The organism is Streptomyces sp. NPDC023723, from assembly GCF_040639815.1.
Taxonomy (GTDB): Bacteria; Actinomycetota; Actinomycetes; order Streptomycetales; family Streptomycetaceae; genus Streptomyces.
Genome location: NZ_JBFAAP010000026.1, coordinates 55328 through 108706, shown reverse-complemented (window position 1 = coordinate 108706; position 53379 = coordinate 55328). Strand labels below are relative to the sequence as shown.

General features: G+C 72.6%; 53 protein-coding genes, 1 rRNA gene and 1 riboswitch (1 of these 55 running past the window's edge). Of the genes, 37 read left to right on the top strand and 17 right to left on the bottom strand.

The annotated features are described in order from the left end of the window. The first annotated feature begins 28 nt into the window (after positions 1 to 28). The 11 genes from rrf (at position 29) to AB0G32_RS25025 (ending at position 10320) form a co-directional block, all read left to right on the top strand. Positions 29 to 145 (top strand): 5S ribosomal RNA (gene rrf / locus AB0G32_RS25075). A gap of 109 nt (positions 146 to 254) precedes the next feature. Then, positions 255 to 863: a CDP-alcohol phosphatidyltransferase family protein gene (locus AB0G32_RS25070; protein WP_361167361.1), complete on the top strand. Its 609-nt coding sequence runs from the start codon at positions 255 to 257 to the stop codon at positions 861 to 863. A gap of 115 nt (positions 864 to 978) precedes the next feature. Continuing rightward, positions 979 to 3474 carry a mannose-1-phosphate guanyltransferase gene (locus AB0G32_RS25065; protein ID WP_361167359.1) on the top strand — a complete coding sequence of 832 codons (2496 nt, stop codon included), beginning with the start codon at positions 979 to 981 and terminating at the stop codon, positions 3472 to 3474. 172 nt (positions 3475 to 3646) lie between these two features. Beyond that, positions 3647 to 4483 carry a DUF881 domain-containing protein gene (locus tag AB0G32_RS25060; RefSeq protein ID WP_361167356.1) on the top strand — a complete coding sequence of 279 codons (837 nt, stop codon included), beginning with the start codon at positions 3647 to 3649 and terminating at the stop codon, positions 4481 to 4483. Next, positions 4480 to 4812 (top strand): small basic family protein, encoded by a 333-nt coding sequence (locus AB0G32_RS25055; RefSeq protein WP_003977440.1) that lies wholly within the window; start codon positions 4480 to 4482, stop codon positions 4810 to 4812. The genes AB0G32_RS25060 and AB0G32_RS25055 overlap by 4 nt, the downstream gene beginning before the upstream one ends. Positions 4813 to 4817: 5 nt before the next feature. Next, positions 4818 to 5657 (top strand): DUF881 domain-containing protein, encoded by an 840-nt coding sequence (locus AB0G32_RS25050; RefSeq protein WP_361167353.1) that lies wholly within the window; start codon positions 4818 to 4820, stop codon positions 5655 to 5657. A gap of 61 nt (positions 5658 to 5718) precedes the next feature. Next, the gene (locus AB0G32_RS25045; protein ID WP_361167349.1) at positions 5719 to 6654 is read left to right on the top strand and encodes an FHA domain-containing protein; all 936 of its coding nucleotides are present in this window, start codon (positions 5719 to 5721) and stop codon (positions 6652 to 6654) included. A 42-nt stretch (positions 6655 to 6696) separates the two neighbouring features. After that, positions 6697 to 7434: a MerR family transcriptional regulator gene (locus tag AB0G32_RS25040; RefSeq protein WP_361167346.1), complete on the top strand. Its 738-nt coding sequence runs from the start codon at positions 6697 to 6699 to the stop codon at positions 7432 to 7434. Between the two features lie 73 nt (positions 7435 to 7507). Next, positions 7508 to 7981: a bifunctional nuclease family protein gene (locus tag AB0G32_RS25035; RefSeq protein ID WP_188183535.1), complete on the top strand. Its 474-nt coding sequence runs from the start codon at positions 7508 to 7510 to the stop codon at positions 7979 to 7981. Positions 7982 to 8142: 161 nt separating this feature from the next. Further along, entirely contained in the window at positions 8143 to 8826 is a 684-nt protein-coding gene (locus AB0G32_RS25030) for a MerR family transcriptional regulator (RefSeq protein ID WP_361167343.1), read from the top strand. A gap of 69 nt (positions 8827 to 8895) precedes the next feature. Further along, positions 8896 to 10320, top strand: coding sequence for a DNA polymerase IV (locus tag AB0G32_RS25025; protein ID WP_361167340.1), 1425 nt, complete (start codon positions 8896 to 8898; stop codon positions 10318 to 10320). Between the two features lie 251 nt (positions 10321 to 10571). Here the strand turns inward: AB0G32_RS25025 and AB0G32_RS25020 are convergent, their stop codons facing one another. Further along, positions 10572 to 10946: a PRC-barrel domain-containing protein gene (locus tag AB0G32_RS25020; RefSeq protein WP_361167337.1), complete on the bottom strand. Its 375-nt coding sequence runs from the start codon at positions 10944 to 10946 to the stop codon at positions 10572 to 10574. Between the two features lie 126 nt (positions 10947 to 11072). Then, a riboswitch (glycine riboswitch) is annotated at positions 11073 to 11167 on the top strand. A 178-nt stretch (positions 11168 to 11345) separates the two neighbouring features. Between AB0G32_RS25020 and gcvP the strand changes: the two genes are divergently transcribed. After that, positions 11346 to 14240 carry an aminomethyl-transferring glycine dehydrogenase gene (gene gcvP / locus AB0G32_RS25015; protein WP_361167334.1) on the top strand — a complete coding sequence of 965 codons (2895 nt, stop codon included), beginning with the start codon at positions 11346 to 11348 and terminating at the stop codon, positions 14238 to 14240. A gap of 52 nt (positions 14241 to 14292) precedes the next feature. On the opposite strand, the gene AB0G32_RS25010 is transcribed toward gcvP, so the two are convergent. Further along, positions 14293 to 14712: a TOBE domain-containing protein gene (locus AB0G32_RS25010; protein WP_361167331.1), complete on the bottom strand. Its 420-nt coding sequence runs from the start codon at positions 14710 to 14712 to the stop codon at positions 14293 to 14295. Positions 14713 to 14978: 266 nt separating this feature from the next. Here AB0G32_RS25010 and AB0G32_RS25005 point away from each other — a divergent pair, with 266 nt between their 5' ends. From AB0G32_RS25005 to AB0G32_RS24995, 3 genes are all read left to right on the top strand, one after another. Beyond that, the gene (locus AB0G32_RS25005; RefSeq protein ID WP_361167328.1) at positions 14979 to 16271 is read left to right on the top strand and encodes an extracellular solute-binding protein; all 1293 of its coding nucleotides are present in this window, start codon (positions 14979 to 14981) and stop codon (positions 16269 to 16271) included. 6 nt (positions 16272 to 16277) lie between these two features. Further along, positions 16278 to 17276, top strand: a complete 999-nt coding sequence (locus AB0G32_RS25000; protein ID WP_361167325.1) for a sugar ABC transporter permease — start codon at positions 16278 to 16280, stop codon at positions 17274 to 17276. Positions 17277 to 17347: 71 nt separating this feature from the next. Next, positions 17348 to 18112: a carbohydrate ABC transporter permease gene (locus AB0G32_RS24995; RefSeq protein ID WP_361167376.1), complete on the top strand. Its 765-nt coding sequence runs from the start codon at positions 17348 to 17350 to the stop codon at positions 18110 to 18112. Positions 18113 to 18124: 12 nt separating this feature from the next. Here the strand turns inward: AB0G32_RS24995 and AB0G32_RS24990 are convergent, their stop codons facing one another. Both AB0G32_RS24990 and AB0G32_RS24985 read right to left on the bottom strand, forming a co-directional pair. Further along, positions 18125 to 18331 carry a DUF5999 family protein gene (locus AB0G32_RS24990; RefSeq protein WP_361167322.1) on the bottom strand — a complete coding sequence of 69 codons (207 nt, stop codon included), beginning with the start codon at positions 18329 to 18331 and terminating at the stop codon, positions 18125 to 18127. Between the two features lie 383 nt (positions 18332 to 18714). After that, positions 18715 to 19299, bottom strand: coding sequence for a hypothetical protein (locus tag AB0G32_RS24985; protein ID WP_361167319.1), 585 nt, complete (start codon positions 19297 to 19299; stop codon positions 18715 to 18717). Positions 19300 to 19875: 576 nt separating this feature from the next. Between AB0G32_RS24985 and AB0G32_RS24980 the strand changes: the two genes are divergently transcribed. Both AB0G32_RS24980 and AB0G32_RS24975 read left to right on the top strand, forming a co-directional pair. Continuing rightward, complete coding sequence (locus tag AB0G32_RS24980; protein ID WP_361167316.1) at positions 19876 to 21375, top strand: glutamate--cysteine ligase; 1500 nt, start codon at positions 19876 to 19878, stop codon at positions 21373 to 21375. A 216-nt stretch (positions 21376 to 21591) separates the two neighbouring features. Next, a complete protein-coding gene (locus AB0G32_RS24975; RefSeq protein WP_361167313.1) occupies positions 21592 to 22389 on the top strand; it encodes a type II CAAX endopeptidase family protein in 798 nt (265 codons plus the stop codon). Between the two features lie 93 nt (positions 22390 to 22482). Here the strand turns inward: AB0G32_RS24975 and AB0G32_RS24970 are convergent, their stop codons facing one another. Then, positions 22483 to 23295, bottom strand: coding sequence for a PhzF family phenazine biosynthesis protein (locus AB0G32_RS24970; protein WP_361167310.1), 813 nt, complete (start codon positions 23293 to 23295; stop codon positions 22483 to 22485). A gap of 160 nt (positions 23296 to 23455) precedes the next feature. On the opposite strand from AB0G32_RS24970, the gene AB0G32_RS24965 reads away from it, so the two are divergent. From AB0G32_RS24965 to AB0G32_RS24955, 3 genes are all read left to right on the top strand, one after another. After that, the gene (locus AB0G32_RS24965; protein WP_361167307.1) at positions 23456 to 24109 is read left to right on the top strand and encodes a PadR family transcriptional regulator; all 654 of its coding nucleotides are present in this window, start codon (positions 23456 to 23458) and stop codon (positions 24107 to 24109) included. A 195-nt stretch (positions 24110 to 24304) separates the two neighbouring features. Then, positions 24305 to 24844 (top strand): Clp protease N-terminal domain-containing protein, encoded by a 540-nt coding sequence (locus AB0G32_RS24960; protein ID WP_361167304.1) that lies wholly within the window; start codon positions 24305 to 24307, stop codon positions 24842 to 24844. Positions 24845 to 24994: 150 nt separating this feature from the next. Further along, positions 24995 to 25999: an EamA family transporter gene (locus AB0G32_RS24955; protein ID WP_361167302.1), complete on the top strand. Its 1005-nt coding sequence runs from the start codon at positions 24995 to 24997 to the stop codon at positions 25997 to 25999. Positions 26000 to 26057: 58 nt separating this feature from the next. On the opposite strand, the gene AB0G32_RS24950 is transcribed toward AB0G32_RS24955, so the two are convergent. Next, positions 26058 to 26750: a pyridoxamine 5'-phosphate oxidase family protein gene (locus AB0G32_RS24950; RefSeq protein ID WP_361167299.1), complete on the bottom strand. Its 693-nt coding sequence runs from the start codon at positions 26748 to 26750 to the stop codon at positions 26058 to 26060. A 35-nt stretch (positions 26751 to 26785) separates the two neighbouring features. Between AB0G32_RS24950 and AB0G32_RS24945 the strand changes: the two genes are divergently transcribed. Next, a complete protein-coding gene (locus AB0G32_RS24945) occupies positions 26786 to 28117 on the top strand; it encodes an aminotransferase class I/II-fold pyridoxal phosphate-dependent enzyme (protein WP_361167296.1) in 1332 nt (443 codons plus the stop codon). Between the two features lie 138 nt (positions 28118 to 28255). Here AB0G32_RS24945 and AB0G32_RS24940 read toward each other — a convergent pair whose 3' ends face one another. After that, positions 28256 to 28723, bottom strand: a complete 468-nt coding sequence (locus tag AB0G32_RS24940; protein WP_361167293.1) for a pyridoxamine 5'-phosphate oxidase family protein — start codon at positions 28721 to 28723, stop codon at positions 28256 to 28258. A gap of 36 nt (positions 28724 to 28759) precedes the next feature. After that, entirely contained in the window at positions 28760 to 29266 is a 507-nt protein-coding gene (locus AB0G32_RS24935) for a Rieske (2Fe-2S) protein (protein WP_361167290.1), read from the bottom strand. Between the two features lie 188 nt (positions 29267 to 29454). Between AB0G32_RS24935 and AB0G32_RS24930 the strand changes: the two genes are divergently transcribed. The 7 genes from AB0G32_RS24930 (at position 29455) to AB0G32_RS24900 (ending at position 35630) form a co-directional block, all read left to right on the top strand. Then, a complete protein-coding gene (locus tag AB0G32_RS24930; RefSeq protein ID WP_361167287.1) occupies positions 29455 to 30228 on the top strand; it encodes a HipA family kinase in 774 nt (257 codons plus the stop codon). Beyond that, positions 30225 to 30674, top strand: a complete 450-nt coding sequence (locus tag AB0G32_RS24925) for a DUF3037 domain-containing protein (protein ID WP_361167284.1) — start codon at positions 30225 to 30227, stop codon at positions 30672 to 30674. The genes AB0G32_RS24930 and AB0G32_RS24925 overlap by 4 nt, the downstream gene beginning before the upstream one ends. A gap of 170 nt (positions 30675 to 30844) precedes the next feature. Beyond that, positions 30845 to 31606: a 3-oxoacyl-ACP reductase FabG gene (gene fabG / locus AB0G32_RS24920; RefSeq protein WP_361167281.1), complete on the top strand. Its 762-nt coding sequence runs from the start codon at positions 30845 to 30847 to the stop codon at positions 31604 to 31606. 13 nt (positions 31607 to 31619) lie between these two features. Further along, positions 31620 to 32387 carry an SDR family oxidoreductase gene (locus tag AB0G32_RS24915; protein ID WP_361167278.1) on the top strand — a complete coding sequence of 256 codons (768 nt, stop codon included), beginning with the start codon at positions 31620 to 31622 and terminating at the stop codon, positions 32385 to 32387. A 287-nt stretch (positions 32388 to 32674) separates the two neighbouring features. Continuing rightward, the gene (locus AB0G32_RS24910; protein ID WP_361167373.1) at positions 32675 to 34219 is read left to right on the top strand and encodes an ABC transporter substrate-binding protein; all 1545 of its coding nucleotides are present in this window, start codon (positions 32675 to 32677) and stop codon (positions 34217 to 34219) included. Between the two features lie 90 nt (positions 34220 to 34309). Next, positions 34310 to 34993 carry a uracil-DNA glycosylase gene (gene ung / locus AB0G32_RS24905; RefSeq protein ID WP_361167275.1) on the top strand — a complete coding sequence of 228 codons (684 nt, stop codon included), beginning with the start codon at positions 34310 to 34312 and terminating at the stop codon, positions 34991 to 34993. Positions 34994 to 35072: 79 nt separating this feature from the next. Next, positions 35073 to 35630 carry a hypothetical protein gene (locus AB0G32_RS24900; protein WP_361167272.1) on the top strand — a complete coding sequence of 186 codons (558 nt, stop codon included), beginning with the start codon at positions 35073 to 35075 and terminating at the stop codon, positions 35628 to 35630. A gap of 13 nt (positions 35631 to 35643) precedes the next feature. On the opposite strand, the gene AB0G32_RS24895 is transcribed toward AB0G32_RS24900, so the two are convergent. Continuing rightward, positions 35644 to 36147 carry a hypothetical protein gene (locus AB0G32_RS24895; protein WP_361167269.1) on the bottom strand — a complete coding sequence of 168 codons (504 nt, stop codon included), beginning with the start codon at positions 36145 to 36147 and terminating at the stop codon, positions 35644 to 35646. 446 nt (positions 36148 to 36593) lie between these two features. Here AB0G32_RS24895 and AB0G32_RS24890 point away from each other — a divergent pair, with 446 nt between their 5' ends. Then, a complete protein-coding gene (locus tag AB0G32_RS24890; protein ID WP_361167266.1) occupies positions 36594 to 37499 on the top strand; it encodes a Gfo/Idh/MocA family oxidoreductase in 906 nt (301 codons plus the stop codon). Here AB0G32_RS24890 and lnt read toward each other — a convergent pair. Both lnt and AB0G32_RS24880 read right to left on the bottom strand, forming a co-directional pair. Next, positions 37423 to 39006: an apolipoprotein N-acyltransferase gene (lnt, locus tag AB0G32_RS24885; protein ID WP_361167263.1), complete on the bottom strand. Its 1584-nt coding sequence runs from the start codon at positions 39004 to 39006 to the stop codon at positions 37423 to 37425. The two genes, AB0G32_RS24890 and lnt, sit on opposite strands and share 77 nt — an antisense overlap. 77 nt (positions 39007 to 39083) lie before the next feature. Further along, a complete protein-coding gene (locus AB0G32_RS24880) occupies positions 39084 to 39776 on the bottom strand; it encodes an NAD(P)-binding domain-containing protein (RefSeq protein WP_361167260.1) in 693 nt (230 codons plus the stop codon). Between the two features lie 100 nt (positions 39777 to 39876). Here AB0G32_RS24880 and AB0G32_RS24875 point away from each other — a divergent pair, with 100 nt between their 5' ends. After that, positions 39877 to 40260 carry a helix-turn-helix domain-containing protein gene (locus AB0G32_RS24875; RefSeq protein WP_361167257.1) on the top strand — a complete coding sequence of 128 codons (384 nt, stop codon included), beginning with the start codon at positions 39877 to 39879 and terminating at the stop codon, positions 40258 to 40260. A 39-nt stretch (positions 40261 to 40299) separates the two neighbouring features. Continuing rightward, a complete protein-coding gene (locus tag AB0G32_RS24870) occupies positions 40300 to 41040 on the top strand; it encodes an SDR family oxidoreductase (RefSeq protein ID WP_361167254.1) in 741 nt (246 codons plus the stop codon). A 180-nt stretch (positions 41041 to 41220) separates the two neighbouring features. Here the strand turns inward: AB0G32_RS24870 and AB0G32_RS24865 are convergent, their stop codons facing one another. The 3 genes from AB0G32_RS24865 to AB0G32_RS24855 all read right to left on the bottom strand — a co-directional run bounded on the left by AB0G32_RS24865 (position 41221) and on the right by AB0G32_RS24855 (position 43249). Next, on the bottom strand, positions 41221 to 41400 hold the full coding sequence (locus AB0G32_RS24865) for a hypothetical protein (RefSeq protein ID WP_361167251.1): 180 nt from the start codon (positions 41398 to 41400) through the stop codon (positions 41221 to 41223). 71 nt (positions 41401 to 41471) lie between these two features. Continuing rightward, a complete protein-coding gene (locus tag AB0G32_RS24860; RefSeq protein WP_361167248.1) occupies positions 41472 to 42347 on the bottom strand; it encodes an undecaprenyl-diphosphate phosphatase in 876 nt (291 codons plus the stop codon). A 140-nt stretch (positions 42348 to 42487) separates the two neighbouring features. Further along, positions 42488 to 43249: a TVP38/TMEM64 family protein gene (locus AB0G32_RS24855; protein WP_361167245.1), complete on the bottom strand. Its 762-nt coding sequence runs from the start codon at positions 43247 to 43249 to the stop codon at positions 42488 to 42490. A 497-nt stretch (positions 43250 to 43746) separates the two neighbouring features. Between AB0G32_RS24855 and tuf the strand changes: the two genes are divergently transcribed. Beyond that, positions 43747 to 44928, top strand: a complete 1182-nt coding sequence (gene tuf / locus AB0G32_RS24850; RefSeq protein WP_361167242.1) for an elongation factor Tu — start codon at positions 43747 to 43749, stop codon at positions 44926 to 44928. A gap of 166 nt (positions 44929 to 45094) precedes the next feature. Beyond that, positions 45095 to 45886: a fused MFS/spermidine synthase gene (locus AB0G32_RS24845; RefSeq protein WP_361167370.1), complete on the top strand. Its 792-nt coding sequence runs from the start codon at positions 45095 to 45097 to the stop codon at positions 45884 to 45886. Positions 45887 to 46048: 162 nt separating this feature from the next. Here the strand turns inward: AB0G32_RS24845 and AB0G32_RS24840 are convergent, their stop codons facing one another. Beyond that, positions 46049 to 47401 carry an MFS transporter gene (locus tag AB0G32_RS24840; protein ID WP_361167239.1) on the bottom strand — a complete coding sequence of 451 codons (1353 nt, stop codon included), beginning with the start codon at positions 47399 to 47401 and terminating at the stop codon, positions 46049 to 46051. An 81-nt stretch (positions 47402 to 47482) separates the two neighbouring features. Between AB0G32_RS24840 and AB0G32_RS24835 the strand changes: the two genes are divergently transcribed. Continuing rightward, complete coding sequence (locus AB0G32_RS24835) at positions 47483 to 47920, top strand: DUF4442 domain-containing protein (RefSeq protein ID WP_361167367.1); 438 nt, start codon at positions 47483 to 47485, stop codon at positions 47918 to 47920. A 54-nt stretch (positions 47921 to 47974) separates the two neighbouring features. Here the strand turns inward: AB0G32_RS24835 and galU are convergent, their stop codons facing one another. Further along, entirely contained in the window at positions 47975 to 48937 is a 963-nt protein-coding gene (gene galU, locus AB0G32_RS24830) for a UTP--glucose-1-phosphate uridylyltransferase GalU (RefSeq protein WP_361167236.1), read from the bottom strand. Between the two features lie 181 nt (positions 48938 to 49118). Between galU and AB0G32_RS24825 the strand changes: the two genes are divergently transcribed. Together AB0G32_RS24825 and AB0G32_RS24820 are read left to right on the top strand one after the other, a co-directional pair. Beyond that, positions 49119 to 51644 (top strand): glycoside hydrolase family 3 N-terminal domain-containing protein, encoded by a 2526-nt coding sequence (locus AB0G32_RS24825; RefSeq protein WP_361167233.1) that lies wholly within the window; start codon positions 49119 to 49121, stop codon positions 51642 to 51644. 96 nt (positions 51645 to 51740) lie between these two features. Then, on the top strand, positions 51741 to 52379 hold the full coding sequence (locus AB0G32_RS24820; protein WP_361167230.1) for a DedA family protein: 639 nt from the start codon (positions 51741 to 51743) through the stop codon (positions 52377 to 52379). A gap of 67 nt (positions 52380 to 52446) precedes the next feature. On the opposite strand, the gene AB0G32_RS24815 is transcribed toward AB0G32_RS24820, so the two are convergent. Continuing rightward, complete coding sequence (locus AB0G32_RS24815) at positions 52447 to 52977, bottom strand: gamma carbonic anhydrase family protein (protein WP_361167227.1); 531 nt, start codon at positions 52975 to 52977, stop codon at positions 52447 to 52449. Positions 52978 to 53085: 108 nt separating this feature from the next. Between AB0G32_RS24815 and AB0G32_RS24810 the strand changes: the two genes are divergently transcribed. Then, on the top strand, positions 53086 to 53379 hold the beginning of the coding sequence (locus AB0G32_RS24810) for an acyltransferase (RefSeq protein WP_361167223.1). The gene runs 471 nt beyond the window's last position; 294 of the gene's 765 nt are visible here — the first part of the coding sequence; its start codon is at positions 53086 to 53088; its stop codon lies beyond the right edge, outside the window.

The window sequence follows — 53379 nt, the reverse complement described above, 5'->3', positions numbered from 1 at the left end:
GTAGGCGGTTGGTTGTGTTTCATAGTGTTTCGGTGGTCATAGCGTAGGGGAAACGCCCGGTTACATTTCGAACCCGGAAGCTAAGCCTTACAGCGTCGATGGTACTGCAGGGGGGACCCTGTGGGAGAGTAGGACGCCGCCGAACTCCTTTTAGAGCTCTGGCTCTTGGGCAGACCGCCCGAGGGCCAGAGCTTTTTTGCGTTGAGGTAAGGTCAGGGGGCATTGTTGGCTTATTTCAACCAGGAGGCCCCCGGGTGGAGGTCCAGGAGACCCGCGTCCAGACTGACCGGGTCCTCACCATCCCGAACATCCTCAGCATGGCCCGCCTCGTCGGCGTGCCCCTCTTCCTGTGGCTGATCCTCAGGCCCGAGTTCGGCGGCCCCAAGAGCGACGGCTGGGCACTGCTGGTGCTGGCGCTCAGCGGCGTCAGCGACTACCTGGACGGCAAGCTCGCCCGGCGCTGGAACCAGATCAGCAGCCTCGGCCGGCTGCTGGACCCCGCCGCGGACCGGCTCTACATCCTGTCCACGCTGGTCGGCCTGACCTGGCGGGAGATCCTCCCACTCTGGCTGACCGCGGTACTGCTCGCGCGTGAGCTGGTCCTGCTGGTCATGGTGGGCATCCTCAGGCGGCACGGCTATCCACCGCCGCAGGTGAACTTCCTGGGGAAGGCCGCGACGTTCAACCTGATGTACGCCTTCCCGTTGCTGCTGCTCAGTGACGGCAGCGGATGGATCTCGTCACTCGCTGCTATTTTCGGATGGGCGTTCGCCGGATGGGGTACAACCCTGTACTGGTGGGCAGGAGTCCTCTACATGGTTCAGGTCCGCCGCTTGGTCCGCGCGGACACCATGACCGATTGAACTCGCCCACTGTGCGGCCGTAGCGGCCCCGATGGCCCGCGCTGGAAAAGTGCGGGACAATCGAGGCGGGTGAAGTCGGTCAGACCGTCGTCTCTTAGAGGAGGACGCTTCCGACATGAAGGCCGTCGTGATGGCCGGAGGCGAAGGCACACGCCTTCGTCCCATGACCTCAAGCATGCCCAAGCCGCTCCTGCCGGTGGCCAACCGGCCGATCATGGAGCACGTTCTGCGGCTGCTCAAAAGGCATGGGCTCAACGAGACCGTCGTGACCGTGCAGTTCCTGGCCTCCCTGGTCAAGAACTACTTCGGTGACGGTGAAGAGCTCGGAATGGAGCTCACCTATGCCAATGAGGAGAAGCCACTCGGTACCGCCGGAAGCGTCAAGAACGCCGAAGAGGCGTTGAAGGACGATGCCTTCCTCGTCATCTCCGGCGATGCGCTGACCGACTTCGACCTCACCGAGCTGATCAATTTCCACAAGGAGAAGGGCGCGCTGGTCACCGTATGCCTGACGCGCGTACCCAATCCCCTTGAATTCGGTATCACCATCGTCGACGAGGACGGGAAGGTCGAACGCTTCCTGGAGAAGCCGACCTGGGGCCAGGTCTTCTCGGACACCGTGAACACCGGTATCTACGTCATGGAGCCCGAGGTCTTCGACTACGTCGAGGCCGATGTCTCCGTCGACTGGTCCGGCGATGTCTTCCCGCAGCTGATGAAGGAAGGCAAGCCGATCTACGGCTACATCGCCGAGGGGTACTGGGAGGACGTCGGCACCCACGAGAGCTATGTGAAGGCCCAGGCGGACGTCCTGGAGGGCAAGGTCGACGTCGACATCGACGGCTTCGAGCTCTCGCCCGGTGTGTGGGTGGCCGAGGGCGCGGAGGTACATCCGGACGCCGTGCTCCGGGGGCCGCTCTACGTCGGCGACTACGCCAAGGTCGAGGCCGGCGCCGAGATCCGGGAACACACCGTCATCGGCTCCAACGTCGTCGTCAAGAGCGGCGCCTTCCTGCACAAGGCCGTCGTGCACGACAACGTGTACGTCGGCCCGCACAGCAACCTGCGCGGCTGCGTCGTCGGCAAGAACACCGACATCATGCGCGCGGCGCGGATCGAGGACGGCGCGGTCATCGGCGACGAGTGCCTGGTCGGTGAGGAATCGATCGTCCAGGGCAACGTACGGGTGTACCCGTTCAAGACCGTCGAGGCCGGCGCGTTCGTCAACACCTCGGTGATCTGGGAGTCCCGGGGACAGGCGCACCTGTTCGGCGCCAGAGGGGTCTCCGGCATTCTGAACGTCGAGATCACTCCGGAACTGGCGGTGCGGCTGGCCGGTGCCTACGCGACGACCCTCAAGAAGGGGTCGACCGTCACCACGGCCCGCGACCACTCCCGAGGCGCCCGTGCGCTCAAGCGCGCGGTCATCTCAGCGTTGCAGGCCAGCGCCATCGACGTACGGGACCTGGAGAACGTACCGCTGCCGGTGGCACGGCAGCAGACCGCGCGGGGCAGTGCCGGCGGCATCATGATCCGCACCACGCCCGGGGTGCCGGACTCGGTCGACATCATGTTCTTCGACAGCCAGGGCGCCGACCTGTCGCAGGGCAGCCAGCGGAAGCTGGACCGGGTGTTCGCCAGGCAGGAGTACCGGCGGGCGTTCCCCGGCGAGATCGGCGACCTGCACTTCCCGTCCAGCGTGTTCGACTCGTACACCGGGTCGCTGCTGCGCAACGTCGACACGGCGGGGATCGCCGAGTCGGGGCTGAAGGTCGTGGTCGATGCCTCCAACGGCAGTGCCGGGCTCGTGCTGCCCAGTCTGCTCGGCAAGCTGGGGGTCGACTCGCTGACCATCAACCCCGGGCTCGACGAGTCCCGGCCGACCGAGTCGGCCGACATGCGCCGGTCCGGGCTGGTGCGGCTCGGGGAGATCGTGGCGTCCTCGCGGGCCGCGTTCGGGGTGCGGTTCGACCCGGTCGGGGAGCGGCTGTCGCTCGTCGACGAGAAGGGCCGGATCATCGAGGACGACCGGGCGCTGCTGGTACTGCTCGATCTGATCGCCGCCGAGCGGCGCAGCGGGCGGGTGGCGCTGCCGGTGACCACCACCCGGATCGCCGAGCAGGTAGCGGCGTACCACGGGACCCAGGTGGAGTGGACGACCACCTCTCCCGACGACCTGACCCGGGTCGGCGGCGAGGAGGGGACGATCTTCGGCGGTGACGGCAAGGGCGGTTTCATCGTCCCCGAGTTCAGCAGCGTCTACGACGGCACCGCGGCCTTCGTGCGGCTGATCGGGCTGGTGGCGCGCACGCAGCTCACGCTGAGCCAGATCGACGCCCGCATCCCGCGGGCGCACGTCCTCAGGCGCGATCTGGCGACCCCGTGGGCGGTCAAGGGGCTTGTCATGCGCCGCGTCGTGGAGGAGGCGGGAGACCGCTCCGTGGACACCACCGACGGGGTGCGGGTCGTGGAGGCCGACGGGCGCTGGGTCATGGTGCTGCCGGACCCGGCCGAGGCGGTCACCCACCTGTGGGCCGAGGGCCCCGACGACGCCTCCGCGCAGGCACTGCTCGACGAGTGGTCGGCGGTCGTGGACAGCGCCGGCCGGTAAGAACCGCGGTACGCCCCACCGGCGTGCCGGACAAGTGCCCCCAAGGGGGCCTGTCCGGCACGCCGGTGGGGCCGTTCGGAGGCAGGGGCGGCGGCGTGCGACGATGTGCGGCATGCCGCAGCAACCCCCCGTTCGGAGCACAGCCACGCGGCCCACACGTCCGGACGCGTCCATGTCGTTGCTCACCAACGTCATGGACCACAGCCTCGACGACGGTTACGCCGAGGCCGCGGCACGCAAGCGGGCCGCGGGCACCGGTGGCCTGCCCAAGACCCTGCGGGCCAAGCTGGGCCTGGCCGCCGGGCTGGTGCTGGCCGCCCTGGTGGTGACCGTCGGAGCCGCCCAGGCGCGCGTCGCGGCCCCGGCCGCCGCCAAGGAACGCGAGGAACTGATCGACCGCATCGACCAGGAGACCTCGGCGGCGGACGACCTGGAGGGCGACGTCGACGCACTGCGCGAGGACGTGAGCGCGCGCCAGCGCGAGGCGCTCCAGCACACCGGGGACGGCGACCGCGGCGAACTGGTCGGGGTGCTGTCCGGGGCCGTCGCCGTACACGGGCCCGGAGTGAAGCTCGTGGTGAACGACGCCAAGGACGCCTCCACGGGCGGCGACGGCACACCGCGCGGAACCTCCGGGTTCTCCGACACCGGCCGGGTGCGCGACCGGGACATGCAGCGGGTCGTCAACGGACTGTGGGCCTCGGGCGCCGAAGCCGTCTCCATCAACGGGCAGCGGCTGACCGCGCTCTCCGCGATCAGGGCCGCGGGCGACGCGATACTGGTCGACAACAGGCCGCTGGTGCCGCCCTACACGGTGCTCGCCGTGGGTGACGGGCAACAGCTCGGCAGCAGGTTCCAGAACAGCGCCGACGGGCTGTATCTGAACGCCCTGGAGGAGAACTACGGCATCCGGACCGGTATCTCCACTGAGGACGACCTCCGGCTGCCGGCCGCACCGAGTGTCATCGTACGAACCGCACAACCGAAAACCGAGAAGGGCACAACGTGATCGCCGTACTGGGCCTCGTCGTGGGAGTCGTGGCCGGCTTGCTGGTCCGGCCGGAGGTTCCGGCCGCCGTCGAGCCTTATCTGCCGATCGCCGTGGTCGCGGCGCTGGACGCCGTGTTCGGCGGGCTGCGGGCCATGCTCGACGGCATCTTCGACGACAAGGTCTTCGTGGTGTCGTTCCTGTCGAACGTGGTCGTGGCCGCGCTGATCGTCTTCCTGGGCGACAAGTTGGGCGTCGGCGCCCAGCTGTCCACCGGAGTCGTGGTCGTCCTCGGCATCCGGATCTTCTCCAACGCCGCGGCGATCCGCCGGCACGTGTTCCGGGCGTGAGACCGATGAGCGACAAGGACGAACGGGCGGAGCACCGGCTCCGCGCCGAACTGCCCGAAGAGGTCGCGCCGCTTCCCGCGCCGGCCCCGGGCCAGGGCCCGGCCGCGCGGCCGGAGCCCGGGACCACCGGACGCCAGCGGCTGGCGCAGGGGCTGTGGCCGCCGCGGGTAACCCGGGCCCAACTGATCGTCGCCCTGCTGCTGTTCGGGCTCGGCTTCGGCCTGGCCGTACAGGTGGCGTCCAACAGCGACGGGGACAGCGCGCTGCGGGGGGCCCGGCAGGAGGACCTGGTCCGCATCCTCGATGAACTCGATGACCGTACGCAACGTCTTCAGGACGAGAAGCAGGGCCTGGAGGCGCAGCGGGACGAGCTGGAGAACAGCTCCGACCAGGCCGAGGAGGCCCGTAAGCAGACGATCGAGAAGGAGCGGCAACTCGGCGTCCTGGCGGGCACGGTGGCCGCGCAGGGACCGGGGATCATGATGACGATCGCGGACCCGAAGGGATCGGTCGAGGCGGACATGCTGCTCGACGCGATCCAGGAACTGCGTGCCGCCGGCGCGGAGGCCATCCAGGTCAACGGCGTACGGGTGGTCGCCGGTACCTATCTGACGGACTCCGACGACGGCGTGAGCGTCGACGGGAACAAGATCGCCGCGCCGTATCGTTTCAAGGTCATCGGGAAGCCGCAGGACCTCGAGCCCGCGCTCAACATCCCTGGGGGAGTGGTGCAGACTCTGGAGAAGGAACAGGCCACCGCTACTGTTGAGCGGTCGAGCAAGATCGTCGTGGACGCCTTGCGAGCGGCGAAGCGGCCTGACTACGCTCGGTCGTCCTCCGAGTGAACCGGGGGCGCATGGGCGCTGTCCGGCGGGGGCATGAGCTTGCGGGGGGTCGGCGCACCGAATGGGTGGTGCGTGGTGGAAACTGTCTGGTGGAGACGGACGTTGTCAGGATGTCCGGGTCGGCCAGTACGTTCAGTCAGGGTTCGTCCTGCCCCACGGGCGGGTCTGTTTCGGTCAAGGGGAATCGCCCGTGAAGTTGTTTGCGAAGTTGTTCGGCAAGAGCGCGCGAGAGAGCGGCGAGAACGCGACCGCTCGCCATCGCGCGCAGCCCGACGCGGAGGGCGGGCGTCCGCTGTTCCGCGACCAGGTGGGTGGTCAGGGCGCGCCGTCTGTTGACCCTGCGCAGTCCGGCGGCATAGGTTTCGGGCAACCGTCGACCTCAAGTACGGGTTCAGGGTTCGACCCCGGTCCGTACGCGTCCAACGCCCCGGCGGGGCAGCCGCCGCAGGAGGATCCGTCCATGTCGGCCCTGGTGTGTACGAGGTGCGGTAACCGCAACGCGGAGAACAGCCGCTTCTGCTCCAACTGCGGCGCGCCGCTGCGGTCCGGGGCGCACGCGGAGCGTCCCTCGGAGACGACGTCCACGATCTCGATCTCCGGTCTCGAGGCGTACGACGCCGAGGTCACCGGGCAGACGCAGATGCCGACGCTGTCCCCGGAGGCGCAGGCCGCCGTGGAGGCGCTGCCGCTGGGTTCCGCGCTGCTGGTCGTGCGCCGGGGTCCGAACTCGGGCAGCCGGTTCCTGCTGGACGGCGAGCTGACCACGGCCGGACGGCACCCGCAGAGCGACATCTTCCTGGACGACGTCACGGTCTCCCGTCGGCACGTGGAGTTCCGCCGGCAGCCGGACGGGTCGTTCACGGTCGCCGACGTGGGCAGCCTGAACGGCACGTACGTCAACCGGGAGCGGATCGACGAGGTCGCTCTGTCCAACGGCGACGAGGTGCAGATCGGCAAGTACCGGCTGGTCTTCTACGCGAGCCAGCGGGGCTACTGAGCCGCCCCGGGCTCCGTCCGGGGAGATCCCCAGGGAAGGGCCATGCTGCAAACACCGAGCGGTGGTGCCGGCCACGGCACCGCCGCCGCGGACGGACTGCTGAGCATCGGCGCGGTGCTGAACGTGCTGCGTGACGAGTTCCCCGACATCACGATCTCGAAGATCCGATTCCTGGAGTCGGAGGGGCTCGTCGATCCGCGGCGGACCCCCGCCGGGTACCGCAAGTTCAGCGCCCGTGACGTCGAGCGTCTCGGGCATGTGCTGCGGATGCAGCGCGACCACTATCTGCCGCTCAAGGTGATCCGCGAGCACCTGGACGCCATGGAGCGCGGCGAGGCGGTGCCGCTGCCGACCGTGGGGCGGCAGCGGGAGGCCGGCGAGGCGCTGCCGGAGCCCGTCGCGGCGCCGACTGCGGCCCGGATCGGGCGGGCGGAGCTGCTCGCCGCGGTCGGCATAGAGGAGCGGCAGCTCGACGAGTGGGAGGCGTACGGCCTGATCGCCCCGCTGCCGGACGGGGCGTACGACGCGGAGGCGGCCACCGTGGCCACCCTCGTGGTGGAGCTGGGACGGTTCGGGATCGAGCCGCGGCACCTGAGGGTGATGAAGGCCGCCGCCGACCGGGAGGCCGGGCTGGTGGACCAGGTGGTGGCCCCGCTCAGGCGTCACCGGAACCCGCAGACCAGGGCGCACGCGGAGGCTCGTACCAAGGAGCTGGCGGGGCTCGCGGTGCGGCTGCACGCCGCTCTGGTGCAGACCGCCCTCGGGGTGCGGCTGCCGTGATGCGGAGCCCGGATCGGTCACCCGTTCCCGGCCCGACTACCCAAACGTCCCGGGCACGGCCTAGGGTTGCTGTGTGAACGAGCTCGATGTCGTAGGTGTCCGGGTCGAGATGCCCTCCAACCAACCGATCGTGCTGCTGCGTGAAGTGGGAGGAGACCGCTACCTTCCCATCTGGATCGGTCCCGGGGAGGCGACGGCGATCGCCTTCGCCCAGCAGGGCATGGCTCCCGCACGGCCGCTGACCCACGACCTGTTCAAGGACGTGCTGGAAGCCGTCGGCCAGGAGCTCACCGAGGTGCGCATCACCGACCTGCGGGAAGGTGTCTTCTACGCCGAGCTGGTCTTCGCCAGCGGGGTCGAGGTGAGCGCGCGGCCGTCCGACGCCATAGCGCTGGCGCTGCGCACCGGTACGCCGATCTTCGGCAGCGACACGGTGCTGGACGACGCCGGTATCGCGATCCCGGACGAGCAGGAGGACGAGGTGGAGAAGTTCCGCGAGTTCCTCGACCAGATCTCGCCGGAGGATTTCGGCAGCAGCAATCAGTGACGGCCGTCCGAAAAAGGACATTCGGCTAGCCCTTCCCCGCAAGGGGACACGGCAAACCACTCTTAGGGTGATTATCACTCGGCGTGCCGAGTGTGGCGATCGTTGACGCACCCTTGGTGACTGCCTACCTTCGAGGAGGCAGGTCAAGGACGGAGGTCGGCGTGAGAAGCAGCGGCGACGGTACGGTGGGACGTGCTCCCGCACGCGGTCTCGGAGCCGGTGCTCCGTACTCTCCCGAGGGTTCTCGGATTCGCCCGGGCGGGGGATACCCGCAGCCCGGTGGTACGGCCGACCACGCCCCGCGGCGACCTGCGGTGGTGCCGAGCGGCGGAGGGGCGGCGTCCATGGCGTCCGAGCAGATCGGCTACCGGGGGCCCACGGCCTGCGCGGCCGCCGGGATCACCTACCGGCAACTCGACTACTGGGCCCGTACCGGACTGGTCGAACCGAGCGTGCGGCCGGCCCACGGGTCCGGGACCCAGCGGCTGTACAGCTTCCGCGACGTGGTTGTACTGAAGATCGTCAAGCGGTTCCTCGACACCGGTGTGTCGCTCCAGAACATCCGGACCACCGTGCGGCATCTCAGGGAGAGCGGTTTTCGCGACCTGGAGCGGATGACGCTGATGAGCGACGGTGCCACCGTCTACGAGTGCACTTCGCCGGACGAGGTGCACGCCCTGCTCCAGGGCGGCCAGGGGATCTTCGGGATCGCCGTCGGGGTGGTGTGGCGGGACGTGGAGAGCGCCCTGTCGCAGTTGCACGGGGAGCGGGTCGACACCGGCGAGACCCTGGTCGGGAACAATCCGGCGGACGAACTGGCCCGGCGGCGCAACCGGGCGGTCTGAGCCCGTCCGAGCCCCCGCCGGGCCGGGCGTGCGGGCGCGTTGTCAGTGGCGTAGGGCAGCATCGGAGATGTGAGAACCGCGCCCACGATCCTGCATCTCGACATGGACGCCTTCTTCGCCTCGGTGGAGCAGGCGTCCAAGCCGAGCCTGCGCGGGAAGGCCGTGGTCGTGGGCGGGCTGGGGCCGCGCGGCGTGGTGGCCACGGCCTCGTACGAGGCCCGGGTCTTCGGTGTCCACTCGGCGATGCCCATGGCCCAGGCCCGGCGGCTCGCGCCCAACGCCGCCTGTCTGGTGCCGCGCTTCCAGCTCTACCGGTCGGTCAGCGAGCAGGTGATGGAGCTGCTGCGGGCGCTGTCCCCGCTGGTGGAGCCGCTCAGCCTGGACGAGGCGTTCGTGGACCTGGAGGCCGGCGGGACCGCCTGGGACGCGGAGTCGGCCCGGCTGACCGGCATCCGGCTGCGGGAGGACATCCGGGCCGTCACCGGACTGACGGGGTCGGTGGGGCTGGCCGCCTCCAAGATGCTCGCCAAGATCGCCTCCGAGGACGCCAAGCCGGACGGGCTGGTGCTGATCGAGCCGGGCACCGAGCGCCGGCTGCTCGCGCCGCTGTCGGTGCGGATCCTGCCCGGAGTGGGACCGGCGACCGGTGACCACCTGCGGCGGGCCGGGATGACCACGGTCGGCGAGCTCGCCGAGGCGGGCGAGGACGAGCTGGTCCGGCTGCTGGGCAAGGCGCACGGACACGCGCTGTACGCGATGGCGCTGGCGCACGACGAGCGGCCCGTGGTGGCCGAGCGGGAGACCAAGTCGGTGTCGGTGGAGGACACCTACGACGTCGACATCCACGACCGGACGCGGGTCGGTCTCGAGGTGCGGCGGCTGGCCGGCCGGTGTGTGGCGCGGCTGCGCGGGGCCGGGCTGTCCGGGCGCACCATCGTGCTGAAGGTACGGCGGTACGACTTCTCCACCCTGACCCGGTCCGAGACGCTGCGCGGGCCCACGGACGACCCGGCGGTGGTCGCGGAGGCGGCCGCGCGGCTCCTGGACGCCGTGGACACCACCGGCGGGGTGCGGCTGCTCGGCGTGGGGGTCACCGGGCTCGCCGACTACACGCAGGAGGACCTGTTCGCGCAGGCGGCGGGGGAGCGGGCGGCGGAGGAGGCGGAGCCGGCGGGGTCCACCGGGCTTTCGGGGGCGGCGGAGGGGGGCGGCCGGGCCGCGTCCGCCGAGCCGGAGATCCCGCCCGCCGAGCGGCGCTGGCCCTCGGGGCACGACGTACGGCACGCCGTGTACGGGCACGGGTGGGTGCAGGGCAGTGGTCTGGGGCGGGTCACGGTGCGGTTCGAGACGCCGTTGTCGACCAGGCCGGGGCGGGTGCGGACGTTCCGCACCGACGACCCGGAACTGGAGCCGGCGGATCCGCTGCCGCTGGTGGAACGAAGACCCGGGGACACCGTGGCCGGACCGGTCGAGCCGGTGGACGGGGCGGGGTGACCGCGCGGCCACTGTGCGGGCGGTGCGGGGACAGCCGCGCGGTGCGGTTCGGGTGAGGTGGGGCGGGCGGAGGCGGGGCGGGCGGAGGCGTGAGGTGCCGGTCACGCGTGGGACGAGTGGGGCGGGGTGCAGCCGCCGGGTGGGGGTGGCGAGGCTCGGGGCCCGGTGACGGGGGAACGGGCAAGAGCGGCTTTTCCGCGGGGCGTGGGACGCGCGGGAGGCTGCTCGGGGGTGCTGAACCCGTACTCGCCTCAGGTCGGCTCCTCCTGGCCCGCCAGGCGGCCGAAGTCGTGGTCGGGGAGCGAGGGCGGGGCGGCGAGGTCGAGACCGTAGTGGTGGTAGAGCTGGAGTTCCTGTTCCGGGGAGAGGTGGCGGCCGACGCCGAAGTCGGGGGCCTCCTTGATCAGCGCGCGGTCGAAGGGCACCCGCAGCGTGCCGTCGACCAGTTCGCTGGGCTCCAGGGGGACGAAGGCGTCCCGGCTGAACAGGCCGGTGCGTATGGCCGCCCATTCGGGTATGCCGGTGGCGTCGTCGAGGTAGACCTCGTCGACGGTGCCGATCCTCGTGCCGTCGCGGTCGAACGCCTTGCGGCCGATCAGGTTGCGGGGATCGATGTCGGTACGCACGGGCCCTCCAGGTGGTCGCCAACCATCCGGTACATCATCCGTAAGCACTACAAAAGAGCACATTTGGCTGTGCGGCCACTCGAAAGACCGTGCGTGGGGGTCGCTGGTACGCTGGCAAACGGCTGCTGACCCCGTGCGGGAGAGTCCTCCGGTTACACCGGAGGCGCCGAAGGAGCAACTCCTCCCCGGAATCTCTCAGGCTCACGTACCGCACGGACGAGGTCACTCTGGAAAGCAGGGCGGGTGTCGACGGCTTCCGCTCTCACCGACGGTGAAAGCCGGGACGGCCCGACAGGATCCCGGTGAAGCTCTCAGGTCGAGATGACAGAGGGGGAGGCCGTCCGGGCACCCGCGCCATGGTGCCCCTCGCAGGTCGCGTCAGACCAGGAGGCCTCCGCAATGACCGCCCATCCCACGCCGCGCACCCCGCTCGCCGAGCTCGAACAGGGCATTCCGTTCGAGCAGCGCCACATCGGCCCCGACCAGGAAGCCCGGGCCAAGATGCTGGCCCAGGTCGGGTACGGCTCGCTCGACGAGCTGACCGCCGCCGCCGTGCCCGAGGTGATCAGGAACGCCGGCGCGCTGGACCTGCCCCGGGGGCGCACGGAGGCCGAGGTGCTGGCCGAGCTGCGCTCGCTCGCCGACCGCAACCAGGTGCTCGACTCGATGATCGGGCTCGGCTACTACGGCACCTTCACGCCGCCCGTCATCCTGCGCAACGTCATGGAGAACCCCGCCTGGTACACCGCGTACACGCCGTACCAGCCGGAGATCTCGCAGGGCCGCCTGGAGGCGCTGCTCAACTTCCAGACGACGGTGGCCGAGCTGACCGGTCTGCCCACCTCCGGGGCCTCGCTGCTGGACGAGGGCACGGCGGCCGCCGAGGCGATGGCGCTGTCGCGGCGGATGGGGAAGAACAAGAAGGGCCTGTTCCTGGTCGACGCGGACGCGCTGCCGCAGACCATCGCCGTGATCCGGACCCGGGCGGAGCCGACCGGGGTCGAGGTGGTCGTCGCCGACCTCGGCGACGGCATCCCGGCCGAGGTCGCCGAGCGGGAGATCAACGGGGTCCTGCTCCAGTACCCGGGCGCCTCCGGTGCCGTACGCGACCTCAAGCCGGTCATCGACCGGGCGCACGAGCTGGGCGCGCTGGTCACCGTCGCCGCCGACCTGCTGGCGCTGACCCTGCTGAAGTCGCCCGGTGAGCTGGGCGCCGACATCGCGGTGGGCAGCACGCAGCGGTTCGGGGTGCCGATGGGGTTCGGCGGGCCGCACGCCGGCTACATGGCCGTCCAGGAGAAGATGGCGCGCAGCCTGCCCGGGCGGCTGGTGGGCGTCTCGGTGGACGCCGACGGAAACCGGGCCTACCGGCTGGCGCTCCAGACGCGTGAGCAGCACATCCGCCGGGAGAAGGCCACCAGCAACATCTGCACCGCGCAGGTGCTGCTCGCCGTGATGGCCGGGATGTACGCCGTCTACCACGGGCCGGACGGGCTGCGCGGCATCGCCCGGCGCACCCACCGGTACGCCGCGATCCTCGCCGCGGGCCTCGCGGCCGGCGGGATCGAGGTCGTGCACGGCGACTACTTCGACACGGTCACCGCGCGGGTGCCCGGGCGGGCCGCCGAGGTCGTCGCCGCGGCCCGGCAGAACGGTGTCAACCTGCGGCTCGTCGACGCCGACCAGGTCTCGATGGCCTGCGACGAGACCACCACGCGGGCCCAGGTGGGCGGGGTGTGGAACGCGTTCGGGGTCGAGGGCGACATCGAGGCGCTGGACGCGGCGACCGCGGACGCGCTGCCGGCCGGACTGCTGCGCACCGACGAGTTCCTCACCCACCCGGTCTTCCACCAGCACCGCTCCGAGACCGCCATGCTGCGCTACCTGCGCCGCCTGGCCGACCGGGACTACGCGCTGGACCGCGGCATGATCCCGCTGGGCTCCTGCACCATGAAGCTCAACGCGACCACCGAGATGGAGCCGGTGACCTGGCCCGAGTTCGGGCAGCTGCACCCCTTCGCCCCGGCCGAGCAGGCACAGGGCTATCTGACGCTCATCCGGGAGCTGGAGGAGCGGCTGGCCGAGGTCACCGGGTACGACAACGTCTCGCTCCAGCCCAACGCCGGGTCGCAGGGCGAGCTGGCCGGACTGCTCGCCGTACGCGGGTACCACCGGGCCAACGGGGACGAGCAGCGGACGGTGTGCCTGATTCCGTCGTCCGCGCACGGGACCAACGCCGCCAGCGCCGTGATGGCCGGGATGAGGGTCGTCGTCGTCAAGACCGCCGAGGACGGCGAGGTCGACGTCGAGGACCTGCGGGCCAGGATCGAGCAGTACCGCGACGAGCTGGCGGTGCTGATGATCACCTACCCGTCCACGCACGGCGTGTTCGAGGCGCACGTCACCGACATCTGCGCGGCCGTGCACGAGGCGGGCGGCCAGGTGTACGTGGACGGCGCCAACCTCAACGCCCTGGTGGGGCTCGCCGAGCCGGGGCACTTCGGCGGCGACGTCTCCCACCTCAACCTGCACAAGACGTTCTGCATCCCGCACGGCGGCGGCGGTCCCGGCGTCGGCCCGGTCGCCGTACGGTCGCACCTCGCGCCGTACCTGCCCAACCACCCGCTCCAGCCCGCGGCCGGCCCGCAGACGGGCGTGGGCCCGGTCTCGGCGGCTCCCTGGGGCTCGGCGGGCATTCTGCCCATCTCCTGGGCGTACGTGCGTCTGATGGGCGGTGAGGGGCTGAAGCGGGCCACGCAGGTGGCGGTGCTCTCCGCCAACTACGTCGCCAAGCGCCTGGAGCCGCACTACCCGGTGCTGTACACGGGTCCGGGCGGGCTGGTCGCGCACGAGTGCGTCATCGACCTGCGGCCGCTGACCAAGGCGACCGGCGTGAGCGTCGACGACGTCGCCAAGCGGCTGATCGACTACGGCTTCCACGCGCCGACGATGTCGTTCCCGGTGGCCGGGACGCTGATGATCGAGCCGACCGAGTCCGAGGACCTGACCGAACTGGACCGGTTCTGCGACGCGATGATCGCCATCCGCGCGGAGATCGAGAAGGTCGGCTCGGGCGAGTGGTCCGCCGCCGACAACCCGCTGCGGAACGCGCCGCACACCGCCGCCGCGCTCGGCGCGGAGTGGGCGCACGGGTACACCCGCGAGGAGGCGGTCTTCCCGGCCGGGGTGTCGGCGGCCGACAAGTACTGGCCGCCGGTGCGCCGTATCGACCAGGCCTTCGGGGACCGGAACCTGGTCTGCTCCTGCCCGCCGCTGGACGCGTACGAGGACTGAGCACGAGATGCGAAGGGGCCCCGCCGAACGGCGGGGCCCCTTCGCGTTGCCGTCACGCGGTGGCGAGGGCCACCTCGGTGGACTTGACCAGCGCGACGACCGGCAGGCCGGGGGCCAGGGCCAGGTCGTCGGCGGCGTCCCGGGTGATGGCGGCGGTCAGTTCGGCGCCCTCGACGGAGATCTTCACAGCGGCCATCGCGTCGCCGGCGGTGAGCGCGGTGACCGTACCGGGCAGCCGGTTGCGCAGGGACAGGCCCGTGACGGAGGCGGTGGCCAGGGACACCTCCGTCGACTTCACCAGGGCCCGGACGGCCGAGCCCGGGGCGAGCGCGAGGTCGTCGGCGGCCTCCCGGGTGATCGCCGCGGTGAGGTCCTGGCCGTCGGCCAGACGGATCCGGACCGTTGCCATCGCCTCGCCGGGGGTGACGGCGGTGACGGTGCCGGGGAGCTGGTTGCGGATGCTCAGGCTCATGGATGCCTCGCTGAGGTCGGACGGGCGGGAGGGTGAGTCCACAGTAGTCCGATATGCCCGTTAAGCGGGCTGATTCGAGGCTTCGCGTCGGGTAAAAGGTTCGCGGATTGATCCGAATGTTTCGAGATGCCGGGACGGCTGGGCTTCCGTGAGCAAAGATTCGTGGTGCACAGGGGGTTGCCACCGTTTGTGCGCTGTCTCTAGGGTGCGGCAACAGCGCAGCTTTCTGGATTTTCTCCGAAACTTTCGTACCCAAGGAGCGCATCATGGGCGACCCGGCACTGTCCCGCCGCGGCTTCCTGGCGGCCTCGGCCGCGGCCGGTCTGGGCATGACGGCACTGAGCGGCTGCGGCGGTGACTCGGACGAAGGGTCGTCCGGGACCACCACCATCGAGTGGTGGAACATCTCCACCACCCAGCCGACCAAGGACGTCTGGGCGGCCCTCGCCAAGAAGTTCGAGGCGCGGAACCCCCAGGTGAAGATAAAGATCGTCCAGCTGGAGAACGACGCCTACAAGTCGAAGATGACGGCGCTGATCGCCTCCGGCAAGCTCCCGGACATCTTCCACACCTGGGGCGGCGGGGTCCTCAAGCAACAGGTCGACGCGGGCCTCGTCGAGGACCTCACCGACCGCACCAGGGAGTGGGCCGACGGCATGCTCCCGGTCGCCAAGGAGCCGTACCTGATCGACGACAAGCTCTACGGCATCCCGTTCGACAGCGGCATGGTCGGCTTCTGGTACAACAAGGCGCTCTTCAAGAAGGCCGGCGTCAGCGCTCCGCCCACCACTTGGAACGGCTTCCTGGCCGCCGTCCGCGCGCTGAAGTCGGAGAACATCGTGCCGCTCGCCCTGGCCGGCAAGGAGAAGTGGCCCGGCATGTACTACTGGGCCTACCTGGCGATGCGGGTCGGCGGCGCGGCGGCCGTGCAGCAGGCCGCCGACGACCAGGACTTTACCGGGGAAGCGTTCGTGCGGGCCGGGCAGCTGCTGAAGGAACTGGCCGATCTCCAGCCGTTCCAGAAGGGCTTCCTCGGCGCCGCCTACTCCGCGCCGAACGGGCAGGCCGCCGCCGTCGGCAACGGCAAGGCCGCGATGGAACTGATGGGCCAGTGGGCCCCGGTGGTGCAGGCCGACTCGGGCAAGGGGCTCGGGGACGACCTCGGCTTCTTCCCGTTCCCGGCGGTCGAGGGCGGCAAGGGCGCCCTCACCGAGGTGTTCGGCGGGGCCAACGGCCACGCCCTGCGGCGCGATGCCCCGCAGGCCGCCGTGGACTTCCTGAAGTTCTTCGCCTCCGAGGCCACCGACCGGGAACTGGTCACCAAGACCGGTGTGCTGCCGGTGGTCCCGGCCGCCGAGAGCGCCCTGACCGACGTCAACCTGACGGCCGTACAGAAGCAGCTGAAGGCGGCCACCGGCTTCCAGCTCTATCTCGACCAGGCCTACGCGCCCGCCGTCGGCCAGGAGGTCAACGACAGTGTCGCCGCGCTCATCGCCGGCTCCAAGTCGCCCGAGCAGGTCACCGAGTCGATCACCAAGGTCGCGAAGGAAGAGCGGTAACCGCCGATGACCTCCACGTTCCTGCCGGACAAGCGGACCGGCCCCGGCGGCGGCCCGCCGCCCCCGCCGGCCGCCGCGGCCCGGGGGCGGTCCCGGCGCCGGATCACCCACTGGCTCACCGCGGTCGGCTTCCAAGTGCCCGCCCTGGTGCTGTTCCTCGTCCTGGTCGTGCTGCCGATCCTGTTCGCGCTGTACGCCGCCTTCTTCCGGTGGGGCGGCTTCGGCATGCCCTCGGACTACATCGGCACCGAGAACTTCACCCGGCTCTTCGACGACCCGGTCTTCCTCGGCGACCTGTGGCGCTGTCTGGTGCTGGTGGTGCTGTCGCTGGTGCTGCAACTGCCGTTCGCGCTGGCCATGGCGGTCCTGCTGAACCAGCGGATGCGCGGCCGGGCGGTCTACCGGATGCTGTTCTTCGCGCCGTACGTGCTCTCCGAGGCGATCACCGGGGTGCTGTTCGGCATGATCTTCGCGCCGGACGACGGGCTCGCCGACCGGGCGCTGGGCGGCGTCGGCCTGGACGGGCTGGGCGGGGAGTGGTTCGCCGACCCGTCGATGGTGATGGCGACTCTCTTCCTCGTCATGACCTGGAAGTACTTCGGTTTCCACATGATGCTCTACCTGGCCGGACTCCAGTCCATCCCGAAGGAGTTGACCGAGGCCGCGCTCATCGACGGCGCGAACGCCTGGCAGCGCTTTCGCAACGTCACCCTGCCGCTGCTGGCGCCCACCCTGCGGATCAGCGTGTTCCTGTCCGTGATCGGCGCCATCCAGCTGTTCGACCTGGTGTGGGTGGTCACCCAGGGCGGCCCCGACCACCACTCCGAGACCATGGCCGTCACCATGTTCCAGTTCGGGTTCAAGCGCTACCAGGTCGGCTACGCCAGCGCGATCAGCGTCGTCATGTTCGGCATCAGCCTCGTCTTCGCCCTCGCCTACCAGCGGTTCGTGCTGCGGCGCGACCTCCAGGGGGCCACCACGACCATGAGGGGAGACGGCAAGTGAGCACCACGTCCCGCAAGTCCCGCGGGCGGACCCTGCCGCTGCACATCGTCCTGACCGTCGTCGGCGCCGTCATGGCCGTACCGCTGCTGTACGCCGTGCTGTCCGGTTTCAAGTCCAGCGATCAGCTCTCCGACAATCCGGTGGGGCTGCCGAGTCCGTGGCAGGTCTCCAACTACACCGGCATCCTCGGCTCGGGCTCCTTCTGGCGGCTGGTCGGCAACAGCACGCTGATCGCGGTGGCGACCACCGTGATCGTGGTCGCGGTCTCCGCGCTCGCCGCGTTCTCCTTCGCGCGGTTCGCGTTCCGCGGCCGGGAGGCGCTGTTCACGCTGTTCACGATGGGGCTGATGTTCCCCTTCGCGGTGGCGGCGCTGCCGCTGTTCCTGCTGCTGCGCTCGATGGGGCTGCTGGACAACCCGCTCGGTGTGATCCTCCCGCAGGCCGCCTTCGGACTGCCGATGACCATCATCATCCTGCGTGGCTTCTTCCGGGAGATTCCCGGTGAGCTGGAGGAGGCGGCCACCCTGGACGGCTGCGGGCCGTTCGGTTTCTTCTGGCGGGTGCTGCTGCCGATGGCCCGGCCGGCCCTCGGCACGGTGTCGGTGCTGGCCGTGGTGACCAGCTGGAACAACTTCTTCCTGCCGCTGCTGGTGTTCACCGACTCGACCTGGTGGACCATCCCGATCGGGGTCCAGCAGTTCCAGGGCCAGTACTCCGCCGACACCGCCCGGGTCTTCGCCTACCTGGTGCTGGCGATGGTGCCGGCCCTCGCCTTCTACTCGGTGGCCGAGCGGCAGTTGGTCGGCGGGCTCGCGGCGGGTGCCACGAAGGGCTGACGCCGGTGCCGGTCAGGCGGCCGTCATCACCTGGCCGGCGCCGAGCGGGCGGTGCGGGGCGATGATCCGGCCGTCCGGCAGGAGCTCACCGGTGTCCTCGAAGAAGAGGACGCCGTTGCACAGCAGGCTCCAGCCCTGCTCCGGGTGGTGCGCCACGAGACGGGCGGATTCCCGGTCGGCGGAATGGGCTGACGGACACGGTGGCTGGTGCTGGCACATGGCAGGGTTCTCTCGCTCCGCAGTGAAGTGGATGGGGTGCGTGCTGTTCGGGTGTGCTGTCGGCGCTGTCCCGCGGTGTGAAACGTGGTTCATGGCCGTCCCCCGTTGGCTATGTCGGTCCGGACCCAGTGTTGCCCCATGGGCGTCGATCCGCAGGTATTTCGCGGCACCGTCTCTCACAGGTTGAGGACGCGTCACCCGCCCGGACGGTTCAGTCCAACTCCGCTGTCCGCTCGGACGATTCGCCGGGGCCCGAAGGGGCTGGTCCGGTCGGGTGCCGGACCCGGGTGAAACGGGATGAGTGAATGCCTGCTCCTATGAGCGCACGCGACCCCGCCGCCCGTTTTCTTCGGCGGCGGGGTCGCGTGGGGGCGGGCGGGAGATCAGGCGGGGGAGCGGAGCAGCGGGGTCGGGGTGGCGCGGTGGGTCAGGACCGGGAGCAGGTCCGCGACCCGGTGCGGCCGGTGCGCCGCGATGCCGGGCGGGGCCGGGGCCAGCGGCACCAGCAGGTCGGCGGCGTCCGGGTGGCCGGCGGCGGCGTCGGCGGTGTGGTCGCCGTGCAGCCACAGGGCGAGCATGTACAGGCCGGGCACGGACAGCAGCCGCGGCTGGAACGGCTGCGGCATCGCCTCGGCGTGGCGCAGCGCGCGCTGGGTCGCGGTGACGTAGGGGCCCTCGAAGAACCGGGAGAAGGCCCAGCCGTCCGGGGTCAGCATGGTGTCCGCGGCGGCCACCACCCGGTCCCCGCCGTTGACGAGGAAGCGCCACCCGGCGAGCCGGACGGCCGGTACTCCCTCGGGCGTGACGTGGTCCAGGACGTGCAGCGGCAGCGGCAGTTCGGGGGTGACCGGGCCCCGGGCGCCGAGCAGCGACGGGGTGCGGGCCTCGCGGACCGCGGTGGGCGAGGAGAGTGCGGTGAGGACGGTGCGCAGGGCGGGCGCGGGAGCCGGGGGGACATGCAGCGGCATGGTGGGTCGCCTCTCAATCACAGGCACGGTGGCGCGAGGGCGGGGCAGGGCGGCGTGGGGCCGGGCGGACGACGCTGTCAGCTCACAGGGGCAGAGAGGCGAGGCCGGGTCCGAGAGCCGGATGCGGGGGTGAGGGCTGCCGTACGTCGCCTCGGCAGCATCTCTCGACCGTAGGCGCCAGCTCTCTGCCGTGTCCGCGAAGTTTATACGACACGTGTTCAGACTGTGTTTCGGCTAGCGGTTTCCGGCAAGACGAACCAGACCGCATTCGGTCGGCGATATGCGGAGGGATATCCTGATTCCGAAGGGGGTGGACGCCCATGACCTCGGGAAATACCCGGGAAGCGGTCGGCCTATTGTCGTCGGGCTTTTCCACGAGTTGCCCGGGGCCTGCTCGGGGCCGAAACTGTGTGCGCGCCATGCCCAGTGAATGTGCCCCCGGTCACATCGCTCCAGCGTAGCGGCTCGCGGGTCGGCGCGGGGACGTTATCGATCGCTTGGGCTGGGCATCATCCAACCTGACCGGCACCCATCGGCGGCCGGCGGCCGGCCCGCTATCCGAGGAGGACGCTTTCTATGGGGGAGAAGGTCGCGGCAGGCCAGGTGGACCTGTCCGATCGCCAGCGCTACCGGGACAAGCTCCGCCGTTGCCTGACGGGCCTGGAGCGGCTCCTGGCGGAGCAGCGGTTCGACCGTCCGAAGAACCTGATGGGGCTGGAGATCGAACTGAATCTCGTCGGCGGCGACGGGATGCCGAAAATGCTGAACGGCCAGGTCCTCGAACGCATCGCGAGCCGTGACTTCCAAACAGAACTCGCCATGTTCAACCTGGAAGTCAACATAGCCCCACACCGGCTGGAGGGCCGGGTATTCGACCGGCTCGCCGAGGAAATCCGGACCTCCTTGGCATATGCCGACCGAAAGGCCGGGGAGCTGGACGCCGGAATCGCGATGATCGGCATTCTGCCGACCCTGGACCGGGACGACCTGGTCTCCTCCAACCTCTCCGACGTGGACCGCTACGCCCTGCTCAACGACCAGATCGTGGCCGCCCGCGGTGAGGACTTCCACCTGGAGATCGACGGCGTCGAACGCCTCAGCTGCACCTCGAAGTCCATCGCCCCCGAGGCCGCCTGCACCTCGGTGCAACTGCACCTCCAGGTCACCCCCGAGCGGTTCGCCGGGGTGTGGAACGCCGCGCAGGCGGTCACCGCCGCGCAGATCGCGGTCGGCGCCAACGCGCCCTTCCTGTTCGGCCGCGAGCTGTGGCGCGAGTCCCGCCCGCCGCTGTTCCAGCAGTCCACCGACACCCGGCCGCCCGAGCTCCAGGCCCAGGGAGTACGGCCGCGCACCTGGTTCGGGGAGCGGTGGGTGACCTCGGCGTACGACCTGTTCGAGGAGAACCTGCGCTACTACCCGGCCCTGCTGCCGATCTGCGACGACGAGGACCCCCTCGCCGTGCTGGACGCGGGCGGCGCGCCGTCGCTGGCCGAACTGGTCCTGCACAACGGCACCGTCTACCGCTGGAACCGCCCCGTCTACGGCGTCGCCGACGGCGTACCGCACCTGCGGGTGGAGAACCGCGTGCTGCCCGCGGGCCCCACCGTCACCGACGTCATCGCCAACACGGCGTTCTACTACGGCGTCGTCCGCGCCCTCGCCGACGAGGCGCGGCCGGTGTGGACGCGGCTGCCGTTCGAGGCCGCCGCCGCCAACTTCGACGCCGCCTGCCGGTACGGCATCGACGCCCGCTTCACCTGGCCCCGGCGCGGCCGGCTCGGCGGCACCACCGAGGTCGACGCCGCCGCCCTGGTCCGCGACGAGCTGCTGCCGCTGGCCGAGGCGGGACTCGAGGCATGGGGCATCGAACCCGCCGACCGCGACTTCTATCTCGGCGTGATCGACGAGCGGTGCCGGCGCCGGGTCAACGGCGCCACCTGGCAGGCGGCCACCTTCCACCGGGCGCTGGAGGCGGGCATGAGCCGGGAGGCGGCGCTGGCCGCGACGACCCGGCGGTACGTCGAGCTGATGCACAAGGGGGACCCGGTCCACCTGTGGCCGGTGGGCCGGCCGTAGCCGCGCGGTGCCCGCGCCGTAGCCGCGCGCGACCGGTTCGCGCGGCCACCCGCACCGCGCTGACGTCCGTCTTCTTCGTTGGTCCGCCCCCGCCGACGTCTGTCTCCTTCGTTCGTCCGCCCTCGCTGACGTCCGTCTCCTCCGTTCACCCGCCCCCGCCGACGTCCGCCGCATACTGATCGGGCAAGCTGTGACGTCCGGTGGAGGCAGGTGTGCATGGCGGAGGCGGGCCCGGTGGTCGATTCCATCCCTCAGGAAGGGCTCTCACGACGGGGGCTGCGCGACGAGACGCTGCTCGTGCTGGCCCTCTCGCTGGGCGCCAGCGGGGTATCCGCCCTGATCAGCTTCATCGGTTCGGTCACCCGGCCGGGCGGACTGAAGGACCAGGCGGCCACCCTCAACGCCTCGGCCGCGCCCGGCCGCCCCTGGCTGGACCTCGCCTGGCAGCTCTTCGGCATCGCCACCGCGCTGGTGCCGGTCGCCCTCGTCGCCCATCTGCTGCTGCGTGAGGGACGGAGCCTGCGGGTGCTGGGCTTCGACCGCACCCGGCCGGGGCCCGACCTGCTGCGCGGGGCGGTGATCGCGGCCGTCATCGGCAGCAGCGGCATCGCCTTCTACCTGGCCGCCCGGGGCCTCGGCTTCAACCTCACGGTGGTGCCCGAGGCGCTGCCCGAGGTGTGGTGGAAGTACCCGGTGCTGATCCTCTCCGCCGTGCAGAACTCGGTCCTGGAGGAGGTCATCGTCGTCGGTTACCTGCTGCGCAGGCTCGACCAGCTGGGCTGGACGCCGCGGGCGTCGCTGGTGGCCAGCTCCGTGCTGCGCGGCTCGTACCACCTGTACCAGGGCATCGGCGGCTTCATCGGCAACATGGTGATGGGCGTGGTGTTCGCGTATCTCTACCGGCGGTGGGGCCGGGTGGGCCCGCTGGTGGTGGCGCACTCGCTGCTCGACATCGGCGCCTTCGTGGGCTACGCGCTGCTGGCCGGGAAGGTGAGCTGGCTGCCGACGGCGTAGCGGCGCGACGGCGGGCGGGGGAGCGGGGGTGCAGGGGCGCGAGGGTGCGGGTGAGCCGGGGTGCGGAGTGTGTCCCGCACCCCCGCTCCGGTGTCACCAGGCCAGCAGCTCGCCCTCGATCACCGTCACCGCGCGCCCGCTCAGCAGGGTGCGCTCGCCGCGCGGTTCGACCCGGACCAGACCGGAGCGCGGTGACGCCTGGAGCCCGGTGAGGGCGGGGCGGCCCAGCCGTTCGCACCAGTAGGGGGCGAGCGCCGTGTGGGCGCTGCCGGTGACCGGGTCCTCGTCGATGCCGATGTTCGGGAAGAAGCAGCGGGAGACGAAGTCGTAGCCGCGCGCCGGGTCGTCGGCCCGGGCGGTGGCGATGACGCCCCGCTCGGAGTGGGCGGCCAGCGCCTTGTGGTCCGGCGTCAGCTCGCGGACGGTCTTCTCGTCGGCGACCTCGACCAGCAGGTCACCGACGTTCGGGCCGGTGTCGAGGACCGCGCGGCATTCGGTGCCGAGGGCCGCGGCCAGCTTCTCGGGGGCCTCGACCGGGGTCAGCGGCGCGGTCGGGAAGTCCAGGGTGATCGAGCCGTCGGCGTCGGGGGTGGCCACCAGGACACCGCTGCGGGTGGCGAACCGGACCGGCCCCTGGTGGGCGCCGCTGGTGTGCAGGACGTGGGCGGTGGCGAGGGTGGCGTGGCCGCACAGGGCGACCTCGGTGGCCGGCGTGAACCAGCGCAGCGCCCAGTCGGCCGCGCCGCCCTCGGGCAGGCGGTGGGCGAAGGCCGTCTCGGCGTGGTTGACCTCCAGGGCGACCTTCTGGAGCAGGTCGTCGTCCGGGAAGGCGTCCAGCAGCAGGACCCCGGCGGGGTTGCCCGCGAAGGGCCGGTCGGTGAAGGCGTCGACGATTCGGATGCGCATGCCCTGACGCTAAAGGGCTCGGGGACGCCCGGGCCAAGGCCAATTCGCGACCACTGGACCGGCTGCCGAGCAAGCGGATGGGCCGGGGGTTGCCAAGCGAACGGTTCCGATATATCGTTGACGCATCGCGACAGATCAACGATGGAATGGAGTGATTGCGATGCGTACCCACGGACACGAGCGTGGACACGGTGGACGGGGCCAGGACGGCCCCTTCGGACGCGGCGGCTTCGAAGGACGCCGGGCGGCCTTCGGCCCCTTCGGGCCGGGTGGTCCCGGCGGCCGTGGCGGCCCCGGTGGCGGCCCCGGACCGTTCGGGCCGGGCTTCGGTCCCGGGCCCTGGGGCGGCCGGGGGCGGGGCGGCCCGCGCGGCAGGGCCCGGCGCGGCGACGTACGCGCGTCGATCCTGGCCCTGCTCAAGGACCGGCCGATGCACGGCTACGAGATGATCCAGGAGATCGCCGAGCGCAGCGGCGGGGCGTGGAAGCCCAGCCCCGGCTCGGTGTACCCCACCCTCCAGCTGCTGGAGGACGAGGGGCTGATCGCCAGTGAGAGCGAGGGCGGCAAGAAGCTGTTCGCCCTCACCGAGTCCGGCCGCACCGCCGCCGAGGAGGGCCCCGAGGCCCCCTGGGAAGAGGCGTCGCGCGGGGTCGACTGGGAGGCGTTGAACGACATCCGGCAGGCCGGCTTCGGCCTGATGGAAGCGTTCGGCCAGGTCTGGAAGACCGGCAGCAAGGAGCAGCGGGAGAAGGCGCTCGCCGTCATCAACGAGTCTCGCAAGAAGCTGTACCGGATCCTCGCCGACGAGGACTGACGGCCGGCCCCGGCCCCCGGACCGAGAAGGCGCCCCGTGGAGCGATCCGCGGGGCGCCTTCGCGTGCGGGCGCCCTGCGGCGTGATCTCATCCGTGAGGAGGAGATCGCGGCCGTCGGCGTCCACTCTGCGTGGGACGCCGAAATGCTCCCCTCCGGGGATGACCCGGTCCTATGGGGACTGATGGGGTGGGGTGGTGCAACCCCGTATCCCCCGGCAGTCGGCCGGTGAGCAAGACGCCCGGCGGCCGGACGGCGCCGACCACGACGACCGGCTCAGCCCCGAACTGGCGTCGGTGGTCTCCGGCGCGCGCCGCAGGGCGGTCCGGGACGGGGACCGGCAGATCGACACCGCCCACCTGCTGCACTCGCTCCTGGAGTCCGACCCCGAGGTGTGCGCCGTGCTGGGCGACGGCCCGCAGCTGGCCCGGCTGCTCGGCTACCTGGTGCAGCGCAGCATCGGCTATGGCCTGCGCTGGCAGGGCACCGTCGAGGACTCCGGTGCCGTGCCCGCGGTCAGGGAGACCGCGGGTCTCTCCCCCTCGGCCGCCACCGCGATCGACCGGGCGGGCGGGCGTGCGGTGCGGCGCGGGGCCGTTCTGGCCGGCGGGGTGGATCTCCTGGCCGCGCTCGTCACGGATCCGGGGGCGCGGGCCGTCGAAGTGCTGGGGCGGGCGGGTGTCGATGCGGAGGCGGTGCTGGCCCGGGTGGGCGGGTGGGTGGAACCGAGGTCTTGATCCCGGTCGGTGTCCGTGGTGTGCGGTCCGTGGTACGTGGTGCGTGGTGGGCGGGCTTCGGTGTTCGGGCGATGTCCGGTGTTCGGTATTTGATGGCGAGACAGGTGTGAACGGGGTGACGGTCATGTCTTCGCCTGTCATCATGGGCCGGTGCAGACGACTGACAGCGCGCTTGGCCGCGGGGGAAAGAGTGCCGCGCTCGGCATCGCGCTCGGGTCCGCCCTCGCCTTCGGCGGCTCCGGGGTCGCGGCCAAGCCGCTGATCGAGGCGGGCCTCGACCCGCTGCACGTGGTGTGGCTGCGGGTGGCCGGCGCCGCCCTGGTGATGCTGCCGCTCGCCGTGCGGCACCGCGCGCTGGTGCGCCGCCGGCCCGGTCTGCTCGCCGGGTACGGTCTGTTCGCCGTGGCCGGTGTCCAGGCCTGCTACTTCGCGGCGCTCTCCCGTATCCCCGTCGGCGTGGCCCTGCTGGTCGAGTACCTGGCACCGGCCCTCGTGCTGGGCTGGGTGCGGTTCGTGCAGCGGCGGCCGGTGACCCGGGCCGCCGCGCTCGGGGTGGTCCTCGCGGTCGGCGGCCTCGCCTGTGTGGTGGAGGTCTGGGCGGGGCTGGGCTTCGACGCGCTGGGTCTGCTGCTCGCGCTCGGTGCGGCCTGCTGCCAGGTCGGCTACTTCGTCCTGTCCGACCGGGGCAGCGACGCCGGCGACGACACCCCCGACCCGCTCGGTGTGATCGCCTACGGGCTGCTCGTCGGGGCGGCCGTGCTCACCGTCGTCGCCCGTCCCTGGGGCATGGAGTGGCGGGTGCTCGCGCACGACGTGCCGGTCGACGGTACGCCGGTCGCCGCCGTGCTGCTGCTGGCCTGGATCGTGCTGATCGCCACGGTGCTGGCGTACGTCACCGGCATCGTCTCCGTACGCCGGCTGTCGCCGCAGGTCGCGGGGGTCGTGGCCTGTCTGGAGGCGGTGATCGCGACCGTACTGGCCTGGGTGCTGCTCGGCGAACACCTGTCCGCGCCGCAGATCGCCGGGGGCGCGGTGGTGCTGGTGGGGGCCTTCATCGCCCAGGCGTCGACACCCGTCGCGGGAGCGGCCGAGCCGGTGGCGTCCGGAGGTCCGGAAAGGGAACTGTCCCGCCGCCTGAGGCGGGCCCACCGGTGAGTCGCCCGGCGCGTCGCAGTCGGGCCGGGCGGTGGGCGGTGTCGCCGCGGCGGGCGGGTCAGGGGCGCGGGGCCGCGAGGTAGTCCGGGGCCGCGGTGCCGGGGGCCAGGCCGGGGTCGGCGACCGGGGTGCCGTAACCCTTGCGCAGGGGGAGGAGTCCGGCCCAGTGCGGGAGGGTGAGGTCCTCGGGTTCGTCGTTCACGCCGCCGGTGCGGGCCTTGGCGGAGACCTCGCGCAGGTCGAGGCGGATGACGGCGGTGGCCGCCAGCTCCTTCTTGTTCGCCGGCCGGGAGTCACCGGCGCGGCCCGGTACGACATGGTCGACCAGGGCGTCGAGGGCGGTGCGCTTCTCCTCCGGGTCCGTGACGTCGTACGCCGTGCCGTGCACCACCACCGACCGGTAGTTGATCGAGTGGTGGAAGGCGGACCGGGCCAGCACCAGCGCGTCCACGTGCGTGACCGTCAGGCACACCGGCAGCCCCGGGTCCGCCTGTCCGGTCATGCGCAGCGGGCGGGAGCCCGTCGAGCCGTGCACGTAGAGCCGCTCGCCGACCCGGCCGTACAGCGTCGGCAGCACCACCGGGGCGCCGTCCCGGACGAAGCCGAGGTGGCAGACGTACCCCTCGTCGAGTATCGAGTGCACCAGTTCCCGGTCGTAGGAGGCGCGGTCCGGGGAGCGGGTGGGGACGGTGCGGTCGGTCGGCGGATAGGTGGCGGCGGGCTGCGGCGTGGTCCCCGTGGTCCCCTGCATGGTGCTCTCCATTGCACTAGTGCATAATCGGCTTTGTGCTAGAAGGTTATCCGATCAGTGGGCGGCGCGCAGCCGACATTTCCGCGAGCGTCGAGCGCGCGGTGGCCGCGGGGGAACTGGCGCCGGGCCAACCGCTGCCGCCGATGCGGGAGTTGGCCGAGCGGCTCGGGGTGAACCCGAACACGGTGGCCGCCGCGTACCGCGTCCTGCGGGAGCGCGGGGTCATCGAGACGGCCGGGCGCCGGGGCAGCCGGGTGCGGGCCAAACCGGCCACCACCGGGCGGGGGTTCATCCGGGCGGAGGTGCCGGCGGGGGTGCGGGACATGTCCGACGGCAATCCGGACCCGGCGCTGCTGCCCGCCCTCGGCCCGGCGTTCGCGGCGGCGGCCGGGCACCACGACCGGGAGCCGGTGCTGTACGGACACGCGCCGGCCGAACCGGACCTGGTCCGCCTGGCCCGGGCCGAACTGGACGCCGACGGGGTCCCGGACGGCCCGGTGGCCGTCGCGGCCGGTTCGCTGGACGCGATGGAACGGGTGCTGGCCGCGCACCTGAAACCCGGTGACGCCGTCGCCGTCGAGGACCCCGGCTGGGGCGGCCTGCTCGACCTCGTCCCGGCGCTCGGGCTGCGCACGGTACCGGTCGGCGTCGACGACGAGGGGCCGCTCCCCGGCGACGTGCGCGGCGCGCTGACGGCCGGGGCCCGCGCGCTGGTCGTCACCGACCGGGCGCAGAACCCGACCGGCGCGGCGCTCAGCGCTCCCCGCGCCCGGGTCCTGCGCTCAGTGCTCCGCGATCACCCGGAGACGCTGCTGATCGAGGACGACCACGGCCATCGGATCGTCGACCTGCCCCTGTGCCCGCTCGCCGGTACGACGCGGCACTGGGCGTTCGTCCGCTCGGCCGCCAAGGCGTACGGGCCCGATCTGCGGCTCGCCGTCCTCACCGGGGACACGGTGACGCTGGACCGGGTGCGCGGGCGGCAGCGGCTCGGACCCGGCTGGGTCAGCCGGATCACCCAGCGGGCCGTGGCCGGGCTGTGGGCGGAGGGGGCCGTGGATTCGGCGGCGGTGGCGGCGGCGTACGGGCGGCGGCGGGACGCGCTGCTCGACGCGCTCGCCCGGCGGGGGGTCGCGGCGCATGGCCGCAGCGGTCTGAACGTGTGGATTCCGGTGCCGGACGAGACCGGCGTGGTCGCGCGGCTGCTGGGCGCGGGGTGGGCGGTGGCGCCGGGGGCGCGGTTCCGGGTGAGCGCGTCGCCGGGCGTGCGGGTCACTGTTTCCACGCTGGGGGAGGGGGAGGCGGGGCTGCTGGCGGACGCGGTCGCGGGGGCGCTGGGGGGTGGGCCGGTGCGGAGCCATGTCTAGGCCGTGCCTAGGCCATGGCTGGGCAGAGGGCGCGGGGGCTGGGTGGAGCCGGGGCGGGGGGGCAGTTCCTCACGCCCTGGTGGGGTGGTTCGAGAGTGCGGGGACAGGGGTGGGGTTCCTCGTGTTCCCTGGCGCTCCTCAGCGCGGGAGCAGTTTGCGGAAGTCCCAGGAGACCGTCTTCTCCGGGGTGAGGCGGAGCCAGGCGTGGCGGCCGTCGTGCGGCAGTTCGTCGATGCCGAAGTGCTTGCGGGCGAACAGCGTCTCGGGCAGGTCGAGTTCGGCGCACAGCTCACCCGTGCGGGGCGCCTCGCCCACGAACGCGACGCTGCCCGACAACTCCACGCCGCGCAGCTCGTCGTACTCCTCCCCGGCGTCGACCACGACCGCCACCCGCGGATCGCGGCGCAGCTCGGCCCAGCGCCTGCTGCGCACCACCGAGTACAGCCACAGCGAGCCGCCGCCCCACACGAACCACAGCGTGCTGACATGCGGCGCGCCGTCGGCCGAGACCGTGGCGACCCGGCAGGTGCGCTGGGTGGTCAGGAACGCGTCCAGCTCACCCGGCGTCATCATGATCCGGCGGCCCCGGCGCTGTGTCACGGTCATGCGGCTCCCTCGTCCTGAGCGGTCCCGGCCCGGCGGTCACACCAGGGAGATCGACTCCCCGTCGACGGCGATCTCCACGGCGGGCAGCGGCTCGCGCGCCGGACCGCTTTGCACACTGCCGTCCGTGATGGAGAAGTTGCTGTTGTGACAAGGGCAGTTGATGACGCCGTCGGCGACATTCTTCACGGCACACCCCTGGTGCGTACAGGTCGCCGAGAACGCCTTGAACTCACCGGCCGAGGGCTGGGTCACGACCACCTTCTGGTCGGCGAAGACCACCCCGCCGCCCTCCGGGATGTCGGCGGCCGTGGCGAGGGCCTCCGCGGGGGCCGCCTCCTGCGTACCGCCGCCGGACGAGGCCGAGGACGTCGGGCCGGTCTCCTCCGGCGCGGCGTCGGAGCCGGAACCCGAGTCGGCGTCGGCGGCGTCGGAGCCGGAGCCGGAGCAGGCGGTCAGCGCGACGGCGAGACCGGCCGCACCGGCCGCCGCCACGACGGTGCGCCGGGCCGGTCCTGCTGAGGGGTGGAGCGATGCGCGGGTCATACTGACGTTCCCTTCCGGGGGACGGTGCGTGATCTGCCGTGGGGTACGGCCGAGGGGCACATGCTGTTCAGACCGTTCCGAGATGCTGGGATGCTGGCGGCCGCGGGGTCGGACGGGCGTAAGCCACGGCTGTCGGATCGCTGTCGGGCGGCCCCGGTGGGCCGCGGGGGCGCCGGTAACCTGGGGCGATGCTCAAGGAAGTCATCGCGACCCGTTACATCACGCCGCTGCGTGAGGGCGGTTCGCTGCCGGGACTCGTCGAGGCCGACGACTTCGGGACGTACGTCATGAAGTTCCGCGCGGCGGGCCAGGGCCGCAAGACCCTCGTCGCCGAGGTGGTCTGCGGGGAACTGGCCCGCCGGCTCGGCCTCCGGGTGCCCCGGCTGGTGACCGTCGGCCTCGACCCGGTGCTCGGGCTCGGCGAACCCGACCAGCAGGTGCAGGAACTGCTCCGGGCCAGCGGCGGCGCCAACCTCGGCATGGAGTTCCTCTCCGGCGCCCTCGGCTTCGACCCGCTGGCCTTCCCGGTGAGCGCGGGGGAGGCCGGGCGGATCGTGTGGTTCGACGCGCTGGTCAACAACGTCGACCGGTCCTGGCGCAACCCCAATCTGCTGCGCCACCGGGGCGGCCTCTGGCTCATCGACCACGGCGCCACCATGATCTGGCAGCACAACTGGCCCGGCGCCGAAGCCTCCGCCGCCCGCCCCTACGACGCCCGCGACCACGCCCTGGCCGCCTTCGCGCCGGACGTCCGCGCCGCCGCCGCGCAACTCGCGCCCCAGGTCACCGAGGAACTCCTCGCCGAGGTCACCGCCGAGATCCCGGACGCCTGGCTGGCCGGCGAGCCCGGCTTCGGCACGCCGGACGAACTGCGCCGGGCCTACGCGCGGCCGCTGCTCGCGCGGGCCGCCACCGTGCACGAGCGGATCACCGGAATCACCGGATACGAGGGGGACAAGTGAGCGAGCGGCACATCCACATGGCCGGCAGTGTCGTCGAGCGGCACATCATCCGGGGCGGCGAGACCAACGAACGGGACGTCTACGAGTACGTCCTGCTGCGCGTCGTCCCCCGCGTCGAGCGCGGCGAGTGCGTCAACGCCGGGGTGCTGCTGTACTGCCGGGCCAAGGCGTTCGTCGCCGCGCGCACCCATCTGGACGAGGCGCGGCTGCGCGCCCTCGACCCGGGGGCGGACGTCGAAGGAGTGCGCGCCGCGCTGCGCGCCGTGGAGGCCGTGTGCGCCGGCGGCGCCTCGGCCGGCCAGGCGGCCGGCGACGACCCCGGGCGCCGCTTCCGCTGGCTGATCGCGCCCCGCTCCACCGTCGTCCAGCCCGGCCCGGTGCACACCGGGCTCACCACCGACCCGGCGGCCGAGATCGAACGGCTGCTTGAGGTGCTGGTGCGCTGAGCGGACCCCGCCGGGCCGGCGGGCGGGGGTGATGGATCACACCCGCACGGTGTCCCGTTGACACCGCGTGCCAGGGCTTCTAGCGTCACGTCTGCCGAAGGTACTAAGCGGTCGCTCACCGCACGAGGGCGGGCCGCCGCAGCCGCATCCCCAGGACGAGGAGAAGCAGCATGTCCACCACTGAGCAGCGGGTCGCCGTAGTCACCGGTGCCGCGCGCGGCATCGGTGCCGCCACCGCCGTACGACTGGCCGCCGAAGGGCACGCCGTCGCCGTGATCGATCTCGACGAGGCCGCCTGCAAGGACACCGTGGAGCAGATCACTGCGGCCGGCGGCAAGGCCCTCGCGGTCGGCTGCGACGTCGCCGACGAGGCCCAGGTCGAGGCGGCCGTCGCCCGGATCGCCGCGGAGCTCGGCGCGCCGGTGATCCTCGTCAACAACGCGGGAGTGCTGCGCGACAACCTGCTGTTCAAGATGAGCGTCTCGGACTGGGACACGGTCATGAACGTGCATCTGCGCGGCGCCTTCCTGATGTCCCGCGCCTGCCAGAAGCACATGGTGGACGCCAAGTTCGGCCGCATCGTCAACCTGTCGTCCTCCTCGGCGCTCGGCAACCGCGGCCAGGTCAACTACTCCGCCGCCAAGGCCGGTATGCAGGGCTTCACCAAGACCCTCGCCAAGGAGCTGGGCAAGTTCGGTGTCACCGCCAACGCCGTCGCCCCCGGCTTCATCGCCACCGACATGACGGCCGCCACCGCCGAGCGGGTCGGCATGGGCTTCGAGGACTTCAAGGCCGCCGCCGCCACCCAGATCCCGGTGCAGCGCGTCGGCCACCCCGAGGACATCGCCAACGCCGTGGCCTTCTTCACCGGCGAGGCGGCCGGTTTCGTCTCCGGCCAGGTGCTGTACGTGGCCGGCGGACCGCTCGACTAGGAGACAGGCGCACATGACATCCGTGGAACTCCCGGCACTCTCCGGCAAGGTCGCCCTCGTCACCGGCGCCAGCCGCGGCATCGGCTACGGCGTCGCCGAGGCACTGGTCGCACGCGGCGACCGGGTCTGCATCACCGGCCGGGGCGAGGACGCCCTGAAGGAGGCCGTCGACAGGCTCGGCGCCGACCGGGTGATCGGCGTGGCCGGCAAGGCGCACGACGAGGCCCACCAGGCCGTCGCCGTCGAGCGCGTGATGGAGACCTTCGGCCGGGTCGACTACCTGGTCAACAACGCCGGTACCAACCCGGTGTTCGGGCCGATCGCCGACCTCGACCTGAACGTCGCGCGCAAGGTCTACGAGACCAACGTGATCTCGGCGCTCGGCTTCGCGCAGCGCACCTGGCACGCCTGGCAGAAGGAGAACGGCGGCGCGATCGTCAACATCGCCTCCGTGGCGGGCCTCGCGCCCTCGCCCTTCATCGCCGCCTACGGCGTCAGCAAGGCCGCGCTGATCAACCTGACCGGGCAGCTGGCCCACGAGTTCGCGCCCGGGGTGCGGGTCAACGCGATCGCCCCGGCGGTGGTGAAGACCAAGTTCGCCGCCGCCCTGTACGAGGGCCGCGAGGCGGAGGCCGCCGCGAGCTATCCGCTGGGACGCCTCGGCGTGCCCTCCGACGTCGGCGGCGCCGCCGCCTTCCTCACCTCGGAGCAGTCCGCCTGGGTCACCGGCCAGACGCTGGTGCTCGACGGCGGCATCTTCCTCAACGCCGGCGTGAGCTGAGGCTGCCGCAGGACCGTGAGGGGCGTTCTCCGGGACCGGGGAGCGCCCCTCGGGCGTACGGAATGATCTCCTCCGGGACATGACAACGTAGTCACCCGTCGAAATGATCAAAACCCCTGTTCAAAGGGGGTCCGGTGGGGCAGCCGCTGCGGTAGGGTCACCCGCGTTCGGCACCGCCACACGGGGGATCGATGAGCGTGCGCGTGTTCTACCGAAACGGGAACCGGAACGCGGACGGGGACCGGAAGCGGGACCGGAACCGGCGGCCGCGGTACGCGGCCGCGGCGGTGTCCCTGTGCCTGCTGAGCGCCGGCTGCGGCGTCCTCTCGCCCGACGGCCCGGACCAGGACGAGCCGATCGTCGTCGGCACCACCAGCGCCCCCAGCACCCTGGACCCGGCGGCCTCCTGGGACGGCTCCTGGGAATTGTTCCGCAACGTCTACCAGACCCTGCTGAGCTACCCCAACGGCGCCACCACGCCCCGCCCCGACGCGGCCCGGAGCTGCGCGTTCACCGACAGCTCGAACCAGGTGTACCGGTGCGAGCTGCGCGGCGGGCTGACCTTCTCCGACGGGGACCCGCTCGACGCGGCGGCCGTCAAGTACTCGATCGACCGGATCAGGGACATCGACGTCGACGGCGGCCCGGCCGGCCTGCTGGGCAGCCTCGACCGGGTCCAGGCGCCGAGCGAGCACGAGGTGGTCTTCCACCTCAACAAACCGGACGCCACCTTCCCGTTCGTGCTCGCCACCCCCGCGATGTCCATCGTCGACCCCGACACCTACCCGGCCCGGGCCGTGCGCCGGGACGGCGAGGCCGTCGGCTCCGGGCCGTACGCGCTGAAGTCCTTCGCGGAGGGCGAGCGGGCCGAACTCGTCCGCAACGACCGCTACGACGGCTTCGCGGAGCGCCGCAACGACGCGGTGACCATCGAGTACTTCGACTCCTCGCAGGACATGGTGCAGGCGCTGCGGGCCGGACGGATCCAGGTGACCTTCCGCGGCCTGGCCGCGAACGACGTCATCGACCTGGAGAGCGGCACCGCCGAGGAGGAGGACCTCCAGCTGTTCGAGGGCACCGGCGCCGACATCAGCTACCTGGTCTTCGACCCCGACGACCCCTGGACGGGCCGCAAGGCGGTACGGCGGGCGGTCGCCCAGGTCATCGACCGCGCGGCGATCGCCCACGACGTCTACCGGGACACCGTCGACCCGCTGTACTCGATGGTCCCGCAGGGCGTCGTCGGGCACACCACCGGCTTCTTCGACGAGTTCGGCGACCCCAGCGTCGGCAAGGCCCGCACCATCCTCACCCGGGCCGGCATCGACGAGCCGGTCCCGCTCACCCTCTGGTACACCACCGACCGCTACGGCTCCGAGACCGCCCGCGAGTTCAAGGTGCTCGAACGGCAGCTGGAGGCTTCGGGGCTGTTCACGGTGACGCTCCGGAGCCGCCCGTGGAAGACGTACGTGGCCGGTTACCAGAAGGGCGAGTACCAGGTCTTCGGCCGGGGCTGGTTCCCCGACTTCCCCGACGCCGAGAACTTCATCGCCCCGTTCGTCGGGGAGCAGAACGCCCTGGGCACGCCCTACGCCGTCCCGGCGATCACCGACGAGCTGCTGCCGCGCTCCCGGCGGGAGAGCGACCGGGCCGAGGTGGTGGCGGAGTTCGAGGCGGCGCAGCGCGTCCTCGTCGACGACGCGCGGCTGCTGCCGCTGTGGCAGGGCCGGCAGTACGTGGCGACGAGCGAGGACATCTCGGGCGCGGAACGGGCGCTCGACCCGTCGACGATCATGATGATGTGGGAGTTGCACCGCAAGACGAGCTGGTAGCCCCGCTCCGCTGCCTTCCCGCACCGGTTGTCAGTGGTCGCCTGTAGGTTCTGAAGTGCTGAAGCGACCGCACACCGTAAGGAAGTTGACGTGACCGACATCGCCATGCTGCCCGAGTCCTGGCGCGAGGTGCTGGGCGGCGAGCTGGAGCAGCCCTACTTCAAGGAGCTGACGGAGTTCGTCGAGGAAGAGCGGGCGAACGGCCCCGTCTACCCGCCGCGCGAGGAGGTCTTCGCCGCCCTGGACGCCACGCCGTACGACCAGGTGAAGGTGCTGGTCCTCGGGCAGGACCCGTACCACGGCGAGGGGCAGGGCCACGGCCTGTGCTTCTCGGTCCGGCCGGGCGTCAAGGTCCCGCCGTCGCTGCGGAACATCTACAAGGAACTGCACGCGGAGCTGGACGTCCCGATCCCGGACAACGGCTATCTGATGCCGTGGGCGAAGCAGGGCGTCCTGCTGCTCAACGCGGTGCTCACGGTCCGGGCCGGTGAGGCCAACTCGCACAAGGGGCGGGGCTGGGAGCTGTTCACGGACGCGGTGATCCGCGCGGTGGCCAACCGTCCCGACCCGGCGGTGTTCGTACTGTGGGGCAACTACGCGCAGAAGAAGCTGCCGCTGATCGACGAGGAGCGGCACGCGGTGGTCAAGGGCGCGCACCCGTCCCCGCTGTCGGCGAAGAAGTTCTTCGGCTCCCGGCCGTTCACGCAGATCGACGAGGCGGTCGCGGCGCAGGGCCACGAGCCGATCGACTGGACCATTCCCGACCTGGGCTGACCCGGGGCTGTCGGCCGGATCGCCCCGTGTCTGCGGCGTGATCGGTGGGACAGGGCCTAACGTCGTCGGCAACAGCCGGATGAGTGGCGCGGAGGACGCGGTGGCCCAGGGACAGGAGCGGACGGCACCGGACGCCGTGCCGACCCGGATCGGACAGGTCGTCATGCTGCATCACGCGGGCGACCGCGAGGAGGCCCGGCACCGCTATCTCGGCCTGTGGGCGGAGATCGGCGAGCACGGCGACCCGCTGCACCGCTGCACCCTGGCCCACTACCTCGCCGACACCCAGGACGACCCGGCGGACGAACTGGCCTGGGACCTGCGGGCGCTGTCCGCCGCGGAGGAACTCACCGCCGGGTACCCGGCCGGTCACGAGGGCGCGCTCGCCGCGCGTTCCCTCTATCCCTCCCTGCATGTGAATCTGGCGGCCGACTACGACCGGCTCGGCCGCCACGACGCCGCCCGGCTGCATCTGCGCTGGGCCCGCCGCGCGGCCGAGACACTCGGGGACGACCGCTACGCGGCGGGGGTCCGCGCGGCGATCGGTCGTCTGGAGCGCAGGCTGGGGCAGAGCGGTCCGCACGGCCCTGCTCCGGAGGGGCCGGGGTCCTGGGGGCCGCCCAGGCAGCGGCCCTGAGCGGGAGCGGGGGTCACCGGCCGTAGGTCTGCTCGCAGATGGCGGCCTCCGGGCTGCCGGGCCGCCAGCCGCCGTAGGTCCGGCCGAGCGCGCACAGGTCCGCGTCGCCGCCGCGCTGTTCGGGGAGCGGTGCGGGGACCTTGGGGGAGGAGGGTTCGGGGCGCCGCCGCGATGGCTCGGACCGAGGGGGCCGGGGTGCGGGGCGGGGTTCGGGACGGGCGGCCGGTGGCTGGGCCAGGGGTGCGGCAGGGGGCGAGGCGGCCGACGGGACGGCCGCGCGGGGCGCTGGGTCCGTCCCGTGGTCCGGTTGCTCGGCCGGGTCGGTCAGTTCCAGGGACTCGCGGGCCGGGGCCTCGACGGCGCGGGGGTGCCGGGGGCCGTCCGGACGCGGGGCGGAGGACCGGGCCCCGCCCGTCGCCGGGTCGGGGGCGGGCGGACGCTGGACGGTCACACAGCCGGTCACGGCCGTGACGGCCACGGTCACCAGAAGCGCCGCGGTGGTCGTCGTTCTCTGCACCCGCGCCACTCTGCTGGCCGGTCCGCCCGCACGGCGGCGGACCGGCGCAGGTTGCCCCACACGGGTGACCTCCGGCTCCGCACGGGATGCCGCTCCGTACGAGGTGCCTGGGGCCACCGGCGCTGACGGCGGCGTCCGCTCCGTCCGGAACGGGCCCCTCGGCGGACGCGGGTCCGGGGACGGACGCGGGGCCCGGGCGGGTTCGGAGGTGTAGGGCCGGGGCGTGGGTTTGGGAGGTTGGGCCGGGGGGCGTAGGGCCGGGGGCGCAAGTTCCTGGCCGGGGCGCAGGTCCGGAGGCGCCGGACCGGTGTCCACACCCCCGGCCGGCGGCCCCCGCCGCCCCGTATGCTGCCGAGCGGACCCGGGCGGCGTGGCAGGCGGACCGGGCCGGTGACCGGTGACCGGTGACCGGTGAAGAACGAAGAACTTTCCTGAGGAGAACGCCCGTGAAGGTCGGCTGCATCGGACTCGGCGACATCGCCACCAAGGCGTACCTCCCCGTGCTCGCCTTCCGACCCGGCGTCGAACTGCACCTGCACACCCGGACGCCCGCGACCCTCACCCGCGTCGCCGACGGACTGCGGGTGCCGCCGCAGCAGCGCCACGCCGACCTCGGCGCGCTGCTCGCCCAGGGCCTCGACGCCGCCTTCGTGCACGCCCCGACCGAGGTCCATCCCGAGATCGTGACCCGGCTCCTGCGGGCGGGCGTCCCGACCTACGTCGACAAGCCGCTCGCCTACCAACTCGCCGACGCCGAGCGGCTGGTGGCCCTCGCCGAGGAACGGAACACCAGCCTCGCCGTCGGGTTCAACCGGCGGCACGCCCCCGGCTACACGCAGTGCGCCGAGCACCCCCGCGAGCTGATCCTGCTCCAGAAGAACCGCATAGGGCTGCCGGAGCAGCCGCGCACGATGATCTTCGACGACTTCATCCACGTCGTCGACACGCTGCGCTTCCTCGTCCCGGGCGAGATCGACGACATCACCGTGCGGGCCCGGGTCCAGGACGGACTGCTGCACCACGTCGTGCTCCAGCTCGCCGGCGACGGCTTCACCGCGCTCGGCGTCATGAACCGGCTCAGCGGCTCCAACGAGGAGATCCTCGAAGTCTCCGGGCAGGACACCAAACGCCAGGTGGTCAACCTCGCCGAGGTCATCGACCACAAGGGCCAGCCGACGGTCAGACGGCGCGGCGACTGGGTGCCGGTCGCCCGGCAGCGCGGCATCGAGCAGGCGGTCCTCGGCTTCCTCGACGCGGTCCGCGCGGGCAAGGTGCTCAGCGCCCAGGACGCGCTGCGGACCCATGAGCTGTGCGAGCGGGTGGTACGGGAGGTCCAGGAGCGGTCCGCCTGAACCGCAGCGCCCGTACGCCCGCGGCGGCGGCCCAGCCGACGAGGACGCCCAGCGCCGCGTACGGCGGCCAGTCGCCGAAGCGGACGTACGGCGTGCTGCCGTGGGCGAGCGGGACGTCGTACACCCGCGCGCCGCTCGCGTCGGTGCCGAGCGCCGGCCCGATCCGCGCGCCGCTCGCGTCGTACACGGCGGAGACCCCGGTGAGCGTGGCGTGCACCATCGGGCGGCCGGTCTCGGCGGCGCGCAGCGCGGCCAGCGACGCGTGCTGCGCGGGCGCCCAGCTCTGCTGGAACGTCGACGTCGACGACTGGGCGAGCAGCACCTCGGCTCCGTCCTCGGCGAGATGGCGGCTCATGTCGGGGAACGCGCTCTCGAAGCACACCATCGGACCGACCCGCAGGCCGTCCCCGGCGTCCATCACGACCTGCGCCGTGCCCCGTCTGCGGTCCTCGCCCGCCGCCTTGCCGACCGAGGTGGCCCAGCCGAGCAGTGAGCGGGCCGGGACGTACTCGCCGAACGGGACGAGCCGCATCTTGTCGTAGCGCTGACCGGTCGGTCCGTCCGGGCCGACCAGGACCGAGCTCTTGAATATGCCGGGCCGGTCCGAGCGCCGCGCGTCCACGTTGACCAGCAGGTCGGCGCCGGTCTCCCGGGACAGCGCCGCGAGCCGCCGGGCCAGATCCGGCCGGTCGCCCAGGTCGAAGCCGACGCTGCTCTCGCCCCACACGACCAGGTCCACGCCCTGTCCGGCCAGCCGGCGGGTCAGCTCCTCCTCGCGGTCGAAGCGGCGGGCGGGGCTGCCGGTGCCGGCCACCACCCCGGCCTGGACGACACCGATCCGCACCCGGCCGTCGGCGTCCGAGTGGCCGGGCGGCGGCGACCAGACCCAGGCCGCGGAGCCGGCGGCGGCCGTGGCGACCAGGCCGGCCACGGCGGGCAGCCGGGCCCGCCGCACGGCGACCAGCACGACGACGGCGACATTGACGGCCACGATCAGGAAGCCGACCAGCCACACCCCGCCGACCGAGGCGAGCCGCAGCGCCGCCGCGACCTGCCACTGACTGGCGCCGAGCACCCCCCACGGCCCGCCGAGCCCCTGCCAGGACCGCACCAGTTCGATCACCAGCCACCCCGACGGCAGCACCACGAGCGCCGCCGCCACCGCGCCCCGCGACGGCGTTCCGCCCAGCAGCCGCCGCACGAGCCGTCCCCAGGGCAGCCAGAGCGCGCCCAGCAGGGCGGCGATGACGAACGTGAACACGTGCAGGCTCGGCAGCAGCCAGTGGTGCATCGCCAGCATGAACCCGAACCCGCCGCACCAGCCGTCGTACCCCGCCCGCCGCCCGGTCGGCGCCGCGCGCACCAGCAGCAGCCAGGGGACCAGCGCGAACCAGGCCCACCACCACAGCGACGGCGCGGGGAAGGCGAGTACCGGCAGGGCGCCCGCGAACACCGCGAGCAGGGAGCGGCGCCAGGGAGCGGCGAGCCAGTGGCCGAGGGTCTTCATGGGCGCCTCCCTACCCCGCGGTGCCTCCAGTGTGCGCCGTCGCGGTCATCCGATCAGCGGGAGACCCGTTCAGTTGATCACACCGGGAAGCTGGGCGCTGCCTGTCGGGGAGCGGGTGCGGCCGGCCCCTGGTCCGAGGGCAGGCGAGGGACCGCCGAGCCGGGGTCGAAGCCGGCGAAGGCCAGGCCGATGACGAAGCCCGCCGCCTCCTCCAACTGGCGCGCGCGGCTCAGCGCGCCCAGGGTCGCCGGGAGCGCGCCGGCGTCCTGGACCAGGTGCCCGACCACGCGCAGAGCCGCCGCGTCGTCCCCGCACATCGCCACCGTCGCCGGGGGCCGGGCGTCGTGCGACGGCCCCGTCCACCGGTCGGCGGGAAAGAGATGGAACGCCTTCACGACCCGGGCTCCCGGAGCGAGCCCGGCGATCCGCTCCGCCATCGACTCGCCGTGACCGGTGAGCAGGGTGCCGACGCCGTGGCCGACGGCGTTCGTGGGGTCGATCAGCGGCATTCCCTCCAGGGTGCCGTCGGCGGCGTCCACCGAGCGCAGCATGTCCTCGACGCCGTCCCACGACACGGCGAGCAGCACCGCGTCGCGATGTGCGACCGCCGCCCGCGGGGCGACGGCGTGCACACCGGCGCCCAGTCGCCCGGCGAGTTCGCGTGCTTTGGCCGACGACCGCCCGCCGAGCGCCACCTCGTGTCCGGCGCGAGCCCAGCGCTCGCCCAGGGCCGCCGCGAGTGTCCCGGTGCCCAGAATTCCGACGCGCATCTGTCCATGTCATTTCCTCAACAGTCCATGAGGTGGCCACGGTAGGGAAGGCGGCACGCACCGATCGGTGCGTGCCGGACGCGCGATGATGGGCGGCGCCATGACTGACGCCGATGCCCACTGCTACGAAGCGGTCGCCGACTGCCGGCTGCGTGCGGCCACCGATCTCCTCGCCCACACCTGGGACCCCGTCGTGCTGGCGGCACTGCGCGAGGGGCCGCGCCGGCGGCGCGAGCTGCGCGCGGCGATCGGCGGCGTCAGCGACAAGGTACTGACCGATTCCCTGCGCCGGCTGCTGGCGGCGGGACTGATCGGCCGCCGGGCAGGCGCCGCGGCCCCGCCCCGTGTCGACTACGCGCTGACCGGCCTGGGGCAGAGCCTGGTCGAGGGACCGATGCGAGCGCTCGCCCGCTGGGCGGTCGACCACGGCGACGAACTGCTCGCCGCCCAGGAGGGCCAGGAGAGGGACACCACGGTGGACTAAAGTGATCGATGATCGATCAAACCCACTAGGGGGGTACTCATGACGCGTCCCATCACCGTGGTCACCGGCGGCAGCCGGGGCATCGGCGCGGCGACCTGTCTGCGGCTCGCGGCGGACGGGCACGACCTCGCCGTGGGCTATGTCCGGGACTCGGCCGCCGCCGACGCGGTGGCCGACGGGGTGCGGGCGGCCGGCGGGCGGGCCGTCGCCGTACGGGTGGACACGTCGGTGGAGGCGGACGTCGAACGGCTCTTCGCCGCGGCCGAGTCCCGGCTCGGGCCGGTGACGGCACTGGTGAACAACGCGGCGGTGACCGGTCCGCTGGGCCGGCTCGCCGACAGCGACCCCGCCGATCTGCGCCGGGTCCTGGACGTCAACCTGCTGGGCACCCTGCTGTGCGCGCGGCGCGCGGCGCAGCTGATGGCCGCGCGGGGCGGCGGCGCCGTCGTCAACGTCTCCTCCGGCGCCGCGACCCTCGGCAGCCCCGGGGAGTACGTGCACTACGCGGCGAGCAAGGCCGGTGTGGACGCCCTGACGGTGGGCCTGTCCAAGGAGTTGGGCCCGGACGGCATCCGCGTCAACGCGGTCGCGCCCGGTCTCGTCGACACCGGCATGCACGCCGCGATGGGCGCCCCGGACCGGGTCCGGCAGATGGCCCCGGGCGTTCCGATGCGCCGCGCCGGGCGCGCGGAGGAGATCGCCGCGGCCATCGCCTGGCTGCTGTCGCCGGACGCCTCGTACACGACGGGCGCGGTACTGCGGGTGGCGGGCGGACGCTGAGGCGGTCCGGTCACCGGGGCCGGCGGGCCCGGTCGCCGGGTATGGCGGGTATGGCCAGGCGGGGCGCCGGGTAGGGCCGACCCGGTCACCGGGGCCGGCCGGTCGGATCGCCGGGTACGGCCGGTCCGGTCACCTCACCGGTGTGGCCGGTCGGGTCGCCGGGTCAGGCAGCCCCGGTCCTCACGCCGCCTCGATCACCTCGCCGCGCATCGCGGCCGCCCACTCGACCACCAGGAGTTCGTACTCCTCGCGTTCCTGGGCCGACAGTGATCCGCCCGCGCGCCGCCACAGCGCGCGGATCCGCTCGTTCAACTCAGCGGCGGAGCGCGCGGAATCGCGGGCCGGAGCTTCGGGGGACATGCCGACAAGCCTAGGGGCAAGCACTGACAGTCCGCTACCGGGCGGCTACAGAAGCCGCCGCGACTGCCCGGCTAGTGCGCCGCCTCGCCCGCGTCCGGGCTCAGTACGCCCATGCTGACCAGCACGATGAGCACGATGCCCAGGACGACGCGGTAGTAGACGAACGGCATGAAGCTCTTGGTGGAAATAAACTTCATAAACCACGCGATGACGACATATCCGACAGCGAACGCGATGATCGTCGCGAAGATCGTCGGGCCCCAGGCGACGTGATCGTTCTCCAGCGCGTCCTTCAGTTCGAACAGGCCCGAGGCGAGCACCGCGGGGACGGCGAGCAGGAACGAGTAGCGGGCCGCGGCCTCGCGCCGGTAGCCCATGAACAGGCCGCCGCTGATGGTCGCGCCGGAGCGGGAGACGCCCGGGATGAGCGCCGCCGCCTGGCAGATGCCGAAGATCAGGCCGTCCCGCACACCGAGGTCCGTCAGTTCCTTGCGCTGCTTGGCCACCCGGTGCCGGCCGCCGCTCTCGTCACGCGCCGCCAGCCGGTCCGCGACACCGATCACGATGCCGACGACCACCAGCATGGTGGCGGTGATCCGCAGGTCGCGGAACGGACCCTCGATCTGGTCCTTCAGGGTCACCCCGAGCACGCCGATCGGGATCGACCCGATGATGACCAGCCAGCCCATGCGCGCGTTGTGATCCGCCCGCATCTCCTTGTTCACCAGCGACTTGCTCCACGCCCCGATGATCGAGGCGATGTCCTTGCGGAAGTAGATCAGCACGGCGGCCTCGGTACCGATCTGGGTGATCGCCGTGAAGGCCGCCCCCGGGTCGTGCCAGCCGGAGAACGCCGCGGTCAGCCGCAGGTGCGCGCTGGAGGAGACGGGGAGGAACTCGGTCAGCCCCTGGACGAGTCCGAGGATGAATGATTCAAACCAAGACATGAGGTTAGGAAGTCCAAGTGCCGATCGTGAACGGGCGGAACGGGCGACGGACACACCTGCCGACGCCTGCGGTGATCAGGATCGGGCGTGCCGAGGGGCAGCGTAGCGCCCCTGGATGACAGGCCGGGCACAGGGCCCGGTCAGCGCGGACGCAGCCGGTTCCGCTTGCGCCAGGCCAGCGCGGCACCGGCGAGAGCGGGCAGCGCGATGCAGGCCAGCGCGATCAGGAAGGCGGGGGAGGTGGGGGTGGCGGCGCGGGCGCCGGCCACGACGTAGGCGGCGGTGTTCGGGATCGAGCCGAGCGCCGTCGCGAGCAGGAACGGCAGCAGACCCATCCGGGAGACCGCGGCGCAGTAGTTCGCCGCCGCGAACGGCACCCCGGGGAACAGCCGCGCGGCCAGCATCGACCGGAAGCCGTGTCTGCTGAGCTGCCCGTCCGCGGCCCTCAGCCACTTGCCGCGCAGCAGCGGACGCAGCGCCTCCTGGCCGAGGAACCGGCCCAGGCAGAAGGCGATCCCGGCGCCCAGCACCGTGCCCGCCAGCGCCGAGCCGAGGCCGAGCGTCGAGCCGAAGAGCGCGCCCGCCGCCAGGTTGAGCAGCGGGCGGGGCACGAAGGCGACGGTGCACAGTCCGTACGCGACCGCGTACGCCAGCGCCGCCGCGGTTCCGCCCAACTGCGGTGGCCAGCCGTGCACCAGCAGCTTCTGCGGCTGCAACAGCAGTACCGCCGAGGCGGCCGAGGCGAGCAGCAGGACCAGCAGGGAGAGCCGGGACCAGGGCGACAGCAGGATTCTCGTCGCGCGGGCGGAGATCCCGGTCGGCGCGGCGGGGACCGGTGTTCCGGTGGCGGCCCGGGGAGAGGCCGTGGCGGTGCCCCCAGAGCGGGTGGTGGCATCGAGCATCCGGTGACCCTAACCGACACATACGTGTGATCGCCGTATGGTGCGTCTCAGGACTGTCACAGGCGGGCAAAGTCCGGCCGCGCCGAGCAGTCCCGTTCCCGCCCCGCGGGACACCCCGCGCCCCGGCGAGGCGGACTGCGCCGCGCGGCCGGCGGCTGCCGGAGCGGGAGTACCGCTCCGCCGGGATCGCGGCGGTGGATCTGCTCCGCCGTCATGTTCCCGTCCTCACCGGCGGCCCCGAGCCGCACCGCCCTATCGAACTCCCGTGCCATAAAAAACCATTCGACGTGGGGCAAAGCGTCGGCAATCATCGGCGTCATGTTCCGGTACGCCTTCCACCTCGTCGCATCCGCAGCCGCGGATGGACCGAAGGCTGCCGTCGGCGGCGCCCGAAGCTGACCCTCTCCGGATCGTCCGGCGGACCCCGCAGGGGGAGGGTCGGTGAGTCACCGGGGTCCCTCTCGCTCATCCCACTCACGAGGCTTCGAGGTACCGCCATGTCCAAGACGGCGTACGTCCGCACCAAACCGCATCTGAACATCGGCACGATGGGCCATGTCGACCACGGCAAGACCACCCTGACCGCCGCCATCACCAAGGTCCTCGCCGAGCGCGGCGGCACCGCGTTCGTGCCGTTCGACCGCATCGACCGCGCCCCCGAGGAGGCGGCGCGCGGCATCACCATCAACATCGCGCACGTCGAGTACGAGACCGACACCCGCCACTACGCGCACGTCGACATGCCCGGTCACGCCGACTACGTCAAGAACATGGTCACCGGCGCCGCCCAGCTCGACGGGGCGATCCTCGTCGTCTCCGCGCTGGACGGGATCATGCCGCAGACCGCCGAACACGTGCTGCTCGCCCGGCAGGTGGGCGTCGACCACATCGTCGTCGCGCTCAACAAGGCCGACGCGGTCGCGGACGGCGAGGACGCGGTGCTGGCCGACCTGGTGGAGCTGGAGGTCCGGGAACTGCTCACCGCGCACGGCTACGGCGGCGACACCGCGCCGGTCGTACGGGTCTCCGGACTGAAGGCGCTGCACGGCGACCCCCGGTGGACGGCGTCCATTCAGGCGCTGCTCGACGCGGTGGACACGTACGTGCCGATGCCCGAGCGGTATCTGGACGCGCCCTTCCTGCTGCCGGTGGAGAACGTGCTCACCATCACCGGACGCGGCACGGTCGTCACGGGTGCCGTCGAGCGTGGCACGGTCCGGGTCGGCGACCGCGTCGAGGTGCTCGGCGCGGGCGTCGAGACGGTGGTCACCGGGCTGGAGACCTTCGGCAAGCCGATGACGGAGGCCCAGGCCGGCGACAACGTGGCGCTGCTGCTGCGCGGTGTCCCCCGGGACGCGGTCCGGCGCGGACAGGTCGTCGCCGAGCCGGGGAGCGTGCTGCCGCGGCGGGCCTTCACGGCACAGGTGTACGTGCTGTCGGCGCGGGAGGGCGGGCGGTCCACGCCCGTCGCCAGCGGATACCGGCCGCAGTTCTACATCCGTACCGCGGACGTGGTCGGGAACGTGGACCTCGGGGCGGCGGGGGTCGCCCGGCCCGGGGAGACGGTCACGATGACCGTGGAGCTGGGGCGGGAGGTGCCGCTGGAGCCGGGGCTCGGGTTCGCCATCCGGGAGGGCGGGCGGACCGTGGGCGCCGGGACGGTGACGCGGGTGCGGTGAGAGCCGCGCTCCGCACCGGCGCGTCGCAAGGCCGGGCACCGGCACATTGAAGAAGGCCGGGCACCGGCACATTGAGGAACGGAAGGCCGGGCACCGGCACAATGAAGGGGTGAACGCCGATCCCATACCCGTCTCCCGCGGCACCGAGCACGGGCTCGCCAAGCTCATGCCCGACGTCGACCGGGAGCGGGCCTGGCTGCTGACGGTCGACGGGGCGCCGCAGTCGTACGTCGACCTGGACCAGCCGGAGCACCTGGAGTTCGAGTACACGCGGCGGCTCGGGCATGTGCTGGACCTCGTGGCCGAGCCGGGGCGGGCGCTGGACGTACTGCATCTCGGCGGGGGCGCGTTCACCCTGCCCCGGTACCTGGCGGCGACCCGGCCCGGCTCCCGGCAGGACGTGGTGGAGTTCGACCGCGGACTGCTGGAACTGGTCGCCGAGCACCTGCCGCTCCCGGCCGGCGCCCGCATCGCGCCGCACGCGGCCGACGCCCGCGACTGGCTGGCCAAGGCCCCGGCGGACTCGGCGGACGTCCTGGTCGCCGACGTCTTCGGCGGCTCCCGGGTGCCCGCGCACCTGACCTCCGTGGCCTACGCGGAGCAGGCCGCGCGGGTGCTGCGGGGCGACGGCGTGTACCTGGCCAACCTGGCCGACGCCGCGCCGTTCGACTTCCTGCGCTCCCAGCTGGCCACCTTCGGCGCGCTTTTCCCGGAGCTGGTGCTGATCGCCGAGCCGGGCGTGCTGCGCGGGCGCCGGTTCGGGAACGCGGTGCTGGCCGCCGCCCACCGGCCGCTGGACGTGACCGCGCTGGCCCGGCGCACCGCCGCCGACGCCTTCCCGGCCCGGGTGGAACACGGCCCGGGACTGCGGAGGTTCATGGGCAGCGCACGGCCGGTGCGGGACGCGGACGCGGTGCCGTCACCGGAGCCGCCCGAGGGGGCGTTCGGCATCGGCTGACGCGGGGCCGGGAGTCGCCTGCATCGTCCTGAGCCCTGCGACGACACGTTCGGTATCGGCATCGGTATGGGTATCGGTATCGGCATGGGCTGATGCGGTGCGGGCCCTTTGCCGGCGCGGGTTTTCTACGTCCCGCCGGTGCGGGACGCGGACGCGGTGCCGTCATCCCAGCTCGCCGAGGGGCCGTTCGGCAGCGGCCGACGCGGGGCCGCCTCCCTTCGCAGCGCGCGTCACCGGTGCAGTCCGGCGGCGCAGGTTCCGTACGTCCGGGACGGCCAGTACGGCCGCCGTGACCAGGACCACCAGCACCGCGCAGCCCCACAGCGACTCGGCGCGCCCGAACGCCGTCTCCGAGGGGCCCGCCAGCGCGGTCGCGGCCGGCACCAGCGCGACGGAGCCGAACCAGTCGTACGCCGATATCCGCGACAGCTTCTCCTCGGGCACCTCCTGGTGCAGCGCGGTCATCCACGAGACGCCGAAGACCTCGATGGACACGCCGGTGACGAGCATCACCGCGCACAGCACGCCGACCGGCGCCGTCAGCGCCAGGGCGGCGGAGGGGAGGGCCAGCGGGAAGACGCACAGGGTGCCGGCGAGCAGCAGGCGGCGCGGTTTCCAACGGGTCATCAGCAGCGCGCCGCCGACCGTGCCGACGCCGAAGCAGGCCAGCGCCAGGCCCCACGGTCCGGCCCCGCCCAGGTGGTCGCGGGCGACCAGCGGGCCGTAGACCGCCTCGGCGGCGCCGACCACCGCGTTGGCGACCGAGAACTGCACCACGATGCCCCACAGCCACGGCCGGCCGCTGAACTCCCGCCAGCCGTCGCGCAGATCGGCGAGCAGGCCGTCGCCCGGGGCGCGCGGCGGAATGTGGCTCACGTCGAGCAGTCCGCGCAGCCCGGCCGCGCAGCCGAACGCCGCCGCGTCCGCCGCGAGCACCCAGCCGGGACCGATCGCGGCGACCAGCGCGCCGCCCAGCGCCGCGCCGCCCAGGCCGGCGCCGTGCACCGCCATCCGGAACACCGCGAAGGCCCGTCCGGCGTGCTCGCCGTCGACCGAGGACATCAGCATGCCCTCCGCCGCCGGGGAGAAGAACGCCTGCCCGGTGCCGCCGAGCCCGGCCAGCAGCATCATCTGCCACAACCGCGGCTCCCCGGCCAGGACGAGCACCGCGAACGCCGCCTGCGACAGACAGTTGAGCGTGTTGGCGGCGACCATCACCCGGTGCCGCGGCAGCCGGTCCGCCAACGCGCCGCCGATCAGCAGGAAGAGCACCAGGGGCAGGGTGCGGGCGGCGGCCACCAGACCCACGTCGCCGCCGTCGCCGCCCGCCTCCAGCACGGCGAACGCGGCGGCGATCAGCGCGCCGTTGCCGCCCAGGCCGGTCACCACCGTGGCGGTGGTGAGCAGGGTGTAGTTGCGGGTCGCCCAGACGGGGCGGCTGGGCAGGAGAGGCAGGGTCGGCACTGGGCGACTATCGCCGTCCCGGCCGCCGATGACAATCCGTGTATGCCGCATCCGGTGATCCCGGAAAGCGGCGGACGGCCTCTGGCCCCGGATGCTACTCACGGGTAACCTGTTGCCATGAGCGCAGACCAGATGTCGATCGGCGAGATGCTCGCCGCCACGGTGCCGATGGTGCGGACCCTGAACCTGGAGTACCTGGAGACCGGTCCGGACCGGGCCGTACTGGCCCTCCCGGACCAGAGCGAGTACCGCAACCACGTCGGCGGACCGCACGCCGGGGCGATGTTCACCCTCGGCGAGTCGGCCAGCGGCGCGATCGTGCTGGCCGCGTTCGGCGACCAGCTCTCGCGGGCCGTGCCGCTGCCGGTCAACGCCGAGATCGCGTTCAAGAAGATCGCGCTGGGCCCGGTCACCGCCACCGCGACGCTGGGGCGGCCCGCCGCCGAGGTGGTCGCGGAGCTGGACGAGGGCCGGCGCCCCGAGTTCCCGGTGACCGTGGCCATCCGGCGCGAGGACGGCGCCGTCACCGGGGAGATGACCGTGATCTGGACCCTGCGGCCGGGCGGCTGAGCCGCGAGGGCCCGGCCGGGTGGTGCCGGGCCGGGCCCTCGGTCCATGCGGGAGTCAGGCGGCCAGGTGCCCGCCGGTGCCGTCCAGGGCGCCGTCCTCGCCGCCCGCCAGGCCGGCCACGAACTCCTTCAGCCACGCCGTGAACCCCGGCCCCAGATCCGGCCGGTCGCAGGCCAGCCGCACCACCGTGCGCAGGTACTCCGCCTTGTCCCCGGTGTCGTAGCGCAGGCCGTCGAAGACCACCCCGTGCACCGTGCCGCCCGCGGCGAGGTCCTGGAGGGCGTCGGTGAGCTGGATCTCCCCGCCCCGGCCCGGCGCGGTGCGCTCCAGGACGCCGAAGACGGCCGGGTCCAGGACGTAACGGCCGATGACCGCGTACCGGCTCGGTGCCCGCTCCGGGGCCGGCTTCTCCACCAGCCCGGTGACCCGGACCACGCCGTCCTCCCCGGTGGCCTCGACGGCGGCGCAGCCGTAGAGGTTGATCTGGTCCGCCGGCACCTCCATCAGGGCGACGACGCTGCCCGCGTACCGGCCCCGGACGTCGAGCATCCGGCTGAGCAGCGTCTCGCGCGGGTCGATCAGGTCGTCGCCGAGCAGCACGGCGAACGGCTGGTCGCCGATGTGCCGGCGGGCGCACAGGACCGCGTGGCCGAGGCCCAGCGGCTCGCCCTGCCGGATGTGGTGGATGTCCGCGAGCCGCGCCGGATCGCGCACCGCGTCCAGCCGTACGGTGTCGCCCTTCGCCGTGAGGGTCTGCTCCAGTTCGAGGGCTTGGTCGAAGTGGTCCTCGATGGCCCGCTTGTTGCGCCCGGTGATCATCAGTACGTCGTCCAGACCGGCCGCCGCCGCTTCCTCGACGACGTACTGGATGGCCGGTTTGTCGACGACCGGCAGCATCTCCTTGGGGGTGGCCTTCGTGGCGGGCAGGAACCGCGTGCCGAGCCCGGCGGCCGGCACGACCGCCTTGCGCACGGCACGGGCGGGACCGGTCGTGGTCGGAGTGGGGGAGGCGATCATGGGGTCATGCTGACCCGGCCGGATGGGAAACGGCCGAGAACCGGCTCGCAGTGAGCTGTGGGTGCTGTGGGTGCTGTGGGTCATTGCGGGCTCCTTCGCGCCGCGCCGCGTCGTCCGGCGGGGTGGCGGGCCCGCCTTGGCGCATAGTGCCTGCGTGCACAGACCCCAGGAGCCCCGGACCATGCCCCCCGCCGCCTCCCGGCGGACCGCCCTGCGCCTGCTGGCCGGCACCACCGTCGCCGGGGCGGTGACCGGCACCGGCGGACGCGCCCACGCCGCCGGTGCCGGCGCGGGCGGCGACGGACGTACGGACGCGGTCGGTGGCGGCGCGGGCGCCGACGGACGTGCGGATGCCGGCGGCGACCGCGTCGACGACCTCGTCGCCCGCCTGACCCTTGCGGAGAAGACCTCCCTGCTGCACGGGGCACCCGATCCCGCCCCCCTGGGCCAGGCCGGCCACCTCCCCGGCGTGCCCCGGCTCGGCATCCCGCCGCTGCGCCTGGCCGACGGTCCGGCCGGCGTCCGGGTCACCGCCGCCGCCACCGCGCTGCCCGCCCCCGTGCTGCTGGCCGCCGCCTTCGACCCGGACCTGGCCCGCCGCTACGGCGAGGTCATCGGCCGCGAGGGCCGCGCCCTCGGCCAGGACGTGCTGCTCTCCCCGATGGTCAACCTGATCCGCACCCCGTACGCCGGCCGCAACTTCGAGACCTTCGCCGAGGACCCGCTGCTCGCCGCCGACCTGGTCGCCGCCGAGATCACGGGCATCCAGCGCGAGGGACTCGTCGCGACCGTCAAGCACTTCGCGCTGAACAACCAGGAGAAGGACCGCGAGACGGTCGACGTCCGGGTCGACGAACGCACCCTGCGCGAGGTCTACCTGCCCGCCTTCGAGGCCGCCGTCACCGCCCGCACCGGCGCGGTGATGGCCGCCTACAACAAGGTCGGCGGCACCCACGCCGGCGAGTACGCGGACCTGCTCACCGGCGTGCTGCGGGACGACTGGGGCTTCGACGGCCTGGTGATGAGCGACTGGTCCGCCACCCACTCCACCGCCCGTGCCCTCGCCGCCGGCCTCGACCTGGAGATGCCGGACGGCAGGCACTACGGGGACGCCCTGCTGACCGCGGTGCGCGACGGCACCGTCCCCGAGCAGCACGTCGACCGGGCCGTACGCCGGGTCCTGACCGTCATGGACCGCTTCGGCCTGCTCGGCCCCACCCCGCCGCCGCGCCCCGCCCGGAACGCCGCCGCCGGGGCCGCCGTCGCCCGCGAGGTCGCCGAGGCGGGCGCCACCCTGCTGCGCAACGAACACGGCACCCTGCCGCTGACCCCCGGCCGCACCGTCGCCGTGATCGGCCCCACCGGAGCCCGCCCCCTGGTCGGCGGCGGAGGCAGCGCCCATGTCGTCCCCGACCGCGCCGCCGCTCCGGTGGACACCATCGGCGCCCGCGCCGCCCGGGTGACCTACGCCCTCGGCGAGGACATCTACGGCAAGCGCCTGCCCGCCGCCGCCCTCACCCCCGCCCTGGACACCGAGTCCCGCCACGTACCCGCCGGCCGCACCTGGACCTACGACGGCACCCTCACCGTCCCCGAGGACGACGAGTGGACCCTCCTGCTGCACTACTCCGCCGACCCCGCCCACCGACCCGAGGTCCGCCTAGACGACGCGAACCTCTTCCCGCCGGCCCCCGGCTACACCGAGCACTTCCCCGGCGGCCTGCTCACCACCGCCCCCGACGGCCTCGCCGTCCGCCGCCGGGCCCTGCGGCTCGGCGCGGGCCGGCACCGGCTGCGGATCACCGCGGCCGGGGGCGAGCGGGGACAGACCTTCCGGCTGCGGCACCTCACCGGCGCGACCCGGGCGGCCGACGTCACCGAGGCGGTACGCGCCGCCCGCGCCGCCGACGACGTGGTCCTGTTCGCCTACGAGGACGCCACCGAGGGCCAGGACCGCGCCACCCTCGCCCTGCCCGGCGGCCAGAACCGGCTGATCGAGGCCGTGACCCGGGCCAACCCCCGTACCACCGTCGTCCTCAACACCTCCGCCGCCGTCCTGATGCCCTGGCTGGCCGCGACCGGCGCCGTGCTCCAGATGTACTACCCCGGCCAGGAGGGCGCCGCCGCCACCGCCGCCGTCCTGTACGGCGAGTGCGACCCGGGCGGCCGGCTGACCCAGACCTTCCCCGCCGCCGACGACCGCCACCCGGTCGCCGGGGACCCGCGCCGCTACCCGGGCGTGGCCGGCACCGAGGAGTACCGCGAGGGCGTCCACATCGGCCACCGCTGGTACGACGCCCACGGCGTGCGCCCGCTGTTCCCCTTCGGGCACGGACTGTCGTACACCTCCTTCGCCTACACCGATCCGGTGGCCCGCCCGGCGCCGGGCGGCGGGCTCGACGTCGCCCTCACCGTCCGCAACACCGGCCGCCGGGACGGCGTGACGGTGGCGCAGGTGTACCTGGGACCCTCCCCCGACCTCCCGCTCGACCAGCCCGTACGGGCGCTGGCGGGCTACCGGCGGCTCGCGCTGCGGGCGGGGGAGCGGCGCCGGGTGACCGTGCGGGTCAGCGCCCGCACCCTGTCCTGCTGGGACGTCCGGCGCCACGACTGGGTGCTGGGCACCGGCCGGCGGGCGGTGTGGATCGGGGCGTCGGCGGCCGATCTGCGGCTGCGCACGAACGCGGACGTGGGTGCGCTCGCATGACGGACGTAGGCGCGCTCGGGTGACGGACGTGGGCGCGCTCGGGTGACCAAGTAGGCTTCCCGGGACAGCAGGAGCGAAAACCCCGAGGAGCCGGCAGTGCACGTCCAGGAGTGGCTCGACACCGTGCCCGCGGCGGCCGTCTACGCCGTGGTGGGACTGGTCATCGGTCTGGAGAGCCTGGGCATCCCGCTGCCCGGCGAGATCATCCTGGTGTCGGCGGCCCTGCTGTCGTCGCAGCACGGCGCCATCGACCCGGTGATCCTCGGCGCCTGCGCCACCGCCGGCGCGGTGATCGGCGACTCCATCGGCTACGCCATCGGCCGCAAGGGCGGCCGGCCACTGCTGGCCTGGCTGGGCCGGAAGTTCCCGCGCCACTTCGGCGAGGCCCACGTCGCCACCGCCGAACGGTCCTTCACCAAGTGGGGCATGTGGGCGGTCTTCTTCGGCCGCTTCATCGCCCTGCTGCGCATCTTCGCGGGCCCGCTGGCCGGTGTCCTGCACATGCCGTACTGGAAGTTCCTGATCGCCAACGTCCTCGGCGGCATCGTCTGGGCCGGCGGCACCACCGCCGTCATCTACTACGTCGGCGTGGTCGCCGAATCCTGGCTCAAGCGCTTCTCCTGGCTGGGCCTGGTGGCGGCGGTGCTCATCGGCGCCATCTCGATGCTGGTGCTGAGGCGGAAGGCGAAGAAGGCGGAGACTGTGCCGGCGGCGGCGGAGGCGGAAACCCCCTGAGGGGCGCGGGGAACTGCGCGATCAACCACAAACGCGCCTGTTCACACCCGCACCCCGCGAACCCCCCTCATCCCCCGAGCTCCCCCCGGTGCACCTTCGCCAACTCGGCATACCTCGTGCCGTTGAGGGTGAGGCCCTCCTTCTCCTCCCGCGTCAACTCCCGCCGCACCTTCGCCGGCACCCCCGCCACCAGCACCCCCGCCGGCACCACCATCCCCTGCGGCACCAGCGCCTGTGCCGCCACCAGCGACCCCGTCCCGATCACCGCCCCGTTCAGCACGGTCGCCCCCATCCCGACCAGACAGTCGTCCTCGACGGTCGCCCCGTGCACCACGGCGTTGTGCCCGATGGACACCCGTTCCCCGACGGTGACCGGGAAGCCCGGGTCGGCGTGCAGCGTGCAGTTGTCCTGGACGTTGCTGTCCGCCCCGACCGTGATCCGCTCGACGTCACCCCGCAGCACCGCCCCGTACCAGACACTCGCCCCCGCGCGCAGCGTCACGTCCCCGATCACCGAGGCGGTCGGCGCCACGAACGCCGCCCCGTCCACCTCGGGCTCCCTGCCGCCGATGCCCGTGATCAGTGCCTTGTGCGTCATCGTCGCCTCCTGGTCGGTGATGTCACCGGCACGGTAGCCGACCCGGTGGGGTGAAGATCACAGCCCTCCCCGCCCAGCACCGCGCGGACCGCTGAGTACCGTGTGCGGGTGCCGAAGCGCGAGAACACGTATCAGTCCTGGGGGCGCCGCCTCGCGCAGCGGGCCGTCCACGCGGGCTGGGCCTGGGTGCGGCGCACCGGTTCGGTCACCGCCGAGCAGCCCGGACGGTTCCGCTTCGGCGCCCTCGGCCCCGGCACCCGGCTCGCCTTCCCGCTCGGCACGGTCTTCGGCGAACCCTGGATCCACCTCGGCGCCCACTGCATCATCGGCGAGCAGGTCACGCTGACCGCCGGTCTGATGCCCGACCTCGACCTCGGCCCCGAGCCGATCCTGCGCCTCGGC

Coding starts and splice junctions, on each gene's coding strand:
- galU (WP_361167236.1), bottom strand. CDS start 48,937: ATGATCGCCTCCCCCACTCCGACCACGACCGGTCCCGCCCGTGCCGTG.
- AB0G32_RS25000 (WP_361167325.1), top strand. CDS start 16,278: ATGACCTCCACGTTCCTGCCGGACAAGCGGACCGGCCCCGGCGGCGGC.
- AB0G32_RS24865 (WP_361167251.1), bottom strand. CDS start 41,400: ATGTCCCCCGAAGCTCCGGCCCGCGATTCCGCGCGCTCCGCCGCTGAG.
- AB0G32_RS24860 (WP_361167248.1), bottom strand. CDS start 42,347: ATGTCTTGGTTTGAATCATTCATCCTCGGACTCGTCCAGGGGCTGACC.
- lnt (WP_361167263.1), bottom strand. CDS start 39,006: ATGAAGACCCTCGGCCACTGGCTCGCCGCTCCCTGGCGCCGCTCCCTG.
- AB0G32_RS24855 (WP_361167245.1), bottom strand. CDS start 43,249: ATGCTCGATGCCACCACCCGCTCTGGGGGCACCGCCACGGCCTCTCCC.
- AB0G32_RS24835 (WP_361167367.1), top strand. CDS start 47,483: ATGTCGATCGGCGAGATGCTCGCCGCCACGGTGCCGATGGTGCGGACC.
- AB0G32_RS24995 (WP_361167376.1), top strand. CDS start 17,348: ATGGCCGTACCGCTGCTGTACGCCGTGCTGTCCGGTTTCAAGTCCAGC.
- AB0G32_RS24970 (WP_361167310.1), bottom strand. CDS start 23,295: ATGCGCATCCGAATCGTCGACGCCTTCACCGACCGGCCCTTCGCGGGC.
- AB0G32_RS25010 (WP_361167331.1), bottom strand. CDS start 14,712: ATGAGCCTGAGCATCCGCAACCAGCTCCCCGGCACCGTCACCGCCGTC.
- AB0G32_RS24875 (WP_361167257.1), top strand. CDS start 39,877: ATGACTGACGCCGATGCCCACTGCTACGAAGCGGTCGCCGACTGCCGG.
- AB0G32_RS24840 (WP_361167239.1), bottom strand. CDS start 47,401: ATGCGGCATACACGGATTGTCATCGGCGGCCGGGACGGCGATAGTCGC.
- AB0G32_RS25065 (WP_361167359.1), top strand. CDS start 979: ATGAAGGCCGTCGTGATGGCCGGAGGCGAAGGCACACGCCTTCGTCCC.
- AB0G32_RS24825 (WP_361167233.1), top strand. CDS start 49,119: ATGCCCCCCGCCGCCTCCCGGCGGACCGCCCTGCGCCTGCTGGCCGGC.
- AB0G32_RS25060 (WP_361167356.1), top strand. CDS start 3,647: ATGTCGTTGCTCACCAACGTCATGGACCACAGCCTCGACGACGGTTAC.
- AB0G32_RS25040 (WP_361167346.1), top strand. CDS start 6,697: ATGCTGCAAACACCGAGCGGTGGTGCCGGCCACGGCACCGCCGCCGCG.
- AB0G32_RS24845 (WP_361167370.1), top strand. CDS start 45,095: ATGCCCGACGTCGACCGGGAGCGGGCCTGGCTGCTGACGGTCGACGGG.
- AB0G32_RS25005 (WP_361167328.1), top strand. CDS start 14,979: ATGGGCGACCCGGCACTGTCCCGCCGCGGCTTCCTGGCGGCCTCGGCC.
- AB0G32_RS25045 (WP_361167349.1), top strand. CDS start 5,719: ATGGGTGGTGCGTGGTGGAAACTGTCTGGTGGAGACGGACGTTGTCAG.
- AB0G32_RS24935 (WP_361167290.1), bottom strand. CDS start 29,266: ATGACCCGCGCATCGCTCCACCCCTCAGCAGGACCGGCCCGGCGCACC.
- AB0G32_RS24975 (WP_361167313.1), top strand. CDS start 21,592: ATGGCGGAGGCGGGCCCGGTGGTCGATTCCATCCCTCAGGAAGGGCTC.
- AB0G32_RS24950 (WP_361167299.1), bottom strand. CDS start 26,750: ATGCAGGGGACCACGGGGACCACGCCGCAGCCCGCCGCCACCTATCCG.
- AB0G32_RS24990 (WP_361167322.1), bottom strand. CDS start 18,331: ATGTGCCAGCACCAGCCACCGTGTCCGTCAGCCCATTCCGCCGACCGG.
- AB0G32_RS24985 (WP_361167319.1), bottom strand. CDS start 19,299: ATGCCGCTGCATGTCCCCCCGGCTCCCGCGCCCGCCCTGCGCACCGTC.
- AB0G32_RS25050 (WP_361167353.1), top strand. CDS start 4,818: ATGAGCGACAAGGACGAACGGGCGGAGCACCGGCTCCGCGCCGAACTG.
- AB0G32_RS24940 (WP_361167293.1), bottom strand. CDS start 28,723: ATGACCGTGACACAGCGCCGGGGCCGCCGGATCATGATGACGCCGGGT.
- tuf (WP_361167242.1), top strand. CDS start 43,747: ATGTCCAAGACGGCGTACGTCCGCACCAAACCGCATCTGAACATCGGC.
- AB0G32_RS24980 (WP_361167316.1), top strand. CDS start 19,876: ATGGGGGAGAAGGTCGCGGCAGGCCAGGTGGACCTGTCCGATCGCCAG.
- AB0G32_RS24880 (WP_361167260.1), bottom strand. CDS start 39,776: ATGCGCGTCGGAATTCTGGGCACCGGGACACTCGCGGCGGCCCTGGGC.
- AB0G32_RS24930 (WP_361167287.1), top strand. CDS start 29,455: ATGCTCAAGGAAGTCATCGCGACCCGTTACATCACGCCGCTGCGTGAG.
- fabG (WP_361167281.1), top strand. CDS start 30,845: ATGTCCACCACTGAGCAGCGGGTCGCCGTAGTCACCGGTGCCGCGCGC.
- AB0G32_RS24870 (WP_361167254.1), top strand. CDS start 40,300: ATGACGCGTCCCATCACCGTGGTCACCGGCGGCAGCCGGGGCATCGGC.
- AB0G32_RS24965 (WP_361167307.1), top strand. CDS start 23,456: ATGCGTACCCACGGACACGAGCGTGGACACGGTGGACGGGGCCAGGAC.
- AB0G32_RS24815 (WP_361167227.1), bottom strand. CDS start 52,977: ATGACGCACAAGGCACTGATCACGGGCATCGGCGGCAGGGAGCCCGAG.
- AB0G32_RS24900 (WP_361167272.1), top strand. CDS start 35,073: ATGAGTGGCGCGGAGGACGCGGTGGCCCAGGGACAGGAGCGGACGGCA.
- AB0G32_RS24915 (WP_361167278.1), top strand. CDS start 31,620: ATGACATCCGTGGAACTCCCGGCACTCTCCGGCAAGGTCGCCCTCGTC.
- gcvP (WP_361167334.1), top strand. CDS start 11,346: ATGACCGCCCATCCCACGCCGCGCACCCCGCTCGCCGAGCTCGAACAG.